General features: G+C 68.7%; 40 protein-coding genes and 1 rRNA gene (1 of these 41 only partly in view). 24 read left to right on the top strand and 17 right to left on the bottom strand.

What is annotated here, in order from left to right; translation table 11 throughout:
* Window positions 1–82 (top strand): 5S ribosomal RNA (gene rrf / locus AB0I34_RS32825); the annotation flags it as partial.
* A 72-nt stretch (window positions 83–154) separates the two neighbouring features.
* Here rrf and AB0I34_RS32820 read toward each other — a convergent pair.
* Window positions 155–451 carry a helix-hairpin-helix domain-containing protein gene (locus tag AB0I34_RS32820; RefSeq protein ID WP_360452621.1) on the bottom strand — a complete coding sequence of 99 codons (297 nt, stop codon included), beginning with the start codon at window positions 449–451 and terminating at the stop codon, window positions 155–157.
* Between the two features lie 99 nt (window positions 452–550).
* On the opposite strand from AB0I34_RS32820, the gene AB0I34_RS32815 reads away from it, so the two are divergent.
* On the top strand, window positions 551–1021 hold the full coding sequence (locus AB0I34_RS32815; protein ID WP_360452624.1) for an AAA family ATPase: 471 nt from the start codon (window positions 551–553) through the stop codon (window positions 1019–1021).
* Window positions 1022–1023: 2 nt separating this feature from the next.
* Here the strand turns inward: AB0I34_RS32815 and AB0I34_RS32810 are convergent, their stop codons facing one another.
* A complete protein-coding gene (locus tag AB0I34_RS32810; protein ID WP_360452619.1) occupies window positions 1024–1674 on the bottom strand; it encodes a hypothetical protein in 651 nt (216 codons plus the stop codon).
* Between the two features lie 224 nt (window positions 1675–1898).
* Entirely contained in the window at window positions 1899–2951 is a 1053-nt protein-coding gene (locus AB0I34_RS32805; RefSeq protein WP_360452617.1) for an aldo/keto reductase, read from the bottom strand.
* Between the two features lie 127 nt (window positions 2952–3078).
* Here AB0I34_RS32805 and AB0I34_RS32800 point away from each other — a divergent pair, with 127 nt between their 5' ends.
* Window positions 3079–3663, top strand: a complete 585-nt coding sequence (locus AB0I34_RS32800) for a helix-turn-helix domain-containing protein (protein ID WP_360452615.1) — start codon at window positions 3079–3081, stop codon at window positions 3661–3663.
* 184 nt (window positions 3664–3847) lie between these two features.
* Here the strand turns inward: AB0I34_RS32800 and AB0I34_RS32795 are convergent, their stop codons facing one another.
* The 4 genes from AB0I34_RS32795 to AB0I34_RS32780 all read right to left on the bottom strand — a co-directional run bounded on the left by AB0I34_RS32795 (window position 3848) and on the right by AB0I34_RS32780 (window position 9770).
* Window positions 3848–6964, bottom strand: coding sequence for a chromosome segregation ATPase (locus AB0I34_RS32795; protein ID WP_360452613.1), 3117 nt, complete (start codon window positions 6962–6964; stop codon window positions 3848–3850).
* Between the two features lie 76 nt (window positions 6965–7040).
* Window positions 7041–7727, bottom strand: a complete 687-nt coding sequence (locus AB0I34_RS32790; protein WP_360452611.1) for a hypothetical protein — start codon at window positions 7725–7727, stop codon at window positions 7041–7043.
* Window positions 7720–8583: a hypothetical protein gene (locus tag AB0I34_RS32785; protein ID WP_360452609.1), complete on the bottom strand. Its 864-nt coding sequence runs from the start codon at window positions 8581–8583 to the stop codon at window positions 7720–7722. The genes AB0I34_RS32790 and AB0I34_RS32785 overlap by 8 nt, the downstream gene beginning before the upstream one ends.
* On the bottom strand, window positions 8580–9770 hold the full coding sequence (locus AB0I34_RS32780; protein ID WP_360452607.1) for a hypothetical protein: 1191 nt from the start codon (window positions 9768–9770) through the stop codon (window positions 8580–8582). The genes AB0I34_RS32785 and AB0I34_RS32780 overlap by 4 nt, the downstream gene beginning before the upstream one ends.
* Window positions 9771–10339: 569 nt before the next feature.
* Between AB0I34_RS32780 and AB0I34_RS32775 the strand changes: the two genes are divergently transcribed.
* From AB0I34_RS32775 to AB0I34_RS32760, 4 genes are read left to right on the top strand one after another with little or no spacing between them, the layout of a single operon-like run.
* Complete coding sequence (locus AB0I34_RS32775) at window positions 10340–11134, top strand: TrmH family RNA methyltransferase (RefSeq protein WP_360452605.1); 795 nt, start codon at window positions 10340–10342, stop codon at window positions 11132–11134.
* A gap of 47 nt (window positions 11135–11181) precedes the next feature.
* The gene (locus AB0I34_RS32770) at window positions 11182–12162 is read left to right on the top strand and encodes an SGNH/GDSL hydrolase family protein (protein WP_360452603.1); all 981 of its coding nucleotides are present in this window, start codon (window positions 11182–11184) and stop codon (window positions 12160–12162) included.
* A complete protein-coding gene (locus tag AB0I34_RS32765; protein ID WP_360452601.1) occupies window positions 12159–12800 on the top strand; it encodes a maleylpyruvate isomerase N-terminal domain-containing protein in 642 nt (213 codons plus the stop codon). Before AB0I34_RS32770 ends, AB0I34_RS32765 begins: the two co-directional genes overlap by 4 nt.
* Before the next feature lie 20 nt (window positions 12801–12820).
* Complete coding sequence (locus AB0I34_RS32760) at window positions 12821–13171, top strand: DUF1801 domain-containing protein (RefSeq protein ID WP_360452599.1); 351 nt, start codon at window positions 12821–12823, stop codon at window positions 13169–13171.
* A 215-nt stretch (window positions 13172–13386) separates the two neighbouring features.
* Here AB0I34_RS32760 and AB0I34_RS32755 read toward each other — a convergent pair whose 3' ends face one another.
* A complete protein-coding gene (locus AB0I34_RS32755) occupies window positions 13387–14829 on the bottom strand; it encodes an SWIM zinc finger family protein (RefSeq protein WP_360452597.1) in 1443 nt (480 codons plus the stop codon).
* A complete protein-coding gene (locus tag AB0I34_RS32750; RefSeq protein WP_360452595.1) occupies window positions 14826–17669 on the bottom strand; it encodes a DEAD/DEAH box helicase in 2844 nt (947 codons plus the stop codon). Before AB0I34_RS32750 ends, AB0I34_RS32755 begins: the two co-directional genes overlap by 4 nt.
* A gap of 130 nt (window positions 17670–17799) precedes the next feature.
* On the opposite strand from AB0I34_RS32750, the gene AB0I34_RS32745 reads away from it, so the two are divergent.
* Window positions 17800–18783: a zinc-binding dehydrogenase gene (locus tag AB0I34_RS32745; RefSeq protein WP_360452594.1), complete on the top strand. Its 984-nt coding sequence runs from the start codon at window positions 17800–17802 to the stop codon at window positions 18781–18783.
* On the opposite strand, the gene AB0I34_RS32740 is transcribed toward AB0I34_RS32745, so the two are convergent.
* On the bottom strand, window positions 18765–20072 hold the full coding sequence (locus tag AB0I34_RS32740; protein WP_360452592.1) for a GGDEF domain-containing protein: 1308 nt from the start codon (window positions 20070–20072) through the stop codon (window positions 18765–18767). The two genes, AB0I34_RS32745 and AB0I34_RS32740, sit on opposite strands and share 19 nt — an antisense overlap.
* A gap of 146 nt (window positions 20073–20218) precedes the next feature.
* Between AB0I34_RS32740 and AB0I34_RS32735 the strand changes: the two genes are divergently transcribed.
* Complete coding sequence (locus AB0I34_RS32735) at window positions 20219–20416, top strand: DEAD/DEAH box helicase (RefSeq protein WP_131518001.1); 198 nt, start codon at window positions 20219–20221, stop codon at window positions 20414–20416.
* Window positions 20417–20496: 80 nt separating this feature from the next.
* Here the strand turns inward: AB0I34_RS32735 and AB0I34_RS32730 are convergent, their stop codons facing one another.
* Window positions 20497–21741 carry an MFS transporter gene (locus tag AB0I34_RS32730; RefSeq protein WP_360452590.1) on the bottom strand — a complete coding sequence of 415 codons (1245 nt, stop codon included), beginning with the start codon at window positions 21739–21741 and terminating at the stop codon, window positions 20497–20499.
* A gap of 428 nt (window positions 21742–22169) precedes the next feature.
* Between AB0I34_RS32730 and AB0I34_RS32725 the strand changes: the two genes are divergently transcribed.
* The 3 genes from AB0I34_RS32725 to AB0I34_RS32715 all read left to right on the top strand — a co-directional run bounded on the left by AB0I34_RS32725 (window position 22170) and on the right by AB0I34_RS32715 (window position 26462).
* A complete protein-coding gene (locus tag AB0I34_RS32725; protein WP_360452588.1) occupies window positions 22170–24740 on the top strand; it encodes an MXAN_6230/SCO0854 family RING domain-containing protein in 2571 nt (856 codons plus the stop codon).
* A 125-nt stretch (window positions 24741–24865) separates the two neighbouring features.
* Window positions 24866–25366, top strand: a complete 501-nt coding sequence (locus AB0I34_RS32720; RefSeq protein WP_360452586.1) for a hypothetical protein — start codon at window positions 24866–24868, stop codon at window positions 25364–25366.
* A gap of 121 nt (window positions 25367–25487) precedes the next feature.
* The gene (locus AB0I34_RS32715; protein ID WP_360452584.1) at window positions 25488–26462 is read left to right on the top strand and encodes a type IV toxin-antitoxin system AbiEi family antitoxin domain-containing protein; all 975 of its coding nucleotides are present in this window, start codon (window positions 25488–25490) and stop codon (window positions 26460–26462) included.
* 113 nt (window positions 26463–26575) lie between these two features.
* Here AB0I34_RS32715 and AB0I34_RS32710 read toward each other — a convergent pair whose 3' ends face one another.
* From AB0I34_RS32710 to AB0I34_RS32700, 3 genes are all read right to left on the bottom strand, one after another.
* Window positions 26576–27961, bottom strand: a complete 1386-nt coding sequence (locus AB0I34_RS32710; protein WP_360452582.1) for an ATP-binding protein — start codon at window positions 27959–27961, stop codon at window positions 26576–26578.
* Window positions 27961–29610: an FAD-dependent oxidoreductase gene (locus AB0I34_RS32705; protein ID WP_360452580.1), complete on the bottom strand. Its 1650-nt coding sequence runs from the start codon at window positions 29608–29610 to the stop codon at window positions 27961–27963. Before AB0I34_RS32705 ends, AB0I34_RS32710 begins: the two co-directional genes overlap by 1 nt.
* Window positions 29611–29710: 100 nt before the next feature.
* Window positions 29711–30469, bottom strand: coding sequence for a FadR/GntR family transcriptional regulator (locus AB0I34_RS32700; RefSeq protein ID WP_131364248.1), 759 nt, complete (start codon window positions 30467–30469; stop codon window positions 29711–29713).
* Between the two features lie 189 nt (window positions 30470–30658).
* Between AB0I34_RS32700 and AB0I34_RS32695 the strand changes: the two genes are divergently transcribed.
* The 9 genes from AB0I34_RS32695 to AB0I34_RS32655 are packed head-to-tail and all read left to right on the top strand — an operon-like array spanning window position 30659 to window position 40297.
* Entirely contained in the window at window positions 30659–32182 is a 1524-nt protein-coding gene (locus AB0I34_RS32695; RefSeq protein ID WP_360452578.1) for an ABC transporter substrate-binding protein, read from the top strand.
* Between the two features lie 5 nt (window positions 32183–32187).
* Window positions 32188–33138: an ABC transporter permease gene (locus AB0I34_RS32690; protein WP_360452576.1), complete on the top strand. Its 951-nt coding sequence runs from the start codon at window positions 32188–32190 to the stop codon at window positions 33136–33138.
* Entirely contained in the window at window positions 33135–33953 is an 819-nt protein-coding gene (locus AB0I34_RS32685) for an ABC transporter permease (RefSeq protein ID WP_360452574.1), read from the top strand. The genes AB0I34_RS32690 and AB0I34_RS32685 overlap by 4 nt, the downstream gene beginning before the upstream one ends.
* Complete coding sequence (locus tag AB0I34_RS32680) at window positions 33950–34936, top strand: ABC transporter ATP-binding protein (RefSeq protein ID WP_360452572.1); 987 nt, start codon at window positions 33950–33952, stop codon at window positions 34934–34936. Before AB0I34_RS32685 ends, AB0I34_RS32680 begins: the two co-directional genes overlap by 4 nt.
* The gene (locus AB0I34_RS32675) at window positions 34929–35786 is read left to right on the top strand and encodes an ATP-binding cassette domain-containing protein (protein ID WP_360452570.1); all 858 of its coding nucleotides are present in this window, start codon (window positions 34929–34931) and stop codon (window positions 35784–35786) included. Before AB0I34_RS32680 ends, AB0I34_RS32675 begins: the two co-directional genes overlap by 8 nt.
* Window positions 35783–37225, top strand: a complete 1443-nt coding sequence (locus tag AB0I34_RS32670; protein ID WP_360452568.1) for an aldehyde dehydrogenase family protein — start codon at window positions 35783–35785, stop codon at window positions 37223–37225. Before AB0I34_RS32675 ends, AB0I34_RS32670 begins: the two co-directional genes overlap by 4 nt.
* A gap of 15 nt (window positions 37226–37240) precedes the next feature.
* Window positions 37241–38017: an SDR family oxidoreductase gene (locus AB0I34_RS32665; protein WP_360452566.1), complete on the top strand. Its 777-nt coding sequence runs from the start codon at window positions 37241–37243 to the stop codon at window positions 38015–38017.
* Between the two features lie 9 nt (window positions 38018–38026).
* Window positions 38027–39403, top strand: a complete 1377-nt coding sequence (locus AB0I34_RS32660) for an amidase (RefSeq protein ID WP_360452564.1) — start codon at window positions 38027–38029, stop codon at window positions 39401–39403.
* A gap of 12 nt (window positions 39404–39415) precedes the next feature.
* Entirely contained in the window at window positions 39416–40297 is an 882-nt protein-coding gene (locus AB0I34_RS32655; RefSeq protein WP_360452562.1) for a nuclear transport factor 2 family protein, read from the top strand.
* Here the strand turns inward: AB0I34_RS32655 and AB0I34_RS32650 are convergent.
* Window positions 40280–41206 (bottom strand): helix-turn-helix domain-containing protein, encoded by a 927-nt coding sequence (locus AB0I34_RS32650; protein ID WP_360452559.1) that lies wholly within the window; start codon window positions 41204–41206, stop codon window positions 40280–40282. The genes AB0I34_RS32655 and AB0I34_RS32650 overlap by 18 nt on opposite strands.
* A 100-nt stretch (window positions 41207–41306) precedes the next feature.
* Between AB0I34_RS32650 and AB0I34_RS32645 the strand changes: the two genes are divergently transcribed.
* A complete protein-coding gene (locus AB0I34_RS32645; protein ID WP_360452557.1) occupies window positions 41307–41942 on the top strand; it encodes an HD domain-containing protein in 636 nt (211 codons plus the stop codon).
* Here AB0I34_RS32645 and AB0I34_RS32640 read toward each other — a convergent pair.
* Window positions 41939–42712, bottom strand: coding sequence for a L,D-transpeptidase (locus AB0I34_RS32640; protein WP_360452555.1), 774 nt, complete (start codon window positions 42710–42712; stop codon window positions 41939–41941). The two genes, AB0I34_RS32645 and AB0I34_RS32640, sit on opposite strands and share 4 nt — an antisense overlap.
* Before the next feature lie 75 nt (window positions 42713–42787).
* Window positions 42788–43360: a GNAT family protein gene (locus AB0I34_RS32635; RefSeq protein WP_360452553.1), complete on the bottom strand. Its 573-nt coding sequence runs from the start codon at window positions 43358–43360 to the stop codon at window positions 42788–42790.
* Between the two features lie 17 nt (window positions 43361–43377).
* On the opposite strand from AB0I34_RS32635, the gene AB0I34_RS32630 reads away from it, so the two are divergent.
* The gene (locus AB0I34_RS32630; protein ID WP_360452551.1) at window positions 43378–46329 is read left to right on the top strand and encodes a BTAD domain-containing putative transcriptional regulator; all 2952 of its coding nucleotides are present in this window, start codon (window positions 43378–43380) and stop codon (window positions 46327–46329) included.
* 38 nt (window positions 46330–46367) lie between these two features.
* A protein-coding gene (locus AB0I34_RS32625) for an alpha/beta hydrolase (RefSeq protein WP_360452549.1) crosses the window boundary here: on the top strand, window positions 46368–46535 show its beginning. Its footprint extends 654 nt past the window's final position; the window shows 168 of its 822 coding nt (coding positions 1–168); the start codon lies at window positions 46368–46370; its stop codon lies off the right edge, out of view.

The following is a 46535-nucleotide window of genomic DNA, read 5'->3' as shown; positions in this document are numbered from 1 at the left end:
CATTCCGAACCTGGAAGTTAAGCCCGACAGCGCCGATGGTACTGCGACCGGGAGGTCGTGGGAGAGTAGGACGCCGCCGGACATTCACACTGTTAGGGGCCACCCCACCTGGGGTGGCCCTTAACATTTCTCCACGCATTTCGAGTACTGCACCTCACTGCTCAAGCAGTTGTTTGCGGTGTGCGGTGTAGGACCACCACGGACGGGCCGGCTTGCCGTCGGCCTGGTCCACCGCGGACATGACGGTATCGAGCAGGCACGGATCCAGACGCTGGCCGTCGGCCTCGCACATGTCTTCGTAGATCTCGACGGGATCCCGCCCGGCCAGCTCGCTGATCCGCGTGATGCCGGCGCGTTGGAAGTAGCCGGCTACCGCCTTACCCACGTTCATGAGGTCGGTGAGATCCGACCGTGAGCTTGAGGGGGTCCTAGTGCGCTGAGTAGGGGACATACGCCAATCCTGCCTAGCGATCCCGACAATGTCTTGAACGATTCGGACATTGCCCATCCGGCGGTCCCTCGCAATGCGTAAGGTTCGTGGGTGGCTGTGATGGTGCTGATCGTGGGATTGCCAGGAGCGGGGAAGACTACTTGGGCTCGGCGGCTCGAGGCGGAGCGGGCCGGCGTTCGGCTGACTCCGGACGAGTGGATGGACGCCTTGTTCGGGACGAGCGAGGTCGACGGTCGGCGGTGGGTGCTGGAATCTGAGCTGCTCTGGGGTTTGGCGGCACGGGTGCTCGAGTTGGGCGTGGACGCGATCCTGGACTACGGATGCTGGTCCGAGGAAGAGCGGGATCTGTTCCGGACGCGGGCCCACGACCTCGGTGCTCTGGCGGAGATCGTGGTACTGGATCTGCCGATGGAAGTGTTGTGGCCGCGGATCGACGCGCGTAATGCGGCGGTGTCCGAGGGGACGTTTCGGATCAGTCGCGACGAGTTGGAGCTGTACAGCGCTTCGTTCGACGTACCGGGGCCGGCTGAGTTGGCGCGGTGGGATCGGGCCGTCGTGGTGACGGAGTAGGGCTACGCCTCGGGAGCGATGCCGACGAGCGCGGCGGCCGCGCAGATGTGTACGGGCGTGAGGTCGGCTGGGGCGACGGGGGCCTGGAGGAGCGTGCCGCGTTCGAACGGCGTGAGGTCGATGTCGATGCCATAGGCGCCGGCGACCATGCCGCGGACGTACGTCAGCCACCCCACCATCGGGATGCCCCGGCGGAAGACGCCGGCCGCGGCAGCCAGTTCGGTGTCGGCGATGCTGGCCCATTCGGGTTCCCAGATCGAGACGACAGCGCGGAGGACCTGCGCGAAGCGGTCGGACTGGGTGAGCGCGTCCTCGTCGCTCCAGTGCAGGGTGAGCTGATCCGAGACGGTTGTGAGCGTGCCGCCCATGGAGAGGTCGAACAACCACGGGAGCTCGCCGGTGCTCTGCAGATGCAGCCGGGTCGTGCTGGACCCGTTCGCGAGAACCTTGGTGGTTGCCTCGACCATCTCCTGGAGCGGCGTGGACCCGTCGGCCTCAAGGACGTGGTACCCCCAGCGCTCGTCCTGAGTCCAGACGTGTACGTCGGGAAACGCGACGGCGACTGCGGTCAGGGTGCGGCCGACACGGAGGGCACGGTGCTCGACGGACTCGTCACGGTGGTTCCACTGGGCGCGGAGAAGCCACGATGCCATTCACGCCCTCCGCTCGTCTGCCGGTCGGACCTGCCCAGCAGACGGTACGCCGGTAGTCGGACGGTTGGCCAGGGTTCCGCCTACTCGGCGTGAGCAGTTCCCCGGAGAAGTCACCGACCCAGTTTGCTGCACCGGGTCGTCGGGCCCGACGCGGGGGTGGGGTTTTGGAAAGTACGCGGCCGAAGTCGGCTGGTAGCGGTCGGTCCAGACCGCCGGGACCTAGGTCAGGCGGCGGCGCGTTCGCTGACGGGCCGACGGCGGAGGTTCGAGCGCTGGATGGCCGGGGGTTGGTAGGCCATGTCGAGGGCGCCGATATCGGTGCCGGGCGGAACGATCTCGTCGATCCGGTCGAGGACGTCGTCGGTGAGCGTGACGTCGAGGCCGGCGAGGAGGTCGTCGAGGTGCTCCATCGTGCGCGGGCCGATGATCGCGGACGTGACGCCGGGATGCGCGATCGCGAAGGCCATGGCCAGGTGAGTGAGCGGCAGCTTGGCGTCCTCGGCGAGTGTGATGAGCTCCTCGACGGCGTCCAGGCGGCGCTCGTCGGTCAGGTGCCGGAAGCCGAACTGCGACCGGTGCGTGGTGTTCTCGTGATTCTTGCGGTAACGGCCGGTGAGCAGACCGCCCGCGAGCGGGCTCCAGACCAAGGTGCCCATACCGAACTGCTGGGCTACGGGCAGGACCTCGCGCTCGATGCCCCGGTTGAGGATCGAGTACGGCGGTTGCTCGGTGCGCAGCCGGGTCAGGCCGCGCCGCTCGGCGACCCAGTGGGACTGGACGATGTCCGAGGCCGGCAGCGAGGAGGTGCCGATGGCGCGAACCTTGCCGGCACGCACAAGGTCGGTGAGCGCCGAGAGAGTCTCCTCGATGTCAGTGTCCGGGTCGGGCTGATGAATCTGGAACAGGTCGACGTAGTCGGTGCCCAGCCGGCGCAGCGAGCCGTCCAAGGCACGGATGAGCCAGCTGCGTGAGGCACCAGACCGGTTCGGAACGAAGGGGGTGGCGCCGGTGGGGTCGTAGTTCACGGGGAAGCGTGCCTTGGTGGCGAGTACTACGTCGTCGCGGCGCCCCTTGAGCGCCTTCCCGACGATCTCTTCGGACTCGCCGTGGGAGTACATGTCCGCCGTGTCGACGAAGTTGATCCCGGCATCCAACGCCCGATGGATGATCCGGATCGAGTCGTCGTGGTCGGGGTTGCCGGCGGCACCGAACATCATGGCGCCGAGCGCGAAGGGACTGACCTGGATGCCGGTCCCGCCGAGGCTGCGGTACTGCATAGGGATTCTCCTGAGGTGTGGTCGTGGGATGTGAAGCGCCCGTCGGATGCCGTACGCTGGGCAGAAGCGGAACGCTATTCCGGAACTATACGGAACGGCTTTCCGGAAAAGCAAGGGAAGGGGTCACGTGACCGAGAAGACGGCGCCGCGCCGGATGCGGTCCGACGCGCAACGCAACCTCGGTTCGTTGCTCGAAGCAGCGAAAACCGTCTTCGCCGGCTCAGGCGTGGACGCGCCCGCGAAAGAGATCGCTGATCTGGCCGGGGTCGGAGTCGGGACGCTGTACCGGCACTACCCGCAGCGCTCGGACCTGGTCAAGGCCGTGTTCCAGCGCGAGGTGGATGCGTGTGCCGATGCGGCGCCGGTGCTGGCCGCGGAGCACGAGCCGGCGGTGGCACTCGCGAAGTGGCTCGACCGCTTCACCGAGTTCATCGCCACCAAACGGGGATTGGCGACAGCGCTCCATTCCGGCGATCCGGCGTTCGACGCGCTGCCCGACTACTTCATGCAGCGACTCGGACCTGCCCTCGGCGGACTGCTCGAAGCAGCAGCCGCCGCCGGCGAGATCCGCGCGGACATCAGCCCGAAGGACTTGCTGTACGCCGTCTCCACGCTGTGCATGCCCTTGACCGATGAGGGACCGGCGTACAGCCAGCGCATGGTCGGGCTGCTCGTCGACGGACTCCGCTACGGCGCCGACACAAGCCGATGAAGTCGAGAGCATCACGCCTACAGGAGCTGCTCACTCAGGTCCCAAAGCCGCTGCAGGATCGATGGCAGGCGGTACGACGTCAGACGCGACAATCGGCTCGGCACCAAACGCGAGGTCGGCGAGTCCCCCCTGCGGTACCGGCACCTGGTGCGCGATGGAGCGTCGGCCCGCAGGGAAGCCGACGTCACGGGGTGAGAGTCGCGAGCTCGAGCGTGGGCGTTGGACCTCGGTACGACGTCAGCCAGGTGCGAAGGAGCTCGACCCGCGCGGCATAGTCCTCGTTGCCCTTGACAACGGGCGCCTGGTTGTAGGCCATGGTGTCCGAGCTGCGGCGGAGCTTCACGTACAGGCGGGACGACGCCAATGCATAGCGTTCCATGTCGTCCTGGAGGGCTCCGATGACGGTGATGTTCCGGTCGCGGCCGATCTGCTCGAACAGGGCAACGGCCTCGCGGCGGTGCTGCGAACCGAGGTTGCGGCCGAGCTCGTCGAGGATCAGCAGCAGCGGACGATCCGAACCACCCGCCAGCGCGGCGGCGCAGACGAGCTTGACCGCCTTCTCGTCCATCTGCGCGGTGTTGCCCTTCACGTTGAACGCGGAGTACGGGCCGCCCTCGGAGCGTCGCCACTTCGGCGTGACCGTCCAACGCCACGGCTTGTCCGGCTCGGCGGGCGGGTCAGGCTCGGGGTACTCGAGCTTCGCGCCGTAGCCGCCGTACTGCTGGTCAAGGCGGTCGAACTCCTGTGACACCAACCGGAGGCGCGCTTTGATGCCGTCGGCAAGGGATGCGCGGTGGGCGCGGGCAGTGCTCTCGGCCTCGCCGAGTCCTTCGCGGGCGCGCTCGAGCGCGGCGTTGCGTTCGGCGCGCTGGCTGGCGATCTGTTGTTGCTGCAGGCTGTCGAACGTCTCGTGTTGTGCGAGGTGACTGCTGAGCGTCCGGTGCAGCGCCGGGACCAGGCCGACGCGGGCGCCGAGCGTGCCGTTGGTCCAGCCGTCCGCGCCGTTCAGGATCTCGAAGAGCTCGGTCGGGATCTCCTCCCGCGACCGCGCGTTCGGGAAGCAGCGGCGGATGACGTCGTCGAGCTGCGTGCAGGCCTGATGGTTCCAGTCAGCGGTGGTACGACGTTGCGCGTCGTCGGGCAGTCCGAGGATGAACTCCTCTGCCTCCGCGGGCGTCGTACCCCACGCAGTGGCCCGCCTGGTCAGGTCGAGTGAGGTCTGCTCCTCCAGCAACTTCAGGCGGCGTGCGGCCAGGTCGTCGAGGATCCGCTCGTGGTCGCGGCGGGTCGCTTCGAGGTTCTTCAGCCGTTCGTCGCGGACGAGTTGCTGCCCGGCCGCCGCCTCCGCGGATTCCTTCGCCGCCTGGAGCTGCGGTGCGAGCGAATCACGGTCGTTCTCGTGTCTGTCGATGGAATCGCGCAGCGTAAGGATCTGCTCCTGCACCGACTCCGCGTCGGCCAGCGCCCGGGCGGCCGCCGTACGACGCTCTGCCTGCTCGACCCGGGCACGCGCGTGGTCGAGCGCTGTGGACGCAACACCGCGGACTTCGACTGCGGCCTCGACTCGGCGGCGAGCAGCCTCGATGCGCGCGGTCCGCCCGGTCAGCGGCTCGTCGAACTGGCCGACCGCCACGACGCCGGCGACGTCGTCGATGTTCTCCTTGGTCGCGCGCTCGCCGAGCACAACGAAGAACTCGTCCAGCGTGAACCGCTTGTCGGCTGATTTGGGTCCGCCGCGCAATCCCTTGCGGGCATCGGGCCGATTCGCCAGCACCAGCAGGAATCCGGCGTACCCGGCATCCGCGAGAGCAGCCGCCGCGACCGCCGCGTCACCGGCGTCGATGACGACAGCCTCGCGGTACGGCGCCAGCCGCGGCTCCCATTCGGCGCGCGCGGACGACGACAGTTCGGTGATGTCGGTCAGCGCGCCGCACTCGATGCCTGCGTTCTCCAGCACCTGCTGCTGCGTCGCCGACACGGTCTGACCGCTCTCGGCTTCGCGCAGCTCGGCCGTCGCGTAGTCGACCGCGGACCGTGCCGCGTGGTCCCGTCCGATGTGCTCCTCGAGTACGGCGCGCGCCTCGGACTGCTCGTCGGCCGCAGCGGCGAGGTCACGCCCGTCCGCCGAACGCCCCGCCTCCAGCAGCCGCCGATGCTCCTGGCCGAGCCGCTCGAGCTGCTCGCGCACCGAACGCTGCGCAAGGTCGAGCTCTCGGTCGCGTGCATCTAGCTTGTCCCGCTCCTGCCGCGTGAGTTGGACGTCGCGCAGCAGCACCTCTTCATTGCCAAAGGCATCGATCTCGTGGTCGACCGCCTCACGCCGCGCCTCCTGCTCCGCGACGCGCTCATCGAGTACGGCGAGCTCCTGCACGATCTCGCTGTTGCGCGCGTCGCCGTCGATGAGGTGCCGCGCACACCGTGCCCGCCAGGACTCCTTCGCCGCGGCCAATGCCTCCCGGGCCGCGCCGCGCTGGAGGATGCCGGCCTCGACGGTCGCCATCTCCTGTTCCCACCGTTGCAGGTCGGCCGTCGCCTGCTTGGTCGCCTCGCGCTGGGTGTGTTCAGCCGAGCGATGCGCCTGCTCCTGTTCGAGCTCGTGGTCGAGTCCGGTCAGCGTTGCGATCGCATTGAAGATGCGCGCCGGGCCGAGCTCGTTGAGCGGCTCGGCGAGCAGGTTCGCGGTCGGGCTGGACCGCACCGACGTCGACAGGAATGAGACGCACCGCACCTGGCCGCCGTACAGGACCGTGGACAGCTTGTTCGCGTGGAAGTCAGTGCGGCCGTTCGAGTGCGGCAGGGCGGCCCACAGCGCGTCCGCTCCCGCGGCCCGCTCGGCCTCGGTCGCGCCGTACGGGACGTGCAGGCCGTTCTTCCAGCGCAGATCGATGTACGACGCCTTGCGGTTGATCCGGATCCACACGGTGATCGCGGCCGCTTCGAGCTCGTCGAGATCGGTCAGCTCGGGATCGGAGAAGACGCCGACGATGTACCCGCGGTCGACGTTGGACCAGTTGCCCTCCTGCCCGGCCGCCTCCGCGGTGAACAGGAGTTCGGCTGCGCCGGGCGCGCCGCTGGTCAGCCGCCATTGGTCGTCCGCGTGCAGCAGGCTGAGCGCGGCGATCCAGGACGACTTGCCGGCGCCGTTCGAGTCGGTCGGCCCCTGGCCGGCCACTGTGACGAGGCCCTGCCCGACCATCGGAATCGGGTGCGTCGACAACCGCGACAGATCCACGACCTGTACGCCGAGCAGCACCTTGGAACCGAGGATGTCGAAGGGACCGTCCTCCACCACGCCGCTCATCCACGTCCTCGCTTCGTTCCGGGCGCGGATGAGGCACCCAACGCACTGTGCTCGATGGTGAACTCGCTACGCTCGCTCACGCCACTCCTTCTTCCACACTGCTGTCTTGCTGAGTGCCAGGGTCGGCGATCGCCGTGCCGTTGCGGGCTCGGATGGCTTCGGCGATCGGGCTGGCCGGCGCCGCGGCGAGGATCAGCTGATCTTGCAGTCGGCGCCGCGCGGCCGGTGTGAGCCGTTGGAGTTGTGGACCGGGGATGTAGCTCGGCCCGCCCGAGTGATCGCCGGACAGCTGGATCAGGCCGGCCGCGCGCAGGCGTTGCAACGCGAGCCGCCGCTCCTCGCCGCTGATTCTCGTGGTCCGCAGCTCGTCGACTGTGGTCGGCCGGGCCGACTTCCAGCTGTCGCCGGTCAGTATGCCTTCGCTGCGGGGGATCGCGACGGAATGGATCAGCACGAGCACCAGCACGGCTCGGTCCACCACGGACAAGGGCTGCCAGCCCTGCGTCGTCAGCGTCGCGGCGATGTCGTCGGCGTATCCGGAGGTCCAGTGCGTGCCGTCGACATGGACCAGAGTGCGCCCGATGAGCTTCAGCATCTTCTGGACATGTCGACGAAGCGTCACGTCCCGGAGGCCGGCCAACTGCACCTCGGCCACCGGATGCACGGCGTACTGCACGGCGCTGAAAGCAGCCAGCACCTCGTCGCGGGACCGGTCGCTCAGATCCTGCAGCAGAGGGTCGAACAACACATGCTGCTCAGTCATCCGACACCTCCGTCCGAGGGGCGTCCGGCAGGTCGGTGTCAGCAGCGGCCAGGTCGGTGTCCGTAGCAGCTGGGTCGGTGTCCGTAGCAGCTGGGTGGGCGTCCGTAGCTGCGGAATCGGTGTCCGCCAGGTCGGCGTCCGCAGCGGGCGGCTCGGTGTCCGCCGCGGGATCGGTGGGCGTAGGTGCCGGGTCGCTATCCGTCGCCGGCGATGCAGCGTCGGTCTCTGGGGATGCAGTAGCCGTCGCGGCTGCGTCCGGGAGCGGGTCCTCCGGAGTCGGGTCGACTGGCGGTGAGGTGGCGAGGACGGGAGGCGGTGGGTCGGGTAGGTGACGGCAGAGGTCGCGGAGGGTGGATTGATCGGTCGGGGTCCAGGTGATGACGCGTGGACCGAGGCGGACCTCGCCGGCCTTTTCGTTCCACAGCAGCCAGTGCGTGGCGTGCAGGCGCCGGAGGCTTCCGATGATCAGGGTGAGATCACTCGACTGTTCGGCGCGGCCCCGCATCCCGGCGTACACGGACCTGATCTGGGCAAGCGTCCCGGTCGAGCCCGGCCAGGCCGGTCCGCTGCGGTCGGTCCAGCAGCAGGCGACGCAGATCGCGAGCACCCGCGCTGTCTCGTTCGGCTGCTCCACGGCGACCGGGGGAGTGCCCAACTCATCCAGCACGGCATGACCAGCACCGGAAGGCATTGTCGGCACCAACCACACGCTCGAGCCATCCGGCGAGGCAGCCCGAGTCAGGCCTGCAACCGCGGGAGTATCGGGCGACACCTCGAGCGGTCCAGCGGACTGCACCTTTGCCCACCACAACGCGTTGTACAGCCGCCGCTCGACAGCCTCGGACGGAGTACTCACCGCGTCACCCGCCGGAACACGCCCTCGGTCGCCCACGGCGTCCCAGCTGTCGGATCGATTCGCATCCCGTCCGACCACACCAGCTCGTAGTCGAGCTCGTCGTGGAGATGCGCCGCCGTCAGCTCAGCGAGCACGCGCCGCGCCGTGATCCAGTCGCCGGCATCGTCCACGACCTCGACGACGTCGACTGACGATCTCCCGGCCAGCACGCGCTCGGCCTCGGCGCGGAGCTCCTCCCGATCCGTCGCGGCCGCGGACTCAGGCGCGTCGGCGTCCGCGGTCGGTCGCGGTGGCGCCATGCGCGCTGTCCCGCTCCGCCGTCCTGTCTCGACGGCCTCGACCATCGTCTGCGGCGAGAAGTCCGGCGCGGCCGCATCGAACAGGAGCCCGTCCAGCACACCCGCGAGCACGTCCGGCTCACTGCTTCGCGTGAACGTCAGCCAGGTCTCGATCGGCAGCAGCCCGAGTGCGCGCGTCGTACCCGCTCTCTCTACCAGCCGCCCGGCAGCTAGTTGTACGGCGTCGGCGTACGCCGCCAGCGCCATCCGCAGCGACGTACACGCGCGATGCAGGCTGGGCCAGCGGTCCAGCACGATCCTGTGCACCTTCTCGGCCTGTTCGATCAGGCGCTCATTTCCCCACGCGAGCTGTGCGTTCTCCCGGAGTTGCGCTGTCGTGCTGGTCGAGACCAGGATCGCGAGCTCGTTGCCGAGCAGGCGGAACACCTTGGTCAGCCGCTCGATCGAGGCCCTGCCTTCGTCCTCGGTCGCGCTGGGATCGCTGACGCTGTGGGCCTCGAGGGTGAGCAACTGGTGCAGCTCGCCCTGACCGCCCTGCACCGACATCCGGCGCAGGAACATCAGCATCACGTACGGCGCGAACGCAGCTCGGTGACGCAGTTCGTTCGGACGGTCGACGAGTTTGGTGATCGCGCCGTACTGCCGCAGGACCTCGAAGCGACGGACGATCACATCATGTGGATAGGTCCGGCAGGCGAGGGTCGCCTGCTCGACTGTCAGGCCGTCGCTGCCGGCCTCGGCGAACGCGTCCAGGATTGCTTGGTCGACGTCCAGGAGGTCGGGGTCCACGATCATCGCGCCGGCCTCGCGGGCGAGGACGGCGAACACCTGACGGTAGACGCGCAGTACGGCCGCCTCGGCCTCCGCGTCCAGCAACGTCGCGTCCATCGCGTGCTCCTCCCGTGTGGCGCCGCCCCCGCGAGCGACCGGCAACCAGAGAAAGGACTCTAACCACCCACACCGACAGTCCAAAACCCGGCCGCGTCGGACCTGTGGACAAAGGCAAGAACGGCGGTGGGGTGGGGTGCACCGACAGTCCAAAACCGGGCCGCGTCGGACCTGTGGACAAAGGCAAGAACGGCGGTGGGGTGGGGTGCACCGGCAGTCCAAGACCGGGTTGCCCCGAGCCTGTGGACAAAGGCAAGAACAGCGGTGGGGTGGGGTGGGCCGACAGTCCGGAACCGGGTTGCCGCGAGCCTGTGGACAAAGGCAACGCGGGCGTTGGGTGGGGCGCACCCCGAGCCTGTGGGCGACTGGTGTGTGAAAACCGGGTGACGGGTGTGGAGGCCGCTGCCTACCATCCTGGCGTGGAGAGAATCCAAAGCATCATTGGTTGACGCGGTCCAGGTAGACCGCGTCCATACCACGGCGCCTTAGGGCGTTCGCCACGCCGGTGCGGAACCCATCACAGGGTCCCCGGCGAGCTTTCTCGTTCTCTCCGTACCGGAGTTACGCACATGACTGTGCCGCACGCGCGCCCGATCGGCGCGCAACACCCTAGCGTTCGCGACCTGCTCACCGTCCGCAAGGACGCCTCACCCGGCCGGATCATGGTCGAAGGCGGCTGGGAACACGACCGCCTGCTCGCCACCGACACCACGATCGACACCTTCTACTGGTGCCCTGAGGCCAGTACGACGTACGCCGCACGCCGGATCGCCGAGCGCGCCGGTCAGGTGTACCGGATCTCGGAGAAGTTGCTCGCCCGGCTGTCCCGCAAGACCCGCTCCGATGGCCTGATCTCGATCGCGCGGCTGCCGGTGTGGAAGCCGCAGTCGTTCCGCTTCACCACGTCCTCGCTCGTCCTGGTCGCGGACGGAGTCGAGTACGCCGGCAACCTCGGCACCTTGATCCGCACCGTCGACGCCGCCAAGGCCGACTGCCTCGTCCTCACCAGCAGGCGGGCACGGCTGAGCCACCCGTCCGTGTACTCGGCCAGCCGCGGGACGATCCTGTCGACGCCGGTGCTGGAGTTCGACGACATCGCGAGCGCGGCGGCGTGGCTGCGCAGCCACAACTTCCGGGTCCATCTCGCCGACCCAGCCGCCGGCGGGAGCTACCGCGGCGTCGACTACGACGGGCCGACCGCGTTCGTTGTCGGCTCGGAGGGCAACGGGCTGTCGAAGGAGTGGCACGCGCAGGGTTTCGGCGGCGTGTCCATCCCGATGCTCGGCCAGGCGGATTCGCTGAACGTCGCGCTGTCCGCGGGCATCCTGCTGTTCGAAGCGCGGGCTCGCAAGGACGGCTGGTGATCGGCCAGGCAGAATTGCACCGCCACCCACCACGAGGAGTGTGAGACGTGCCGTTCGAACCAGGCGAGGTCGTCGCCCCGTCAGATCCGCGCATCGTCCTGGAAGGCCAGTGGGGTCAGCAACCCGGGGTGGCGATCACCGTCAACTCCGGCTCGCGGATCTCGTTCTCGTTCGCGGGCGAGAGTGTGCAGTTGCTGTTCGACACGGCCGGGCTGACCGTCGCGCCACACCTGTGGATCACGATCGACGACGATGCGCCGGTGCTCCACCTGATCGAGAACCCGGTGATCGAGCTGACCGCGCCGACGGGCAGGCATCAGGTCGAGGTCGTGGTCAAGGACGTCAACGAGCACGTCAACCGGTGGAACCCGCCGTTCGAGTGCGCGGTGGTGTTCGCGGGTCTGTTGCTAGAGGTGAACTCTAGAGTGCGTCTCAGCGGGCGGCAGGGCGGTCCGCGGATCGAGTTCTACGGCGACTCGATCACGCAGGGAGTGCGGTCGCTGGGTACGCATTCCGAGTCGGAGGGCGCCGACGGTACGACGACGTACGCGTATCTGACCGCCCGCGCGTTCGGCGCGACATCCCACCAGGTCGGGTTCGGTAGCCAGGGGATCATCAAGCCGGGCAACGGCGAGGTGCCGCCGGGGCCGGAGTCGTTCGGGTGGAACTTCGCCGGCTCACCCGCTGAACGGGTCACCGCGCCGGATGTCGTCGTACTCAACCTCGGCGTCAACGACGAGACGCTGGAGCCGGAGCCGTACGCCGCCTACGTGGCCCGGGTGCGATCGGCGTACCCGGAGACCACGATCGTGTCGCTGACCCCGTTCAACGGTAAGCACGCCGACACGATCGCCGCGGCCGTCAAGTCGCTCGACGACCCGAACGTCGTCTGCATCGACTCGACCGGCTGGATCACCGAGGACGACTGCACCGACCTTGTCCACCCCTCGGTGGCCGGCCATGCCAAGCTCGCCGCCCACCTCATCCCCGCTCTCGAAACCCACACAACCCTCCGCCGTCGCGGATGATCACCGCGGACGACCTCGAGTCAGCGGTCGACAGCCTCGTCCAAGCTTTGCGCCCCGCTGTGGATGCGGACTGGAACGTGCCGGCCGGGTCGATCGAGTGGACCTGCCGCGCGACCGCCGAGCATCTCGGGCAGGCACAGCTGCACTGGGCGTCGCAGCTCGCGGTCGGTGCGCGGACGCAGTACGTTCGCTGGTCCGCGCGGGCGCAGGAACTCGCCCCGCCTGCAGGGGTACTCGACTTCGTCGAGGCGGCGGGGAGCATCCTTGCTTTGGTGGTTCGCGCGAGCCCGCCCGACGCGCGTGCGTTTCATCCGTGGGGCATCGGCGATCCTGAGGGCTTCACCGGCATGGCGTGCGTGGAGGCGCTCGTACACGACCATGACCTCACCACCGGCCTCGGCTGCTCGCTCACTCCGCCGCCTGACCTCTGCGAGCGGGTCCTGACCCGGATGTTCCCGCACGAGCCGCGCGCGACTGCTGATCCGTGGCTCAACCTCCGCTGGTTGACCGGTCGCGCGCAGATCCCAGCCACCCCGCCGCCCGCGTCCTGGAAATGGCGGCCAACACCGCTTGCGGAGACCTGGGACCCAGCGCCGACGCCCGCTCCGATGCCGTTCACCCCACTGCGCCCATCCTGACGTTCGGGCACCATGGCGGTATGGCGGAGAAGTTCACGAGCGTGGACGAGTACATCGCGTCGTTCCCGGCCGATGTCCAGGAGATCCTGCAGGAGGTACGCCGTACCATCCACGCCGTTGTCCCCGGCGCGGGCGAGAAGATCAGCTACCAGATCCCGACCATCACCCTCGACGGCAAGTCCCTCCTCTACTTCAGCGGATGGAAAGAACACATCGCCCTCTACCCGATCCCACCCCTCGACGACGCTCTCTCCGCCGCGATCGAGCCCTACCGCTCCGGCAAAGGCACCCTCAAGTTCCCCCTCGAGGAACCCATCCCCTACAACCTCATAACCCGCCTAACCCAAGCCTTCGTCACCGCGCGGACCTAGGTGTTGGTTGTGAGGTTCGCTGGTGGATCTCCGAGGGTCGGCTGACTGGCGGTGCCGGCATCTGCGGAAACAAATGGCCGGCAGATGACCAGAAGTTTCCGGAGAGCGGAGGTCCGGCCGGATCGAGGAGGTGCAGGCGGGGTGGCGCCACAGCCCGGTGCGGCACAGCCCGGTGCGGCACGGCCGCCCTCGGCCTGGGTGAGAGCAGCTGCCGATCACGCCAAGGGTGTGAGGAGGTCCTGGGGGTCGGGGGAGGGTGGGCGGGTGAGGGTCCAGTCGTTGAAGTGTTGGTCGAAGCGGTACCAGAGCGCGTCAGGGCCTAGGCGGAGTTGGGTTTTGCCGGCGGTGACGCGGTTGGCTTCGATGGTGGCGCCGGGGAGGGCTTGGGCTGCTTCGGCCAGGGCGGCTTCGTCGATGGTGGTTGGGGTGTCGACGGTGGCGGAGAGGCCGCCGGGGCCGCCTTCGCGCCAGGCGACGGCCCAGCTGGTGAGTTGACGCGCTGGTACGCCGGCTCGGTGGGCCAGGTCAGCGAGCTCCGGGGTGCCGAGGAGGTGGGAGGCGCGGCGGGCCAGGTCCTGGTCGGCGGTGAGGCCTAGCTCCGCGTCGCCGTCGCCGGATGCGAACTCCCAGGCTCGGCGTGCCGCGTCTGTGGCCAGGGCGATCAGATCGCGTACGTCGACGCCCGATGAACGCGGTGGATCCAAGGCCCGCACCGCCGCAGGCGATCCCGGCGACCCCATCGGTCGCGGCGGAACCGGCACAGGCACTCCACCGTAGGCACCGGCGCCGGACGTGGTCTGGCCAGCCGTGGCGGAGGTGGCGTGATCTGCGGCGGCGCGGCCAGGGGAGTCGGAGGTAACGGGATCACGGGCGGCGCGGCCGGTGGTGACAGGATCGGGGGTGGCGCGGCCGGAGGCGTCAGTGGTGACAGGGTCAGGGGTGGCGCGGCCGGAGGCGCCTGAGGGGACGCGGGCCGCGAAGACTTTGGCGAAGGCGGCTATGGCTGGGATGCCAGGGGGTGGGGGAGTGCGGGGCGGGGTGGTGGGGGACGGGCCTGTGCGGCGGGAGCGGAGGGTGTTGAGGAGTTCGTCCTTGCGGCGCCCGCGGAGGAGCAGCAAGGCGAACGGATCGTCATCCAGCGCGTCCGTGACCAGGTAGCAGACGGCGGCGGAGTGTTTGCACGGTACGGCGAAGTCCGGGCAACTGCAGTTGGTCAGCACCTCACCCGCACCCGGCAACAGGTCCAACCCAGCGGCACGCACATCGTCGACGACCTCGGGCGGCAACTCGCCGTCCAGCAGCGCCGCCACGCGGCCGATCTGCGACGACACCACCTCGAGTACGGCGTCCCACTCGGCCGAGGAGAACGCGCGGATCCGCACCGTCACCTGGTACGGCGTGACCCGGCTGCCCTGCACGACCGCATCGACCGAACCCGGCGACACCGTCAGCTCGAGCACACTCCCGCGCCGTGCGTAGGACCGCCCACGCGAGAGCCGGCCCGGATCCAACCGAGCGCGATGCTCCAACGCCTCCAACCACGCCCGTCCCCACCACGTCGCGCCGAACGGACGCCGGCTCCCCGGACCCTTGGCCGCAGGCAACCCTGCGTCCTCACCTGAACGCCGCCACCCCTGCCAAGGCACACGCTCGTTCATGAGCCAACTCCAGGCCCGGCGGCCGAAGGGCCGGCCCCAGGAGCTGATTTCCCAACAGCAGAAGGGTTGTAGGCACTGGCCGACCCCGACTTCACCGGCCCGGTCGACAGCTCGACCAGCTCGCTCAGCTCCGCATCCGACAGCTCACTCAACCACGCTTCGCCCGAACCGACCACCGCATCCGCGAGATCGCGTTTGGCCGCGATCACCGTCGAGATCCGATCCTCCAACGTGTTCTCGGTGACGAGCCGATGCACCTGAACCGGCCGATCCTGACCGATGCGATAGGCCCGGTCCGTCGCCTGATCCTCGACCGCCGGATTCCACCAGCGGTCGTAGTGGACGACATGCGTCGCCTGGGTCAGTGTCAGCCCGACCCCACCGGCCTTCAGTGACAGCAGGAACACCTGAGCCTCGCCGGCCTGGAACTGCTCGACCATCTGCTCCCGCTTCCGCACGCCGATCCCACCGTGCAGGAACAGCGTCCGGACCCGTCGCGCTGCCAGATGGGCCTCGATCAGCCGGCACATCTCGACGTACTGGCTGAAGATCAGCACGGACTCGCCTTCGGCCAGGATCACGTCGAGCAACTCGTCCAAAGCCGCGAGCTTGCCTGAACGGCGCTCCAGCGGTCCCGGCTCGTGCAGGAACTGGGCCGGGTGGTTGCAGACCTGCTTCAACTGCGTCAGCAGGCTGAGCACCAGACCGCGCCGCGCGATCCCTTCCGCCGACTCGATCTTGGCGAGCGTCTCCTTCGCGACAGCCTGGTACAGCGTGGCCTGCTCCGTCGTGAGCGGTACGACGACGTCGTGCTCGGTCTTCTGCGGCAACTCCGGCGCGATCCCGGGATCGCTCTTGCGCCGCCGCAGCAGGAACGGCCGCGTCACCCGAGCGAGCCGCGCGGTCGCCTCCTCGTCGTGATACCGCTCCACCGGTACGGCGACGTCGTGGCGGAACCGGTCGAGCGTGCCGAGCAACCCCGGCGCGGCCCAGTCCAGGATCGACCACAGCTCCGACAACCGGTTCTCCACCGGCGTCCCGGTCAACGCGATCCTGGTTGCCGACGGCAACGTCCTGAGTGATCGCGCGGTCCGCGACAGCGGGTTCTTCGCATGCTGCGCCTCGTCCGCGACCGCCAGTCCCCAGAACACCTCACCGAGCACGCGGTGGTCCTGCCGAACCACGCCGTACGTCGTGAGCACCACCTCGTCCGGCGCGAGGTCGCTGAGGCTCCGCCCGGTGCCGTGGTACCGCCGGGTCGTGACGTCGGGCGCGAACCGGGCGAACTCCCGCTCCCAGGTCCCGAGCAGCGTCGACGGACAGACCACCAACGTCGGTCCGCGACCACGACCGAGGAGCTGGAGGTGCAATGCGATCACCTGGATCGTCTTGCCCAACCCCATGTCGTCGGCGAGACAGCCACCCAGACCGAGATCGGCGAGGTGCGCCATCCATGCGACACCGCGCCGCTGGTAGTCGCGCAACGTCGCCCGCAACCCAGCCGGCTCCTCGAACGGCGCAGGCTCCTCGGCTGCCCGCAGCCGCGCGATCATCGAGGCCAGCGACCCGTTCGCGTCGAACGCGACGAGCTCACCGTCCACCTCGATCGTCCCGGTCAGCGCAGCGCCGAGCGCCTCGGCTCCGGTGAGTTTGCGAGTCCCACCACGCCGCAGCTTCTGGACCAGGTCGTGATCGACCCGGACCCATCGCCCACGCATCCGGATCATCGGCCGCTTGGCTTCCGCGAGCGCGGCCACCTCCTCCTCGGTCAACTCCTGTCCGTCGAGCGTCGGTCGCCAACGGAACGCGACCAGATCGGTCAGGCTGAAGTCAGGTCCGGTCACCGCTCCGGGCGTCGGCGTCGCGACAGTCCCGCGCACAGCCAACTCGCCTGCGAACAACTCGGTCGGCCAGAGCACTTCGATCCCAGCGCCCTCCAACGCTGTGCTGCCCTCGGTCAACTCCTCCAACGCCTCGTCATCGACCCCGACCTCCGCCGGAGCCGCGTCCCGCAACGCTGCACCCAAGGGCGGCCAGACCCGAGCCCCGCGCCGGAGCGCCAACAGCAGATCGGTCTCCGCACGCTCCCCAAGAGCAGCCAGCACCGCCGCCGGCGCACTCCACACATCCGAGACATCCATCAGCAGGCTCGGATCCACACCACTGCGCAGTTGCAGCACAGCGCGGAACTCATCGGCCGACTCCGAGGGCGGCTCGATCCGCAGCACCAGGCGCGCCCCGGCCTCCTCGCTCAGCGCGGTCTCTTCCAACCAGGCAGTCGCTCCGGTCACCTCCACCGGATCAACCCCAGCAAACGCCGCCGCGCCAGGACGTACGGCGACAGGCGCGGCCGCTGTCCGCACCAGAGTGTCGGCCAGAGCGTCCCAGAACGACCGCACCAGCGGCTCCGGGTCGACCAACCGCACCGGCCGCGTCCCTTCGATCGGCAACGCGTGCCCGTACGGCGGCATCGCCGCAGTAAGGTTCCGCAACCATCCCCGGTCCAACGGATCCAGCGGCGCCACCCGCCAAGCGCCGTACCCACTCGGACTTCGATCCGGGACGAGTCGACCGCGTGCGATCAACCCCATCCCCGCGAACGCCGCGGCCCGCCACGCCTGCCAGCTGACCGAGCCCTCGAGCGGTCGGCCGATCCACTCGAGCACCTCGCCGATGCTCAGCAGACGGGCCGGCACGGTGGTACGCCGCACCTGGGATCCCTTCGGCAGCACGAGATCCACGGTCCCGTCGGCCGTCTCGCCCGTCGCCGAGAGATCGCCATACAACGCCAGCCGGCCCGCGCGCGGCGGGTCGGCAGGGACGAAGACGGCGTCGAACATGCCCTGCACAGTACGCCGGACCACCGACAACTTCCCGCCTGTCGCCGACGACCTGTGGACAACCGCCGGAGTTGACCTGAACCGGGGTTGAGGTTGCAGGCTCGGAGGTCATCAGACCGAAGGAGAGAGCATGCGTGCAGCAGTGGTGACCGAGTTCGGCGGGCCCGAGGTGATCAGGACCCAGGAGTGGCCTGATCCGGTGCCGGCAGCCGGTCAGGTACTGGTCGAGGTCGAGGTGGCCGACGTCATCTTCGTCGAGACCGCCATCCGCCGTGGCCAGCACAGCCAGTTCTTCGACGTGACACCGCCGTACGTGCCGGGTGGTTCGCTCGGTGGCCGGGTGCGCGCGGTCGGACCGGGTGTGGCGGACGACTGGATCGGTCAGACGGTGGTCGGCCGGGCCGTCGGCTTCGGCGCCCACGCCGAGTTTGCGATCGCAGCCGCGGACGGTTTGGTCAAGGCACCCGCCGGGCTCAACCTGGAGACCGCGGTCGGCGTCTTCGGCGACGGCTTCACCGCCCTGATGTTGGAGGAGCTCGCGCCGTCGATGCAGGGCAAGGAGGTGCTGGTCACCGCGTCCGCAGGTGGCATGGGTCTGCTGCTGACCCAGCTAGCGCACAATGCCGGCGCACATGTCATCGCAGCTGCCCGCGGTCAGGCGAAGCTCGACCTCAGCAAGGCGCAGGGCGCCGACGTTGTGGTCGACTACTCCAGGCCCGGCTGGGACAAGTTGGTCCTCGATGCAACCAACGGCGCGGACATCGTCTTCGAAGGCGCCGGCGGCGAGCTCGGCGCGACCGCGTTCACGATCGTCAAGGACGGCGGCTGGTTCTCCGCGCATGGCGCTCCGAGCGGCGGCTTCGCGGCGTACGACGCGGCTGAGGCGGAGCGCCGGGGCATCACGGTGAAGGGGATCGTCGATCTGCGCGCCGACTCGACCACTACGACGGTCACCGGTGCGGACGTGCTCGCGCGAGCCGTCGCAGGAGACCTGGTGCCCGTCATCGACCAGACCTACGACCTCGATCATGTGGCCGACGCTCACACTGCCCTGGAGCAGCGCACGCTCCTGGGCAAGGCCTTGATCCGAGTGACTCAGTCGCCGACCGGCTGATCGCTGTGGTCGGTCACCGCAGGCGGGTTCGGGCGGGCCGCGACGATCCGGTTGCGTCCGCCCCGCTTCGCGGTGAGCAGTGCGTTGTCCGCCGCGAGTACCAACTGGTCCATCGTGGCGGCGACCTCCGGATACACCGCTGCGCCGAACGACGCCGGCACTCCGGAGATCACTGCGGTGGTATCCGTGCTGGTGTCCACGGACACGCTCAACGTGCTGAGCCGGTCCCGGATCCGCTCGGCCACCTCGAGCACCTCAGTCTCGGTGGCTCCCGGCAGCAGCACAGCCAGCTCGTCTCCGCCGACCCGTGCGACCAAGTCGCCCACCCGGACCTCCGCGCGCACGCTCTCACCGACCGCACGCAGCGCCTGGTCCCCGGCCGGGTGGCCGTAGGTGTCGTTGATCTCCTTGAACCGGTCCAGGTCCAGCATCAGCAGACCGACCGTGCTGCGCATGGTCTCCGCCCGCGCCAGCTCCGTCGGCACTGCATTGGCCCAGTACGCCGGAGTCGCCAGACCAGTCTTCACGTCCGTCCCAGCAGCGCGCTGGAACTGCGGCAGCAGCAGATCGCGGTGCAGCGCGAGCACCGTCACCATCAGGATCGGCACCACCCATGGGTACGACGCCTGCAGTCCGGCCACTGCCACACCGAGGCCAAGACCGGCCACCACGACGAGCTGATCCGCGAGGTCTCCCAGTGCGCCACGGGCGGTGGCGTCGGGGGAGGACAGCAGGATCGCACCGATCACCAGCGCGAAGTTCACCAGCCACCACGTGCTCGCAGCGGCCACCACGACCAGCAGGGTCCACGGCCCGGTCGGCACCCGCGGCTCGTTCAGCAGACCGCCGGCGCGGAGCACTGCGGCCGCGGCTCCACTGGCGAGGACGAACGTGCTGGCCGAGAACACCTTGCGGTGCGCGATCGTCCGTCCGTAGACGCGGATCCACGAGTACCCGTACGACACCACGACGAGGGCGACGACCAGGCTCAGCGGAAGCAGCAGCAGGCCGGCGAACACCCACAGGCTCTTCAGGTTGGTGTACGGCGAAGTGTTCGCCGCCATCTCGCGTCGGCGCTCGATTCCGCGGGCAGACTCCAGGTGAAGCACCGAGGCGGCCGCCAGTACGGCGAAGGCGACCCACTCGGTCGGCCTGACGCCGGTCCGGGCGCCGGAGACCGTCGAGGCCACAGCCAAGGCGGTGATGACGACTGCGACGGCCTCGACGCCGAGCACGTAGCTCAGTGCCGGGCGCGGCAACGACCAGAGCTTCCATCGGCGGGGTGGCACCCACCTGCTCCGACCGATCAGAATCATGGTGGCCTCACACGGATAGACCTGAACGGTTATTCCTGAATAGTAACTGCCTGTTCACGCGAGGTCATCCCCGACCCGCAGTTATTCCATCTGACGGATGGCGAAGGAAGGACAGCACCATGTCGAAGATCAGCACCGGGAACGAGTGGCTGCACGGCGGCAACGAGTGGTTCACCGGGGGCGGCAACGAGTGGTTCCACGGGGGGAACGAGTGGCTGCACGGCGGGAACGAGTGGTTCACGCAGGGTGGCAACGAGTGGCTGCACCGGCCGGGCGGATCCGGCAACGAATGGTTCACCACCGGCAACGAGTGGTGATTCCGGCGACCCGACCGAAATTTCTTAACCGATATTTTACGATGCTGAACCGGAGATATTTCCCCTGATTCTCCGGCGGCTCATCCGGCACCCATTTCCACGACGCCGGACCGGGAACGGCGGGCGCGTGCCCAGGCGGCGCCCGCCACCGCGGCTGCGACGGCTCCCGCGGTGCCCATGACGCCCAGCGCGACCGACGGTGAGGACTGGTCCGCGACCAGCCCCGCGAGCAGGATTCCGAGGCCCTGACTGCTCTTCAGGGCGGTGCTCGCGACGCCGAAGGCCTGACCACGCTGGGCGTCCGGCACCGCCTGGACGAACGCCGCGCTGGTCGGCAGGTGATAGGCCGACGCCATCCCCGACACCGCCCACAACACGACGGTGGGTAGCAGGCCGGGCGCCATGAAGCACGCGATCAGCGGCACACAGGCCAGCACGGCCAGCGGTCCGAGAAGCCGCATACGTTTCTCCGGCTCCCACAGAGTGATGAGCCACATGCCTGCCACGGCGCCGGCCGGGCTGGCAGCCAGCAGCAGACCGGCTGCCTTCGGCCCACCGCCGATCTCGTTCGCATAGGGGACAGCCAGGCCCTCCACCGTCACGTAGAAGCCCGCGATGGTCGCCAGGATGACCAGTGCGCGGAGCTTCGGCGTGCGTGTGACGAGTGAGACGCCGGCAGCCAGGTCTTTGAAGTAGCTGCTGTGTGACTCGTCCGCCGCACGCGGCGGCGCCGGACGACGTCGTACGCCGACAGCAATGAGTACTGCGGACAGTAAGAAGGTGGCGGAGTCCAGCAGCAGCCCACCGGACGTTCCGACGGCTACGACGATCACACCGCCGGTGCCGAAGCCGAGCACCTGGCTGAATTGGACGACCATGTCGTTGGCGGCCTTGCCGAGCACGTAGTGATCGCCCGGCAGTACGGCGGGGAGCGTGGCGGCTCGTGCCGCGTTGAACGGCGACCCGAACGCTTGCAGTCCGAGCAGGAGCAGGATCACCACCAGCAACGGCAACGCCTTCACTGCCATCGCCGCAACCAGGACCGCTCGGGCCAGGTCGGTGACGATCATCACAGTACGACGGGGGTACCGATCGGCGAATCCAGCGAGCAACGGACCGAATAGCAGGTCGGGTATGTAGGTCAGGGCGTAGGTGAGTGCGGTCAGCCCGGCGGACTCGGTGCGGTCGAAAACCAGCACCGACAAGGCAACACGGGCCAGCTGGTCGCCTGCGACGGACAGTACGCCGGCCAGGAACAAGGCCCTGAACTCCGCATGTCCGAACACATCGCGCCAGCGCGCACGTTCGATCACCCCGCCCGCCATACCTACGACCCTAACCACAATCCGTTGCGTAACACCTCCCGCCTGTAACTGAAAGGGTTTCCCTGCACCCTGTGCAGCCTGGGTCAATGGTTTGATCACGGCGCATCAGTGCCAGATTGTGATCCCGGTGGCGCAGCGTTTGGGTGAACGTTCTACTCTGGAGACCTCCGGTACCGGGGTCTGGGCGGGGCGGCCCCGACCCTGGTACCGGAGCTCTTCTTTGTGCGGACCTTCTCAGGTCCCGACTCGCCGTGATTCAGGCCGGCGGAAACTGTCGGTGGCGACCGGTAGCGTTCTTGTTGCCAGGGGCGGCTCCAGGACGTGCTTCCTTCTCCTTCACCAGGCCATGTAGCGCGTCCGCTCTCCGCCCCTGGCCTTGTCCGCTACGCCCATGACAGACCAGACGCCCAGCCAGCGGGGAGGCCGCGATGCCGGAGCACGCCTCGGAGGAGAGCCAGGCAGCTGTCCTGCTCCGCCGCCGTCGGCTCGTCGACACCACAGCGCTGACCCCTCCGGTACGCCGCTCCGCGTGGCAGTGGCTGCGCCGGCCGCTCACCATCCAGGCCGGGTTGTCCGCGTTGCAGGCCGACCTGGTCCAGCGCGGCTTCCTCCTGTCCGTCGGTCTGTACCGGTACTGCGCGTCGCTGTCGGCCCCTGCGCTTGCGGGGTTCGGCGGCAAGCTGCTGGACCTACTCGATGCGGAGTCCGGTCAAAACGCCGAGCATGTGCCGCTGTTCCGTGGCTTCCCCGAGAGCGTGCCGGGCAACACCGAGACCTTCTATGTGAACCGCGTCTTCGCGCGGCTGCTGCAGGAGCCGGAGCAGCCGTGTGTGTTGTGCGGAGACACGAAGTCGGTGCATGCCGTCTCGCCCTGCGCCCACCTGGTCTGCCGGACCTGCTGGGACGGCTCCGAGCTGAGCGCCTGTCCGCTGTGCCTGCGCCGGATCGATCCGCTCGACCCGTTCCTCAAGCCGTCCTTCCACGAGGTGCAGCCGGCCCACGTGCGCTCGGATCGCCTGCGTCTCCTGTCGCTCGCGCAGTCAGACTCTGTCCGGACGACGGTCGACGACCTGCTGGTACGACGCTCCCCGCTGTCCGCCGCGGATCGCGCGGACCTGCAGTTGCTGTTGTCCGGTGCGGACCCGTCCTGGCTGCCGGACGACATCCCGGTCCGCGAGACCCGGGCGCTGGTCATTGCGCACTTCCTCACCGACGATCCTGACCTGATCGATCGGGCCGGCACCGCGACCGACGTACTGCGGGTGTTGCATGCGCTGATGGACGCCGATCCGGGGTTGCGGACGCCGCCGGCCCGGCGGCAGTCGTTGCCTCGGGCAACGCGTCGGCTGGTGCTCGCGCGGCTCGACCGGTTGCCGGCCGAGCCTCTGGTCGAGGACATGCTCCGGCACGAACGCGCCTGGAAGCGGATGGCGGAGAACTTGCATCCGTTCGAATTCGCGACCCGTCACCCGGTGGCGGCGCTGGCCTTCGCGATCCTGCGGCGTACTGATCTGGATCTTGGTACGGCGGCGGGGCGGGCGGTGCTGGGCGAGGCTTCGCAGCATCCGTTCGTGCGGCTCGAGGGTAAGCGGCTCGCGACAAGCACGTTCGCGTCTCGGGTCGAGGGTGCGTTCGCGGACGGGCGGCCAGGCCATGCGCTCGACCTGCTGCGTCAGCGGCCGGGCGAGTTGGTGCGGCGCCTGGTCCAGTTGGCGCGTGCGTTGCCGCCAGATCAGCATGGCGCGTTGGTGGAGGCGCTGGCGACGGCTGTCTCGGACGTGTCGCCGGTGGTGATCACAGCGGCGATCGGTCAGGTCCGCACGCCGCCTGGCGATCTGCGGCTGTTCTTCCCCCGGGGCGGGACGGCGCGGATCTGGACGTCGGTGGACGAGCGCGAGCCGCTGCCCGCCGACACGGCTTCCGCGCTGACCGACGTACTCGTGGGTGAAATGTTGCGCCGGGCAACGGCTCTGCCGCCGCTGCGACGGGTGTTCCTGGACGAGGAGTTGGCGCGGCTGGCGGCCCCTGGTTCGGAGCGGAATGCCTCGTCGACGTTGCGGCGGATGACCCGGGGGAGCGCGGCGCCGATCCCGCCGGACGAGTTGCTGCGGCTGTTCCTGCACTGGGTCGAGCCGCCCGGCCGACGGGTGGATCTCGATCTGTCGGTGGCGGTGTTCGACGAGGAGTGGGCCTTCGTCGGGCTGTGCGACTACACGCGCCTGCGGTTCGACCAGGACGCGTTGGTGCACTCTGGCGACCTCACCTCCGCGCCGGCGCCCGATGGTTCGACGGAGTTCGTGGACCTCGACTTGCGCGCGGTGCGACGGGTCGGCGGGCGGTATGTGCTGCCGGTGGTGTTCAGCTACAACAACGTACCGTTCGACGAACTCGAGCGCGGGTTCGTCGGGGTGATGCGGCAACCGACCGGCCTGTTCGACCCGGCCGCGGTCGAGGAACGCTTCGATCTCGCCGGACCGGCGAAGATCCTGCTGCCGTTCGGCGTCGACCTGCACACCAAGGAGCTGCGCTGGTACGACGTGAACCTCCGCGCGGCCGGCTACGGGCACAACATCGCGCGGTACGGCGGTCACATCGCACTGATGGCGGCGACGCTGGAGGACGTGCACGGCTCGGGCGACCGGGTGAGCCTGTGGGAGGTGTGCTGCTGGCATGCCGCGGCCCGCTCCGACGAGGTCGTCGTGCGGTGTGCCGATGGCTCGGTCGTCGGGTATGTGCGTGATCCCGCCGAGGATCCGGCCGGATTCGCGCGCCGCCTGACGGCCCGTCTTGAGCCCGATCGCCCGTGGGACGAGGACGCCGCGAACCGGTCCGACTTCGCCGCGGTCCTGACTGGCGACATCACGCCTCGCCACGGCGCGCAGGTCTACGCATTGCACGCGCACCTGCTCGATTCCGCTGCTCACACCCTGATCGACGCTCCGCAGCTCCTGAGCACGCTGGCCCCCGACACGCGGGCGCACGCGCCGCTCCCGACCTGATCGGGCCACTGCTTCCTGAGAGAACCCTGTGACGGTTCTGACAATTCTGTGACGTTGCCGTACCCGGTTCTTTGGCATGCAGGGGTACGGGAGTACAACGGAAGTGAAGGCGAAGGGAGCCACGCATGACGTACGACGTGGTTGTGCTCATCGAGCGGGAGATGAGCGAGGGCGACGCGCGCCGCGTTGCCGCCCTGCACGCAAGGTATGAGGAGTCCGTCGACTACCACCTGCTCGTCACGAGCCAGCCGGAGAGCGGTTTCGGCGGCCCGCTGGCGCTGCTCGGGTCGACATTCGACGACGTGGCCGGCGTGTCCGGTACGGCGGCAGCCCGGGCAGCCAGTACGACGACGACGCTCGCGGACCCGTTGTTCGACCTCGGCTCGGTGATCGAACACAGTTCGCGTCACTTGCGCGGCGCCAGCGGATACCCGGTGAACGTCTCGATCACCCACGGCGAGGTCCTGCTGGCCCTCAAAACACTGGTGAAGACCACCAACAGCCGCGAGGTCGTCGTGGTCGCCTGGCCGGAGACCGCCGCCCGCTTCCTCTGCTCCGACTGGACCACCAGAGCCCGCAAAACCCTCAAGGTCCCCCGAGTCCGAATCCTCGAACACGACACCTGAGCCAAATGACGGCTTGTTCCACCGGTACCGTGATGTAACCGCCCAGCGGTGAAACAACCCGCTATCCACAGCTGCGGAATTCGTCGGCTCGAGCGCCCGGGAACGCGGCATGTTCTCGGGCATGAACACCAAACTCATGCTCATCGCCGCCGGCCGTGGGGACTGGTTCACGCGAGCAGACGCGTGCGCCGCCGGGTACACGGATGCGGACATTCACCGGCGGGTGACGGCCGGCCGATGGATCAGGCTCACCCGGGGTGCGTATGCGCAGCTCGGTTCCGAGTTCGCGTCGATGGCCGCGTGGGACCGGGCGGCATGGCTGCACCTGCGTTCCGCGAAAGCCGTCTACCAACGCTTGGCCGGTCGCGCCGTCGTGAGCCACCAGTCGGCTCTCCTGTTGTACGGCGTCCAGGTCTCGGAGCTCGATCTACGACGTGTGCACGTCACCAGGGTCTCCGGGCTAGGCCGCTCCGGCTCGACGGTGTGTCAGCATGCGGCGCGTCCGCCGATCGGCGAGCCGGTCGAGCAGGACGGCGTACTCCTGACTCGCGGTGCCCGAGCTGTCGTGGAAGCCAGCCGTGCAGCCAGCTACCCGGTTGCGGTGTCGGTGGTGGATCAAGCGTTGCGGCGTCGGGTCGCCACGGCCGAACAGTTGGCGGCTGCCTTGAGCCTTTTCGAGGGCCGACCTGGCAATACGACGGCGACTCGCGCGGTTCTGTTCGCGGACGGCCGGTCGGAGTCGGTCGGCGAGTCCCGGCTGCGGGTCATGCTCGCTGACCTGGGCTTGCCGGTGGCGACGCTGCAGGCCGAGATTCGCGATGAGCACGGTGCTCTGGTGGCGCGGGTCGATTTCTTGCTCGCGGAGTGCGGTGTTGTCATCGAGTTCGACGGCGCCATCAAGTACGGCGACGGCACCGCGGACGCGCTGATCGCGGAGAAGGTCCGAGAAGACCGCCTCCGGGACCTCGGCTCTCAGGTCGTCCGGGTCAGCTGGCCGGACTTCGCCCGCCCGCTCGATCTCCTGGCCCGCATCCGCCGGGCCATCGGGCGGTCGCAGCCGGGCTCGATAGCGGGTTATGTCACCGCTGGCCAGTAGTTGTCCCGCCATCGGCCAAACAACCCGCCAGCGGCCGACGGGGGTCAGCGGGCCGGCGGGTCAGCGAGGTCAGCGGGTCAGCGGGTGCGCGAGGTCAGCGGGGGAGGCGGGGGTCAGCGGGGGATGGGTTGGTGGGGGAGGCGGACCTGGACTGTGGTTTGGCCTGGGTGGGAGGTGATGGTGATGGTGCCGCCGTGGTGTTCGGCCACGATCCGCTGCGCGATGTCCAGGCCCAGGCCGGTGCCCTTACCGACGTCCTTGGTGGTGTAGAAGGGCTCGAACGCGCGCGCGACGACCTCGGGCGACATGCCGGGTCCGGTGTCGGTGAACTCGACCACGATCCGGTCGCCGTCCGTCCGGGTCGTGATCCGGAGCGTCCCGGTGCCGTCCATCGCGTCGACCGCGTTGTCGATCAGGTTGGTCCACACCTGGTTCAGCTCGCCCGCGAACGCATCGATCCGTGGAACGTCAGCGCCGTACGCCCGGATCACCTCGGTGCCGTCGCGGAGTTTGTGGCCGAGCATGACCAGCGTGCTCTCGATGCCCTCGGTCACGTCGATCGTCTGGATCGACCCGCGGTCCATCTGCGAGTACGACCGGACCGCGGCGACGAGTTCGGTGATGCGCCGCGTCGACTCCTTCACCTCGCCGAGCAGAGTGGTCGCAGCGAGCGTGCTCCCGACCCACTCCAACCCAGGCTCCAGAGCATCACCCAGTACGTCGGCCGCGCGCTCGCACCACTCGACATCCGCCCCCGCCGCAGCCAGCGGCGGTGCGATCAACCAGTCCCGTTCGACATCGTGATCGGCCAGCCAGTCCGAGATGGTGTTCTCGTTGTCGGCCAGATCAACCGGATCGAGAATCGCAGCCCGAGAGCCGAGCTCCAAGCGCAACGAATCCAGCCGGCCGAACTGATCCTCGCTCACTTTCCCCGCGAGACCGCGCAGTGACGACAGCAGGGAAGAGCAGGCCGTGTCGAGAGCACTGACCGAGCGCGAGGCCGCCGCGGCCGGATTGTTGATCTCGTGCGCCAGCCCCGCGGCCAGCGTGCCGAGCGTGACCAGCGCATCCCGCTGCCGAGCCGTCGACTCGATCGCCCGGGCGGTCCCGTAGACGCCCTTGATCAGGTGCCCGCCGAGCGGGAACCACACGTCGATCCGCTCGCGCAGGAGGTCGGTGGGCACCCGCAGTACCCGTCCCTCGGCGATGCCGCGGCCGCTGGCCAGATAGACACCGTGGTCGTCCCAGGCGCGGAATCCACCGGCCCACCGACCGGGGACGTCCATCTTGCCCATCACGGTGTCCTCGCGACCGATCTTGCGGTGCAACGCGATCGCGCCGTCGACGAGCACCCACCAGAAGTCCGCCGGCTCGCCTTCGTGGAACAGGTCGGCACCGGGCTCGATCGGCACCGTGGTGCTGCCGTCGATCAGCTCGCCGAGTTGAGCATCGGTCAGTCCCGCGAAGAGGGCGAGGTCGCGCAGGTCGTCGACGTTCATCAGACTGTCGCCAGGTAGCGGTGGACGAGGTAGACCGACATCGCGCCCTCGCCGACGGCCGACGCGACCCGTTTCATCGAGTCGAGCCGTACGTCGCCCGCCGCGAAGACACCCGGCACGCTGGTCTCCAGCGCGTACGGCGGTCGGGGGAGTTGCCAGCGATCCTGCCCGATCTGCTCCGGGCCTGTCATCACGAAGCCTTTGTCGTCGCGGAGCACCGATTGTCCGAGCCACTCGGTCCGCGGCGAGGCGCCGACGAACACGAACAGCCAGGCCGCCTGCACCTCTTCGACCCGGCCGGAGGCGCGGTCCGCCAGCGTCAGCCCTTCGAGATGGCCGTCGCCCCGGCAGCCCACCACCTCCGTGCGGCAGCGGATCTCGATGTTCGTGACCTTGGCGATCTTGTCGATCAGGTACCGCGACATCGAGCTCTCCAGCGTCTCCCCACGCACCAGCAGCACGACCCGCTTGGCGTAGCGCGCGAGGTTCAGTGCCGCCTGACCCGCCGAGTTCGCCGCGCCGACGATGTACACCTCCTCGTCCCGGCACTGAGTGGCCTCGCTCGCCGTCGCTCCGTAGAACACGCCGCGCCCGGTGAAGTCGGCGAGACCGTCGACATCCAGGCTCCGGTACGAGACGCCGGTCGCGACGATCAGCGCGCGGGCCTCGATCTCGCCCGATCCCTCCAGCAGTACGGCGTGCACCGGGCCGCGCGACTCGACGCCGACGACCGATCGGGCCAGCACCATCTCGGCGCCGAAGCGGGACGCCTGGGCGACGGCCCGCTGCGCCAGGTCGGATCCGGTCAGCCCGCGCGGGAATCCGAGGTAGTTCTCGATCGCCGCGCTCAGACCGGCCTGACCGCCGGGTGCCTCCCGCTCGACGATCACGGTGCTCAGCCCTTCGGACGCCGCGTACACCGCCGCCGCCAGTCCGGCGGGTCCACCTCCGACGATGCAGACGTCGTACAGCGGCTGCTCGGCCCGGGTCCGCAGGCCGAGGGCGGACGCGAGGTCGACCGAGGACGGTGCACGGAGCGTGTCTCCGTCGGGGACGAGCACGAGCGGCAGGTCGGCGTCCGCCGCGTCCGCGAGGTCCTGCAGCCGTTGAGCCTCGGCATCGCGATCGACGTCGTACCAGCTGTAGGGAACGTGGTTGCGGGCCAGGAAGGTCTTGATGTCGTGCGCGCGATCCGACCAGCGGTGCCCGACGACGCGTACGTCGGAGGTGTGCTCGCGGTTGGCGTGGCGCCAGTCGCCGAGCAGGTCGTCGATCACCGGGAACAGTTGGTCCTCGGGCGGGTCCCACGGCTTCAGCAGGTAGTAGTCCAGGCCGATGTCGTTGATCGCCCTGATCGCGACCTCGGTGTCGGCATACGCCGTGAGGAGCAGGTACTTCGCGCTCGGCGCCTGCTCGCGGGCCCGCTCGAGCAACTCGATGCCGGTCATCCCGGGCATCCGCTGGTCGGTGGCGATCATCGCGATCGGCTGGTTACGCAAGGCGAGCTTGGTCAGCGCGGCGAGCGCCTGGTCGCCCGACGTCGCCTTGACCACGAGGTAGTCGTCGCCGTACCTCCGGCGCAGGTCACGGGAGATGGCCGCCGAAACCATCGGGTCGTCGTCGACGGTGAGAATCGCAGGTTTGGTCACGCGGTGCCCCCCAGCAGTGGACCGATCCCGTGGTGCCCCCCAGTGGATCGATTCCGTCAGGATGCCACGAGATTCCCCTGACGTGGCCGAAAAAGTTGCCTCAGTCCTCGATCAGGGCGCGCAGCGTTTCCCGTTCGGGTTCGGGCACATACCCGGCGTAGTAGTCGTACATGTTCTGCCGGGCGATCCGCGCCGCCGCGTGGCCGTCACCAGCGCGGATCGCCTCCACCACCTCGGCGTGATGCTGCAGCGACTCGAGCATGAGGGCCCGGCTGTTCGAGGCGTGGGCGATCTTGTCCGAGATCAGGCTCAGTACGACGCCGCGGACGACCTCGTTGCAGGTCTGGATCAGCGAGTTGCGGCTGACCTGGGCGATCACGTCGTGGAAGGCGAGATCCGCCTCGCTGAACGCCGCGAAGTCGACATCGATAGCGGCCCGCATCGCCACCAGCGTCTCCTCGATGTCGGCGAGTTGCTCCGGCGTCCGCAGGCGGGAAGTGACCTGGATCGCGGCACCGTCCATGATCATCCGGAACCCGATCAGCTCCGCCAGGGTCAGCTCGTCGACGCGGGCGAGCCGGACCATCTGCTTGCGCAGCGCCGACTGGGAGAAGGGCAGGATCTCCGGCCCGTTCGGATCGCCCGGCCGAGACCGTACGACGCCGTTGCTCTCCAGGACACGGAGAGCCTCGCGCACGGTGGAGCGGCTGACGGCGAACTGCGCCACCAGTTCGCGCTCACTCGGCAGGCGTTGACCGGGAGCGAGATCACCGCGGGCGAGCGCGTCCTCGACCTGTTCGACGATCCGCTGGTAGGCGCGCACCGGTTGCACCGGCTGGAACTGCGGACCCTTGGTCATCCGGTGCACCCCAATCGCCTTGACAGACCCTTGTGTTCCGACAAACCTAGTGGCCCACTGATACCTAGTCCACTGGTCAGACCAGTCACAGCTGGACGGCGAAGTCCGCCGTACCGCGTGGCCGCGGTCGCGCGAGCGGACGGGGATCGTCAGAATGCGGCGACAGCTCGAGGCACTGGAGGAGTTCGCGTGAAGTCCCCTTTCATCAAGATGGCGCTGCCTACCCGTGCGGTCGCGTTCGCCGCTGCGGCGATCCTGGCCGTGAGCGCCTGCTCGGCGGGATCCAGTACGTCGTCCGGTAGCTCACCCGGCGGCGACCAGTCACTGTCGATCGGTCTGGTTGCTGAGCCGGCCAGCCTCGACTTCACCACCACTGATGGCGCCGCGATCCCGCAGGTACTGCTCGGCAACGTCTACGAGAGCCTGGTCAAGCAGGACGACTCCGGCAAGATCGTGCCGTCGCTGGCGAAGTCGTGGACGGTGTCGCCGGACCGCAAGACCTACACGTTCGACCTGGTCGACAACGCGAAGTTCACCAATGACAAGCCGTTCACCGCGTCCGACGCGGTGTTCAGCATCAACAGAGTCAAGACCGCGTGGACCACCTCGCTGAAGGCGGCGATGGACGTTGTCTCCGGGGCGAAGGCGCTGTCGCCGACGCAGCTCCAGGTGACGCTGAGCAAGCCGAGCAACGACTGGCTGTTCCGGATGACGACCCGGATCGGCGCGATGTTCTCGGACAGCGGCGTCAGCGCGCTGGCCACCCAGCCGATCGGTACCGGGCCTTACAAGTTCTCCAAGTGGAACCGCGGCGACTCGATCGTGCTCGAGCGCAACGACGGTTACTGGGGGACCAAGCCCTTCTTCAACCAGATCACGCTGAAGTACTTCAAGGATCCGACCGCGCTGAACAACGCGCTGCTCACCGGCACGATCAACGTGATCGGCACGGTCCAGGCGCCGGAGGCGCTCAGCCAGTTCACCAGCAACGACAAGTACCAGGTGATCGAGGGCACCACGAACGGCGAGGTGCTGCTGTCGTTCAACAACTCGCGGCCCGTGTTCAAGGACATCCGGACCCGGCAGGCGATCCGGATGGCGATCGACCACAAGGCCTTGCTGGACACGTGTTTCGCCGGTCGGGGCAAGCTGATCGGCAGCATGGTCCCGCCGACCGACCCGTGGTACGAGGACCTCACGAGCATCGCGCCGTACGACCTGGCCAAGGCGAAGTCGATGCTGCAGGCATCGGGTGCGGCCGGCAAGACGCTGCTGCTCCGGCTGCCGACGTTGCCGTACGCAACGTCCTGCGGCCAGGTGGTGAAGAGCCAGCTGGAGCAGGCCGGGCTGAAGGTCCGGATCGATCCGCAGGAGTTCCCGGCGGCGTGGCTGAACACGGTCTTCAAGAACGCCGACTACGACATGTCGATCATCGCGCACGTCGAGCCGCGGGATCTCGGTGCCGTGTTCAACCCGACGTACTACACCCGGTACGACGACCCGACGCTGCAGCAGTACCTGGCCGCGGCGGACTCCGGTGACGAGGCCGCGCAGGTCGACAACATGAAGAAGGCGGCGCGGCGGCTGTCCGAGCAGGCCGCCGGCGACTGGCTGTTCCTGCTGCCGAACCTGATCGTCGCGGACAAGGACATCAAAGGCCTGCCGCAGAACGCGATCACCGAGAACTTCGACCTGTCGAAGCTGGCGAGGTGACCTGAGTGATCCTCCGCCTGATCGAGCGCACCGGCGTGCTCTTGGTCAGCCTTGCGGTGAGCTCGGTGCTGGTCTTCGCGTTCATGGCCGTGCTGCCGGGCGACCCGGCCCGGGTCGCCCTCGGCGTCAACGCCTCCGAGCAGGCTGTCACCGAGTTGCGGCAGCAGTTCGGCCTCGACCGGCCTCTCACGACGCAGTACGTCGACTGGCTCGGCGGACTGCTGCACGGTGACCTCGGGACGTCGTACGTGTCGAAGGCGGAGATCGGTCCGCAGGTGTTCGACCGGTTGCAGGTGACGCTGTTGCTGGTCGTGGCCGGCATGATCATCGCGCTGCTGATCGCGGTCCCGGCCGGGACTCTGATGGCGGCTCGGCATCGGAAGGTCTCCGGCCTGGCGCTGTCCGCAGTCTCGCAGATTGGCGTCGCCGTACCGGCCTTCCTCGCGGGCATCCTGCTGATCATGCTGTTCGCCGTGAAGCTCGGCTGGCTGCCGGCGAACGGCTGGACGCCGCCGGCCCAGGACCCGGCCATGTTCCTGAAACAGTTGATCCTGCCGGCGTTGGCGCTCGGGCTGGTGCAGGGCGCCGTGCTGACGCGGTACGTCCGCAGCTCGGTGCTCGACGTACTGCGGGAGGATTACCTGCGGACTGCGCGGGCCAAGGGACTGCGGCCGTTCCAGGCGTTGTGGCGGCACGGTCTGCGCAACGCGGCCGTGCCGGTCGTGACGGTCCTCGGGTTGCAACTGGCAACGCTGCTGATCGGTGCTGTCGTGGTGGAGCGGGTGTTCGTGATCCCAGGGCTCGGCAGTCTCCTGCTGGATGGGGTGTCGAACCGCGATCTGCTGCTGGTCCAGGACGTGGTGATGGTGCTCGTCATCGCCGTACTGCTGGTCAACTTCCTGGTCGATGTGCTGTACGTCGCCCTGGATCCGCGGCTGCGAGTGGGGTCGCGATGAGGCGGCTGAACCCGAGTCTGGTCGCCGGCGGCGTGATCGTCGGGGTCATCGTGCTGATGGCGCTCGTGTCGTTCGTCTGGACGCCGTACGACGCGACGTTCGTCGACCCGTCGATCCGGTTGGCGAAGCCGTCGTGGGACCACTGGTTCGGGACCGACAAGTTCGGACGGGACGTGCTCAGCCAGATCATGGTCGGCTCGCGGACGACGCTGTTCGTCGGCGTGGTGGCGGTGGGCGTGGCCGCGGTGATCGGCGTACCGCTGGGGATTCTCGCTGCGATGGTGCGGCGGTGGCCGAGCGAGTTCATCATGCGTGCGAACGATCTGGTGCTGGCGTTCCCGGCGTTGCTGCTGGCAATCATGTTCGGAGCTGTCTTCGGAGCGAGCACGCTGACGGCGATGATTGCCATCGGCATCGCCTCGGTGCCGTTGTTCGCGCGGGTGATCCGGAGTGGTGCGTTGCAGGTGATGCGGACCGAGTACGTGTTGGCCGCGCGGGCGGCCGGACGGCAGCCTTGGCCGATCGCGGTGCGGCATGTGCTGCCGAATGTGACGAGTCTGATCACGGTGCAGGCGTCGGTGTCGTTCGCGATCGCTGTGCTGGCCGAGGCCGCGCTGTCGTTCCTCGGATTCGGCACGCCGCCGCCGACTCCGTCATGGGGGCGGATGCTGCAGGAGAGTCAGGAGTTCTTGTTCAGTGCGCCGCGGCTGGCGATCTTCCCGGGGGTGGCGATCGCGATCGCCGTACTCGGATTCAACCTGCTGGGCGACGGGTTGCGCGACCGGTTCGATCCGAAGCTGGAGGACCGGCGATGAACGACGTACTCACCGTGCAGGGGCTGACTGTGACGGTGCGGGACAAGACGCTGGTCTCCGATGTGGATCTCACCGTGGGGCCGGGGGAGCGGGTCGGGCTGATCGGCGAGTCGGGCTCTGGAAAGTCGCTGACCGCCTTGAGTGTGCTCGGTCTGCTACCCGAGGATGTGGTCGCTTCGGGGTCGGTGCGGCTGACCGGAGTCGACCACGACCTGATCGGCGCGGACGAACGCCGGATGTCCAGGGTCCGCGGCCGCGAACTCGCCATGGTCTTCCAGGAACCGATGACTGCGCTCAACCCGACCATGCGCATCGGCGACCAGATCGCCGAAGCGATGCTGATCCACCGGACGCGGCCCGGTCGCGGTGCCGCCCGAACCGCCGCTCTCGAGCTCCTGGAGCGAGTCCAGCTCCCGGCGGACTTGATGCGGGCCTACCCACACCAGTTGTCTGGCGGCCAACGGCAACGAATCGTTCTGGCCCTTGCCCTGGCCAACGATCCGGCTCTGCTGATCTGCGACGAACCGACGACCGCACTGGACGTCACCGTGCAGGCACTCGTCCTGGACCTCATCGTCAAGGGCGTCGTCGCGCGCTCGTCGGCGTTGTTGTTCATCACCCACGACCTCGCCGTCGTCGCCACCGTCTGCGAACGCGTGCTCGTCATGTACGGCGGCCGCGTCGTCGAATCGGGCCCGGTCGGCGAGGTCTTCACCAACCCGCGCCACCGCTACACCCAAGGCCTCCTCGCCGCCTCGGACCTGGACACCGCTGACCGCCGCCTCCCCACCATCCGCGGCAACGTTCCAGCTGCCGGCCGGTTCCCCACCGGCTGCGTTTTCCGGACCCGCTGTCCCCACGCCACCGACATCTGCGCCAGTACGCCGGAATGGACCGGACCGATCGCGGACGGCTTCGCCTGCCACCACCCGGCTGAGCCTGTATCGAGCCCCCGACTCCCTGCGGGAGGCGCGCATGCCTGAACACGTGCCCGAGCCGGTTCCCGCCATCCAAGTGATCGATGTCGTCCGCAACTATCCCCGTCCGCGCACATCCTTGTTGCGTCCAGCACCGGTCGTGCAGGCCCTCCGGGGCGTCAGCCTGGACGTCAAGCAGGGCGAACGCTTCGGCATCGTCGGCGAATCCGGCTGCGGCAAGTCCACGCTGCTCCGCATCATCGCCGCCCTCGACCAGCCCACCTCGGGTCGTGTCGTTGTCGAAGGCACCGACGTCACCCGCCTCCCGGAACGCCGGCTGCGCTTCCTCCGCGAGAACCTCCAGCTCGTCTTCCAGGACCCGATGAGCTCGCTGGACCCCCGGATGCGGGTCCGCGACATCATCGCCGAACCACTCGTCGTCCAAGGGCATCCCGCCTCCGGAGAGCGCGTTCGCGAGTTGCTGGAGGCGGTCGGGCTGTCCGCGGACGCCGGTGACCGCTACCCGCATCAGTTCTCCGGCGGCCAACGTCAACGCATCTCGATCGCGCGAGCACTCGCGCCGCGGCCGCGGATCCTGATCGCGGACGAGCCAGTGAGCGCTCTCGACGTCTCCGTCCGCGCCCAGGTGCTCAACCTCATCTCGGACCTGGTCGACGAACTCGACCTCACCCTGGTGTTCGTCTCCCACGACCTGTCCGTGGTCAAGCACGTCTGCGATCGGGTCGCCGTGATGCATGCCGGCCAGATCGTCGAGAGTGGCTACACGGGCGACGTGTACGCCGCCCCTCAGCACGCCTACACCCAGCGTCTCGTCTCGGCCATCCCGACCCTCCAGAGGGCGCTCTCCGGTGCAACCACGTCCGACCTGCTCGCGACGAAGGGAGAACCAGCGTGAAACTGCCAGCCGGCCTGCCGATCGGTGAGACCTGGATCGAGGCCCCGTCCACCGCCCCGGTGATCTTCCCGTACGACGGTTCCACGATCTCCGATGCGCCCGTGGGGAACGTCGAACTGGCCCGCCAAGCCCTCGACCACGCCCTCGGCGTCCGCGAGACCGTCGGCCGGCTGCCGTCGTACCTGCGCCGGAAAGTCTTGCAGAGCGTGCATTCCGCGGTCCTGGCCGAGCGCGATGCCTTCGTCGACCTGCTCGTCCTGGAGACCGGGAAGCCGCTGGTCGACTGCCGGGTCGAGATCGATCGGACGCTGCTGACGTTGGAGACGTCGGCCGAGGAAGTTGCCCGGTTGCATGGGGAGACCGTGCCGCTGGATCTGCTGCCGAGTGGGGACGGGCTGGTCGGGTTCTGGGTCCGGAAGCCGATCGGGGTGGTCGTCGGGATCACCGGGTTCAACTATCCCTTGTTGCTGGCGGCCCATAAGATCGCTCCCGCGTTCGCTGCGGGTTGTCCGATCATCATCAAGCCGGCGCCGCAGACTCCACTCGCGACGTTGTGGCTCGTGCATCTCATGCGCTCCGCGCTGCTCGAGGCGGACGCGCCGGAGAGCGCGGTGCAACTGGTCACCGGGGGAGCGGACGTTGGCGCGACCCTCACCACGGACCGCCGGGTCGGCGCTGTCTCCTTCACGGGTTCGGCGGCGGTGGGTCATCAGATCGCGCGTGATGCCGCGCCGACCAAGGTGCTCCTGGAACTCGGGTCCAACTCAGCGCTGGTGGTTGCCGCCGACGCCGACCTGGACGCGGCCGCCGACGCCATCATCCGAGGCGGGTACTACGCGTCCGGCCAGGCCTGCATCTCGGTCCAACGCGTCATCGCCGTCGACTCCATCCACACCGCTCTTCTCGACGAACTCAACGCCCGTCTTCCATCAGTCGTAGTCGGCGACCCCCGCGACCCCAGCACCCACGTCTCCGCCCTCATCGACCCGAAGTCGACCGACCGCGTCCGCACCTGGATCAGCCAGTCCCTCACCGCAGGCGCCGCCGTCGCCTATCCCGGCGCCGACGCCTCCACCGCGGTGCTCGGTCCGACGGTGTTGACGGATGTGCCGGCCGGGCAGCTGGCTTGGGACGAGGAGATCTTCGGGCCGGTGATCGCCGTACGGTCGGTGCCTGATCTCGACTCCGCGTTCCGAACGGTGAACGAGTCGCGCTACGGGCTGCATGCCAGCGTCTTCACGTCCTCGCTCGACACCGCGTTCACCGCGATCGACCGGCTCGACGTCGGCGGCGTGGTGATCAACGAGGTGCCCGGCTTCCGCTCCGACGTGATGCCGTACGGCGGGGTGAAGGACTCCGGCATCGGCCGTGAGGGACCGCGCTTCGCGATCGAGGAACTGACCACGACCCGGATGGCCATCATCCGCCCGCGTCCCTGAGAGGTGAACCCGCCCGTGACCGACTACGCGAACCTCTTCCGCCTGGACGGCAAGCACGTCCTCGTCATCGGCAGCGGCAGTGGGATCGGCCGGGAGAGCGCACTCGCTCTCGCCGCCCACGGTGCCCGCGTCACCTGCGCCGACCGCGACCTCCCCGCCGCCGAACAAACCGTAGCCCAAGGCAACAGCCCCCAGCTCGTGGCCTACGAGCTGGATGTGCTGGACGACGATGCGATCACGCGGGCGGTTGTCGAGCTCGGGGATGTGGATGTGCTGGTCTTCACCGCGGCGACCAACGTGCGGAAGCGGATCCTCGATTACACCGGTGAGGAGTTCGACCGCGTCGTGGCGCTCAACCTGCGGGCGTCGTTCCAGCTGCTGCGTGCCTTCGGCAAGCAGATGGCGGAGCGGGGGAGCGGCAGCATCATCGGGTTCAGTTCGATCCGCGGTACGACGGTCGAGCCGGGCCAATCGGTGTACGCGGCAACCAAGGCCGGCCTCGTCCAGCTGCTGAGGACTGCAGCGGCCGAGCTCGGTCCACGCGGCGTACGAGTGAATGCGATCGCCCCCGGCGTCGTCGAGACACCGCTCACCGCCCAGATCAAGGCAAACCAGGCCTGGTACGACGCCTACGCGCAGAAGGGAGCGCTCGGCCGCTGGGCCGGCCCGGAGGAACTCGCCGGCGCGGTCGTCTACCTCGCCTCCGACGCCGCCAGCTTCGTCACCGGCAGCGTCCTGGCCGTGGACGGCGGCTGGACCGCAGTCGATGGCCGCTTCGACCCGCCGAACTGAGGAGCACGTATGACTCTCGCTGACCTGACTGCGACCGAGCTGGTGTCGAAGTACCGCGAAGGTGCGCTCTCACCGGTCGAGGTGATCGAGGACGTGCTCGCACGAGTCGAGGAGCGCGAGCCGCGCATCTGCGCGACGTACGCGCTCGACCCGGACGGCGCCCGCGCCGCGGCACAGGAATCCGAGGGCCGCTGGCGTGACGGCAGTGCCGGACCGCTGGACGGCGTACCGGTCACCGTCAAGGAGAACATCGCCACCCGCGGCACCCCGGTCCCGCAAGGCACGGCGGCGACCGAGCTGATCCCGGCCACGGACGACGCACCGGCGGCAGCACGCCTGCGGGCGGCGGGAGCGGTCATCTTCAGCAAGACGACGATGCCGGAGTACGGGATGCTCTCGTCCGGCGTCTCCACCTTCCATCACCTGACCCGCAACCCGTGGGATGTGTCGAAGACGGCCGGCGGTTCGAGCGCTGGTGCCGCGGCGGCCGCGGCGGCGGGCTATGGTCCGATCCACGTCGGCACCGATATCGGCGGATCGATCCGCCTGCCCGCCGGCTGGTGCGGCGTCGTCGGCCTCAAGCCCACGCACGGCCGGATCGCGGTCGGCAACCCGTACCCCGGCCGGGCGATCGGCCCGCTGACACGTACCGCGCGAGACGCGGCGTTGGCGTTGTCGGTCATGTCCGGGTACGACCCGCGCGACCACACATCGTTCCCCTCGACCCCGGAGAGCTCCACAGAGAGCGCTCTCCCCGACGGCCTTCGCGTCGCGCTCCTGCTCGATGCCGGTCTCGGACTGCCCGTCGACCCCGAGGTCACCGCAGCGGTCTCGGCGGCGGCCGCCGTACTCGAGAAGGCCGGCGCCACCGTCGAACCGATCGGCCCGATCATCACCCGCGAGATGCTCGACGGCCTGGACCGCTTCTGGCGGGTCCGGTCGGCCGTGGACATCGCCGCCCTGCCCGAGGACCGTCGCGCCAAGGTCCTCCCGCAGATCCGCTCCTGGGTGTCGACGGCCGCCGACCTGTCCGGAGTCGACGTCTTCCACGGGTACAGCCAGATGGGTGCGATGGCGGCCACGGTCACCGCGGTCTTCACGTCGTACGACGTCATCTTGTCGCCGGTGGCTCCGATCACGGCGTTCCCGGCCGAGCTGGCGTACCCGACCGACGATCCGGCGAAGCCGTTCGAACACATCGCGTTCACGGTTCCCTACAACATGTCAGCGCACCCGGCGACCACGGTGAACGTCGGCTGGTCCGCCGCGGGTCTGCCGATCGGTGCGCAGCTCGCCGTACCGCATCATCAGGATCTGACCGCGCTCGGTCTGGCCGGATACCTCGACAGCCAGCAGACCGAGCGGCGAAACTGGCCCATGGAGTGAGGTCTGGGTCTGATGGACGGCTACAGCGGAGCGAGAACCGGCGCTGACGCACAGCAGCGCGGGCTGGTCTCGCACTGCTACCGGATGCTCGCCTCCATCACCGAGGCCGTCGAGGCCGCCGAGTCCGCGCGGGGATCGTACGAACTCGCCACCCGCGAGTGCCTGACCCGAGCGGGTAGCCGCCCGCTCCCCACCGATCTCGCCGCCGCGAGCGACGACCCGGAAGGCGAGCTGCACCAACGGTCCGAAGTCCTCTGGCTCGAACCCATCCCGAGCGACCTCGCCGACCACCACCCGATCGACCTCGGCTATGTCGCCGCGCTCCAGCACCTCCCCGCCCGCCAACGAGCGGCCGAACTGCTGCACAACCTGGAAGGCTGGCCGCTCAGCCAGGTCACCGACCTGCTCGGCCCGGTCGAGCTCCCGCAGCTCCGCGCTCCGATGTCGTCGGTGACCGACGACGCTTTGCTTGCCCGCTATCGCGAGGCGTTCGAGCAGTACGACGTACCTGCGATCGTCACGTTCTTCGCCGACGACGCGGTCTGGGAGATGCCGCCGTTCACGTCATGGTTCCGCGGGCCGCGCAACATCGGCCGCCTGATCTCCACCCACTGCCCGGCGAAAGGCCCCGGCGACCAGTTGATGGTCCCGATCCAGGCCAACCACCAACCCGCCTTCGCCGTCTACATGCGAGACCCGAAGGACAACGTCCACCGAGCCTTCCAGATCCAGGTCCTGGCCCTCACCGCGGCCGGCATCGTCCACGCCGTCGCCTTCTTCGACCTGACCCTCTTCCAGTCCTTCCACCTCCCCGAACTCCTCACCGGCCTCCCCCCAAACCTCTACGACGGCTCCCCTCGCCCGCACGTAGAACGCCTACCAAGACATTCCTAGTGTCGGCCGGAACGAGTCGCGGTAGGTGCTCGGCGGGACGCCGACGTGCTCCTTGAACAGCGTCCGGAAGTTGGCCGGTGTGCCGAGGCCGCAACGTCTCGCCACGGCTGTCATCGTGAGGTCGGTGGACTCCAGGAGTTCTCGCGCGTGGCTGAGCCTGGCCTCGAGGAGCCAGCGCATCGGCGGCTGCCCGGTCTCGGTGTTGAAGCGACGGATGAGGGTTCGCCGGGACATGCCGGCCCGACGCGCCAGCTGGTCGACGTTGAGTGGCTCATGCAGGTTGAGCAGTGCCCACTCGTACAGCTCCGTCAGCCCACCGACCGGCCGCACGGGGAGATCGATGTACTGCGCCTGGCCGCCGGTGCGATGAGGTGCGGCGACCAGCATGCGGGCGCGTTGGTTGGCCACCCGGGCCCCGAGGTCACGGCGGATGAGATGCAGGCAGAGGTCCAGTCCCGCAGCGACTCCGGCCGAGGTGAGTACGTCGCCCTCGTCGACGTACATCACCTTGGGCTTCACCTTGATCCGCGGGTACCGCTCGGCCAGAGCGGCCGCGTGCCACCAGTGCGTGGTGGCACGTCGTCCATCGAGCAGGCCGGCGGCGGCCAGGGCGAACGCGCCGCTGCAGATGGAAACCATCCGGGCACCTCGAGCCGCCGATTCCGCCAGCGCGCGGCAGACCTCGGCCGAGGGAGGGCCGGGCTCGGCCTGACCAGGAACGATGACGGTGCCGGCGGACTTCAGGCTGTCCAGCCCGTGCTCGACGGAGATCGCCGGGCTGCCGTGCACCGGAACGAGTCCTGGCCGTTCGGCGCACACCGTCAGCGTGTACGGCCCATCCAGCCAACTGCCGAAGACCTGCACGGGAATCCCGAGGTCCAATGCGAGGACGTTGTCGAGGACCAGCACGACCACATGATGCGGGCCTGATCAGGCATGGCACGATCCTATCGGCACTTGTCACCGGTGCCACTCACGGCCGAGGCCAACCCGCACCTACCGTCGCACCATGAGCATCCCTGCACTACCCGATGGACCAGTGGCCGGCGAGGCCGTGGAGTACGTCCGATCGTTGGAGAGCGAGCCCGTCGCCAATCACAGCGTCCGCAGCTACTTGTTCGCCTTCCTGCTCGCGGAGCACGAAGGTTTGACGGCCGGCAAGGACTTCGACACCGATCTCCTCTTCTACGCCTGCCTTCTGCACGACCTCGGTACGTCGCGGTCGGCGCCGGGCAAGCAGCGCTTCGAAGTCGAAGGTGCCGACCTTGCCGCCGAGTTTCTGACCGGACACGGCTACGGCCCGCGTGAGACGGACTCGGTCTGGGAGGCGATAGCGCTGCACTGCTCCCCGGGGATCGCCGAGCGACGAGGGGTGCTGGCCTATCTCACCCGCGCAGGCGTGGGCGCTGATTTCGGAATCGGCGTCGACTTCGTGACGGACGCGCAAGGCGAAGCGATCCACCGGCGCCACCCGAGGATGAACATGGTCGCTGTCCTGGTCGACGAGATCGTCCGGCACGCCGCCGGTTCGGCAGCGGCCTCTGCCCGCTTCACGCTCGCCGGTGAACTCGTCCGGGAACGAGGAGCCCACGGCACCCCGACGAGCCTGGAGCTCGCGGCCAGCTCCTCGCGTTGGGGAGGCTAGTACTCGCCGTAGACCTGGACCTTGGTGCCGATGGGGGTTTCGTCGAAGATCTGGTGGATTTCGGGGCGGAGGACCCGGACGCAGCGGTGGCTGGCGGGGTAGGGCTTGACCAGGGAGTTCACGCGGGAGCCGTGCAGGGCGATGCCGGGACGGTCCTTCAGGAAGTAGAGGGAGTCGTACATGAACGCGTCCTCGTACAGGCTGCTCTCGTGCGCGCCGGCCCACTTGCGCCAGACCTTGCCGGTGCGGTTCGGGGTCTCGTAGCCGGGGCCGCCGGTCGACACCCAGACGATCCGCTTGTAGGCCTTCCCGACGATCTGGTACAGCACCTGGCAGGTCTTGTTCACATAGATGCCGGGGGCACGCGTCGGCACCGGGGCCTTGGTTGCGTTGAGCACCGAAAACGCGTCGGTCAGGTTGAGGCCGGCGCGGTTGACCGGCAGACCGTGGGTCTCACGCCACGCGCACAGCGCCTGCTTGGCCCGCACGGTGATGTCGCCGTCGACGTCACCCACCGGGTACCCGAGCTTGTCGAGCTGCTTCTCCACCCGGAGCGCGTAGTACTGCGGCTTCTGCTTCACCTTCTTCGGCTTCGGTGTGGGCTTGACCGTCGGCGTCGGCGTCGGCGTGGCGGAAGGGCTCGTGCTCGGCGTGCTGGACGTACTGGTGGCGGAGGACGGGCTGGTTTCGCTCGCGGCCACGTCGGAACACCCGGCGAGTACGAACGACAGAACGACCGCACCGGCCACCAGACCACGTCGACGCGACATGATTCCCCTCTCCCTCAGCACTGTTCAGAGTCGCAGAACCACGCCACTCCAAGCGGTAACGCAACGCCGGAGAGGCTAGTCCGCAGAGGGGCCGCCGACCGGACGTTGTGCCGGGGCCGTCACCGAACTGTTGTCGACCACCGGTCCCGGGTCGTCCCGCAACCTGCTGTACAAGTACCCGTCCTGGTACTTTCCGGCCCTGAACTCGCACGCCCGGATCACGCCCTCGAGCCGGAAACCCGCCTTCTCCAAGGACTTCTGCTCAGCCACGTTCTCCGGATGCGTCGCCGCCTGGATGCGCATCACCGGCGTGTGGAAGAACAGGTAGTCGGTCAGCATCGCCTGCGCTCGCCATCCGATCCCACGACCGCGGTGCTCAGGCAACAAAGCGATCCCGATCTCCCAGTACTTCGTCCTGCCCTCGAACGACCCCGATCGCCAGCTCACCAGCCCGGCGGTCTCGTCGTCCGCGCGGACCATCAGCCGTCCGTCGTCCGCGCCGAGGAATCCGTCCTCGGCGTACCGTCGTGCCGACGCCTGGGCGTCGCGGAACCCGGTCCAGTCGAGCCCGATCAGCCACGGCTCCACCGCGAATCGCCGGAACAGGTCAAGATCGCCTTCATCCACAGGCCCCAGCTCGATCCGCATACTGACAGACTAGGCCGATGGAGTTCCGCATCCTCGGTCCGCTCGAGATCGTCGTTGACGGTCACGCGGTCCCGACGCCTGCGCCGCGGCTCTGCACGCTCCTCACCACCTTGCTATTGCGGCCGCATCGGGTCGTCCCGGTCGGCGAGCTGATCGACCGGTTGTGGGCCGACGAGACTTTGCCCGCGAATCCGACCTCCTCGATCCACACCTACGTACGCCGGTTGCGCGCCATCGTCGGCGCGGACGTCCTGCAGACCCGTGCCGGCGGATACCTGCTGGCCGCCGAAGCCGCCGATCTCGTTGCCTTCCGCTCCTATCTCGCCAAGGCCGCCGAGGAGCCGGCCCGGGAGGTCGAGCACCTCCGGCGAGCGCTGGACCAGTGGCGCGGTGATCCGCTCGCGGTCGAGCACCACTACGCCGTCGGACTGGTCGAGGAGCGGCTGACCGCGCTCGAGCAGTACTACGACGCGCGGTTGGCGCAGGGCGACCACACCGACCTCCTGCCCGAGCTGCGGGCATCGAGCGCCAGGGAACCGCTGCGCGAACGGTTCAGCGCGCAGCTGATGATCGCGCTCTACCGCTGCGGACGGCAGGCCGAGGCATTGGCGGCGTACGACGAGATCGCGGCCCGGCTCGTGGACCAGTTCGGCCTCGACCCGGGCGACGAACTGCGCGAACTCCGGCAGTCGATCCTGACCTCGACGCTCGAGCCGGAGCCGCGGCCAACGGGGGATTGGGTCCGGCAGAACCATCTGCCGCTCGACATCCGCACTCTCGTCGGCCGGGACGACCTCGTCGGCCAGATCGTGAGGCTCGCCGCGCAGACCGACGGTGTGCCGATCGTCGTCCTCACCGGCACGCCCGGGGTCGGCAAGACCGCTCTCGCGGTCCGGTCCGCGCATCAGCTGACATCGTCGTTCCCCGACGGCGTGTGGTTCGTCCGCCTGCGGGGTGCCTCGGACCAGCCGCGCCGGCCGGACGACGTACTGGTCGAACTCCTGCGGTCCTCCGGCCTCGATCCCTCGGCGATCCCGGACGATCTCGATGCTCGGGCAGCAGCTTTCCGCGCCCGCCTGGCCGGCCGCCGCGTCCTCCTGGTCCTCGACGACGCCCGCGACGCCGCGCAGGTCCGCCCGTTCCTCCCCGGTGCAGCCGGCAGCGCGGTCCTCGTCACCAGCCGTCATGCGCTGGACAGCCTGGTCGCCCTCGACGGCGCGATCGGACTGCGCGTCGCCACGCTGACCCCCGACGACGGCGCCGCCCTGATCGCCTCGCTCCTCGGTCGCCCGTACGACAACGACATCGCCGAACTCGTCGCGATGTGCGCCGGCCTGCCACTCGCGCTCCGCATCGCCGGTGCCGTCGCGTCGCGCGGACCTGTCTCGGCGCTCGTCGACCGCATGCGCGCCGCCGGCGCCCTGCCGGTCCTCACCATCGACGACGACACCGCGGTCAGCACCGCCTTCACCACGTCGTACGACCTCCTGGATCCCGCGACCCAGCGCGGCTTCCGGCTGCTGTCGCTCTTCCCTGGCCCGGAGTTCGGCTCTGGTGCGGCGCAGGCGCTCATCGGCCGCGGGTACGCCGAGGTCCTCGGCCGGCTGGAATCAGCCAGCCTCCTCCAGCCGGTCGGCGCCGACCGCTACGTCATGCACGACCTCGTCAAGCAGTACGCCGGCCAACGCGCCGAGCCGGACGCAGGCGCGTGGAACTCCTTGTGTGCCTGGTACATCGGTACGGCCGACTGCGCCGTCGACACGTTGTTCCCGACCGCGGTCCGCGTGCCGGTCACGTCGTACGAGCGCCGTCCGGTCGACGACGCGGCGGGCTGGCTCGAGAGCGAACTGATCAACATCGAGGCCGTCGCCTCCCGGGCCCAGGTCCTGGGACCGCCGGACGCCGCCTGGCTCCTCGCGGACATCTTGCGCGTGTATCTCTACGAGCACAGCCTGATCGACGCCTGGCGACGTCTGGTGCGTCTCGGCGCGGGTTCCGCCGCCGGCAACCGGCTCGGCGAGGGGGCGATCGAGCACGCACTCGGCGTGCTGGACCGGATCACCGGTGATGCGAGCGGCGCCGTCGAGCACGTCAAGAAGGCGATCGAGCTGTATCGCTCCGGCGGCTTCGAACTGGGTGAGGCCGCGCTCCTGTGCAACCTTGGGCTGGCCTACAACGATCGCGGTCAACTGACCGATGCCACAGAGGCGCTGTCCGCCGGCATTGCGATCTTCCGCGGGCTGGGCGAGGTCAGGTTCCTGCCGAGGGCGTTGCTCAACCTGTCGATGAACCACGAGCATCTGGGCCGCTTCCACGATGCCATCGACTGCACGACCGAATATCTCGAGATCAAGGCAGCGGAGGGCGACCCCGACACGCTCGCCGCCTACGTCAACCGTGCGGGTGCCTACTGCAGGCTCGGCGACCTCGAGAAGGCGGCCGCGGACCTCCAGACGGCGACCCTGCGCGCCGACCGCCGTGACGTGATCGCCTGGCGGGTTGCAATGGCGGCACTCCGCAACCGGCAGGACAAGCACTCGGAAGCACTCCAGTACGCGTCCGACGCAGTACAGGACAGCCTCGACATCGGATCGGCGTACCACGAATCGCTCAGCCGCATGGTGGTCGGCGAATGTCATCTGGAGGCCGGCGACCACGTCACCGCGAGGACCTTCTTCGAGCAGGCCGACGCCCTCGCCATGAAGTCCGGCTACGACACGATGCTGGCCGACACCCACTGTCTCCTGGCCCAGTGCACCTATCTTGACGGCCGTACGGCGACAGCCCACGAACTCGCGACCGCTGCCCTCGCCGAACTCGAAGCAGTGCAGTACCGCGTCGGCGAGTATCACGCGCAGGTCCTGCTGGCTCGCTGTTGCACCGATCTCGGACGAGACGACGAGGCCGCGGTGCATCGGGCCGCGGCCGCCCGGATGCGTGAGGAGACCGGGTACGTGCCGTCCCGGTAGCCGCGGCCTTACCCTCGGAGGAGGGGGATGGGGGCGCTATGGACGAGCAGACGGTGATCACTCCGGACGGTCGGAAGCTCGGGGCGTGCGTGTGGGGAGATCCCGGGGGTGCCTCGATCTTCTGGCTGCACGGGACGCCGGGGAGCCGGTTCCTCCGGCACCCCGATGACGGGTACGTGAGTTGCGGTTTGCGCGTGTTCACCTAT

Origin of the sequence: Kribbella sp. NPDC050281 (assembly GCF_040655855.1) — a bacterium.
GTDB lineage: Bacteria > Actinomycetota > Actinomycetes > Propionibacteriales > Kribbellaceae > Kribbella.
The sequence above is the reverse complement of the archived record's forward strand: the minus strand, read 5'-3'. Positions and strand labels throughout refer to the sequence as shown.

Bases quoted from the DNA above. Each gene is read 5' to 3' on its own strand.
- AB0I34_RS32820 (WP_360452621.1), bottom strand. From the start codon at position 451: ATGTCCCCTACTCAGCGCACTAGGACCCCCTCAAGCTCACGGTCGGAT.
- AB0I34_RS32815 (WP_360452624.1), top strand. From the start codon at position 551: ATGGTGCTGATCGTGGGATTGCCAGGAGCGGGGAAGACTACTTGGGCT.
- AB0I34_RS32810 (WP_360452619.1), bottom strand. From the start codon at position 1,674: ATGGCATCGTGGCTTCTCCGCGCCCAGTGGAACCACCGTGACGAGTCC.
- AB0I34_RS32805 (WP_360452617.1), bottom strand. From the start codon at position 2,951: ATGCAGTACCGCAGCCTCGGCGGGACCGGCATCCAGGTCAGTCCCTTC.
- AB0I34_RS32795 (WP_360452613.1), bottom strand. From the start codon at position 6,964: ATGAGCGGCGTGGTGGAGGACGGTCCCTTCGACATCCTCGGTTCCAAG.
- AB0I34_RS32790 (WP_360452611.1), bottom strand. From the start codon at position 7,727: ATGACTGAGCAGCATGTGTTGTTCGACCCTCTGCTGCAGGATCTGAGC.
- AB0I34_RS32780 (WP_360452607.1), bottom strand. From the start codon at position 9,770: ATGGACGCGACGTTGCTGGACGCGGAGGCCGAGGCGGCCGTACTGCGC.
- AB0I34_RS32775 (WP_360452605.1), top strand. From the start codon at position 10,340: ATGACTGTGCCGCACGCGCGCCCGATCGGCGCGCAACACCCTAGCGTT.
- AB0I34_RS32765 (WP_360452601.1), top strand. From the start codon at position 12,159: ATGATCACCGCGGACGACCTCGAGTCAGCGGTCGACAGCCTCGTCCAA.
- AB0I34_RS32760 (WP_360452599.1), top strand. From the start codon at position 12,821: ATGGCGGAGAAGTTCACGAGCGTGGACGAGTACATCGCGTCGTTCCCG.
- AB0I34_RS32755 (WP_360452597.1), bottom strand. From the start codon at position 14,829: ATGAACGAGCGTGTGCCTTGGCAGGGGTGGCGGCGTTCAGGTGAGGAC.
- AB0I34_RS32750 (WP_360452595.1), bottom strand. From the start codon at position 17,669: ATGTTCGACGCCGTCTTCGTCCCTGCCGACCCGCCGCGCGCGGGCCGG.
- AB0I34_RS32745 (WP_360452594.1), top strand. From the start codon at position 17,800: ATGCGTGCAGCAGTGGTGACCGAGTTCGGCGGGCCCGAGGTGATCAGG.
- AB0I34_RS32735 (WP_131518001.1), top strand. From the start codon at position 20,219: ATGTCGAAGATCAGCACCGGGAACGAGTGGCTGCACGGCGGCAACGAG.
- AB0I34_RS32730 (WP_360452590.1), bottom strand. From the start codon at position 21,741: ATGGCGGGCGGGGTGATCGAACGTGCGCGCTGGCGCGATGTGTTCGGA.
- AB0I34_RS32725 (WP_360452588.1), top strand. From the start codon at position 22,170: ATGCCGGAGCACGCCTCGGAGGAGAGCCAGGCAGCTGTCCTGCTCCGC.
- AB0I34_RS32720 (WP_360452586.1), top strand. From the start codon at position 24,866: ATGACGTACGACGTGGTTGTGCTCATCGAGCGGGAGATGAGCGAGGGC.
- AB0I34_RS32715 (WP_360452584.1), top strand. From the start codon at position 25,488: ATGAACACCAAACTCATGCTCATCGCCGCCGGCCGTGGGGACTGGTTC.
- AB0I34_RS32710 (WP_360452582.1), bottom strand. From the start codon at position 27,961: ATGAACGTCGACGACCTGCGCGACCTCGCCCTCTTCGCGGGACTGACC.
- AB0I34_RS32700 (WP_131364248.1), bottom strand. From the start codon at position 30,469: ATGACCAAGGGTCCGCAGTTCCAGCCGGTGCAACCGGTGCGCGCCTAC.
- AB0I34_RS32685 (WP_360452574.1), top strand. From the start codon at position 33,135: ATGAGGCGGCTGAACCCGAGTCTGGTCGCCGGCGGCGTGATCGTCGGG.
- AB0I34_RS32680 (WP_360452572.1), top strand. From the start codon at position 33,950: ATGAACGACGTACTCACCGTGCAGGGGCTGACTGTGACGGTGCGGGAC.
- AB0I34_RS32675 (WP_360452570.1), top strand. From the start codon at position 34,929: ATGCCTGAACACGTGCCCGAGCCGGTTCCCGCCATCCAAGTGATCGAT.
- AB0I34_RS32660 (WP_360452564.1), top strand. From the start codon at position 38,027: ATGACTCTCGCTGACCTGACTGCGACCGAGCTGGTGTCGAAGTACCGC.
- AB0I34_RS32655 (WP_360452562.1), top strand. From the start codon at position 39,416: ATGGACGGCTACAGCGGAGCGAGAACCGGCGCTGACGCACAGCAGCGC.
- AB0I34_RS32645 (WP_360452557.1), top strand. From the start codon at position 41,307: ATGAGCATCCCTGCACTACCCGATGGACCAGTGGCCGGCGAGGCCGTG.
- AB0I34_RS32640 (WP_360452555.1), bottom strand. From the start codon at position 42,712: ATGTCGCGTCGACGTGGTCTGGTGGCCGGTGCGGTCGTTCTGTCGTTC.
- AB0I34_RS32635 (WP_360452553.1), bottom strand. From the start codon at position 43,360: ATGCGGATCGAGCTGGGGCCTGTGGATGAAGGCGATCTTGACCTGTTC.
- AB0I34_RS32630 (WP_360452551.1), top strand. From the start codon at position 43,378: ATGGAGTTCCGCATCCTCGGTCCGCTCGAGATCGTCGTTGACGGTCAC.